The sequence below is a fragment of the Pseudomonas sp. 7SR1 genome, from assembly GCF_900156465.1.
Lineage (GTDB): Bacteria > Pseudomonadota > Gammaproteobacteria > Pseudomonadales > Pseudomonadaceae > Aquipseudomonas.
In genome coordinates, this window is the sequence record NZ_LT707064.1 from 1,008,436 (window position 1) to 1,066,106 (window position 57,671).

The 57,671-nt window shown below is 61.4% G+C and carries 40 protein-coding genes and 5 pseudogenes (2 of these 45 only partly in view); 29 read left to right on the forward strand and 16 right to left on the reverse strand.

The annotated features are described in order from the left end of the window. Positions 1–32: the start of a bifunctional [glutamate--ammonia ligase]-adenylyl-L-tyrosine phosphorylase/[glutamate--ammonia-ligase] adenylyltransferase gene (gene glnE, locus BW992_RS04700; RefSeq protein WP_076405691.1), read on the reverse strand. It extends 2,908 nt beyond the left edge of the window; 32 of the gene's 2,940 nt are visible here — the first part of the coding sequence; it begins with the start codon at positions 30–32; the stop codon falls past the left edge of the window. Between the two features lie 382 nt (positions 33–414). Between glnE and aceE the strand changes: the two genes are divergently transcribed. Together aceE and aceF are read left to right on the forward strand one after the other, a co-directional pair. Next, a complete protein-coding gene (gene aceE / locus BW992_RS04705) occupies positions 415–3,060 on the forward strand; it encodes a pyruvate dehydrogenase (acetyl-transferring), homodimeric type (protein WP_072398556.1) in 2,646 nt (881 codons plus the stop codon). A gap of 11 nt (positions 3,061–3,071) precedes the next feature. After that, complete coding sequence (aceF, locus tag BW992_RS04710; protein ID WP_072432174.1) at positions 3,072–4,712, forward strand: dihydrolipoyllysine-residue acetyltransferase; 1,641 nt, start codon at positions 3,072–3,074, stop codon at positions 4,710–4,712. A gap of 168 nt (positions 4,713–4,880) precedes the next feature. Here aceF and BW992_RS27160 read toward each other — a convergent pair whose 3' ends face one another. Then, positions 4,881–5,198: a hypothetical protein gene (locus BW992_RS27160; protein ID WP_231991102.1), complete on the reverse strand. Its 318-nt coding sequence runs from the start codon at positions 5,196–5,198 to the stop codon at positions 4,881–4,883. 12 nt (positions 5,199–5,210) lie between these two features. Here BW992_RS27160 and BW992_RS04715 point away from each other — a divergent pair, with 12 nt between their 5' ends. From BW992_RS04715 to msrA, 3 genes are all read left to right on the forward strand, one after another. Beyond that, the gene (locus tag BW992_RS04715; protein WP_231991103.1) at positions 5,211–6,428 is read left to right on the forward strand and encodes an alkaline phosphatase D family protein; all 1,218 of its coding nucleotides are present in this window, start codon (positions 5,211–5,213) and stop codon (positions 6,426–6,428) included. A 192-nt stretch (positions 6,429–6,620) separates the two neighbouring features. After that, positions 6,621–9,314 carry a putative bifunctional diguanylate cyclase/phosphodiesterase gene (locus BW992_RS04720; RefSeq protein WP_072398559.1) on the forward strand — a complete coding sequence of 898 codons (2,694 nt, stop codon included), beginning with the start codon at positions 6,621–6,623 and terminating at the stop codon, positions 9,312–9,314. 112 nt (positions 9,315–9,426) lie between these two features. Then, positions 9,427–10,074 (forward strand): peptide-methionine (S)-S-oxide reductase MsrA, encoded by a 648-nt coding sequence (msrA, locus tag BW992_RS04725; protein ID WP_072458656.1) that lies wholly within the window; start codon positions 9,427–9,429, stop codon positions 10,072–10,074. A 149-nt stretch (positions 10,075–10,223) separates the two neighbouring features. On the opposite strand, the gene BW992_RS04730 is transcribed toward msrA, so the two are convergent. Further along, the gene (locus BW992_RS04730) at positions 10,224–11,063 is read right to left on the reverse strand and encodes a 23S rRNA (adenine(2030)-N(6))-methyltransferase RlmJ (protein ID WP_072398560.1); all 840 of its coding nucleotides are present in this window, start codon (positions 11,061–11,063) and stop codon (positions 10,224–10,226) included. Between the two features lie 272 nt (positions 11,064–11,335). On the opposite strand from BW992_RS04730, the gene BW992_RS04735 reads away from it, so the two are divergent. After that, a complete protein-coding gene (locus BW992_RS04735; RefSeq protein WP_072398561.1) occupies positions 11,336–11,830 on the forward strand; it encodes a DUF2165 family protein in 495 nt (164 codons plus the stop codon). A 77-nt stretch (positions 11,831–11,907) separates the two neighbouring features. Here BW992_RS04735 and putP read toward each other — a convergent pair whose 3' ends face one another. Beyond that, on the reverse strand, positions 11,908–13,392 hold the full coding sequence (gene putP / locus BW992_RS04740; RefSeq protein ID WP_072432177.1) for a sodium/proline symporter PutP: 1,485 nt from the start codon (positions 13,390–13,392) through the stop codon (positions 11,908–11,910). Positions 13,393–13,855: 463 nt separating this feature from the next. Between putP and putA the strand changes: the two genes are divergently transcribed. Both putA and BW992_RS04750 read left to right on the forward strand, forming a co-directional pair. Further along, the gene (putA, locus tag BW992_RS04745) at positions 13,856–17,809 is read left to right on the forward strand and encodes a trifunctional transcriptional regulator/proline dehydrogenase/L-glutamate gamma-semialdehyde dehydrogenase (RefSeq protein WP_072398563.1); all 3,954 of its coding nucleotides are present in this window, start codon (positions 13,856–13,858) and stop codon (positions 17,807–17,809) included. Between the two features lie 256 nt (positions 17,810–18,065). Beyond that, the gene (locus tag BW992_RS04750; protein ID WP_072398564.1) at positions 18,066–19,868 is read left to right on the forward strand and encodes an acyl-CoA dehydrogenase; all 1,803 of its coding nucleotides are present in this window, start codon (positions 18,066–18,068) and stop codon (positions 19,866–19,868) included. Between the two features lie 120 nt (positions 19,869–19,988). Here the strand turns inward: BW992_RS04750 and BW992_RS04755 are convergent, their stop codons facing one another. Continuing rightward, positions 19,989–20,291 carry a cell division protein ZapA gene (locus tag BW992_RS04755; RefSeq protein ID WP_072398565.1) on the reverse strand — a complete coding sequence of 101 codons (303 nt, stop codon included), beginning with the start codon at positions 20,289–20,291 and terminating at the stop codon, positions 19,989–19,991. Beyond that, positions 20,288–20,518 (reverse strand): hypothetical protein, encoded by a 231-nt coding sequence (locus BW992_RS04760; RefSeq protein WP_072398566.1) that lies wholly within the window; start codon positions 20,516–20,518, stop codon positions 20,288–20,290. The genes BW992_RS04755 and BW992_RS04760 overlap by 4 nt, the downstream gene beginning before the upstream one ends. A gap of 321 nt (positions 20,519–20,839) precedes the next feature. On the opposite strand from BW992_RS04760, the pseudogene BW992_RS27435 reads away from it, so the two are divergent. The 4 pseudogenes from BW992_RS27435 to BW992_RS27450 form a co-directional block, all read left to right on the forward strand. Further along, positions 20,840–21,496 (forward strand): annotated as a pseudogene (locus BW992_RS27435) (MCP four helix bundle domain-containing protein); the annotation flags it as partial. Between the two features lie 303 nt (positions 21,497–21,799). Further along, a pseudogene (locus tag BW992_RS27440) lies at positions 21,800–22,399 on the forward strand (methyl-accepting chemotaxis protein); the annotation flags it as partial. A gap of 351 nt (positions 22,400–22,750) precedes the next feature. Beyond that, positions 22,751–23,380 (forward strand): annotated as a pseudogene (locus BW992_RS27445) (PAS domain-containing protein); the annotation flags it as partial. A gap of 162 nt (positions 23,381–23,542) precedes the next feature. Next, a pseudogene (locus BW992_RS27450) lies at positions 23,543–24,016 on the forward strand (methyl-accepting chemotaxis protein); the annotation flags it as partial. 232 nt (positions 24,017–24,248) lie between these two features. Here the strand turns inward: BW992_RS27450 and BW992_RS04775 are convergent. The 8 genes and pseudogenes from BW992_RS04775 to BW992_RS04800 form a co-directional block, all read right to left on the reverse strand. Continuing rightward, entirely contained in the window at positions 24,249–24,479 is a 231-nt protein-coding gene (locus tag BW992_RS04775; protein WP_072432181.1) for a hypothetical protein, read from the reverse strand. A gap of 392 nt (positions 24,480–24,871) precedes the next feature. Next, a complete protein-coding gene (locus tag BW992_RS26850) occupies positions 24,872–25,111 on the reverse strand; it encodes a hypothetical protein (protein ID WP_148049148.1) in 240 nt (79 codons plus the stop codon). Between the two features lie 385 nt (positions 25,112–25,496). Next, on the reverse strand, positions 25,497–25,658 hold the full coding sequence (locus tag BW992_RS27455) for an HNH/endonuclease VII fold putative polymorphic toxin (RefSeq protein ID WP_371264409.1): 162 nt from the start codon (positions 25,656–25,658) through the stop codon (positions 25,497–25,499). A gap of 37 nt (positions 25,659–25,695) precedes the next feature. Further along, the gene (locus BW992_RS04785) at positions 25,696–26,181 is read right to left on the reverse strand and encodes a hypothetical protein (protein WP_072432182.1); all 486 of its coding nucleotides are present in this window, start codon (positions 26,179–26,181) and stop codon (positions 25,696–25,698) included. A gap of 348 nt (positions 26,182–26,529) precedes the next feature. Further along, positions 26,530–27,162: pseudogene (locus tag BW992_RS27165) on the reverse strand (hypothetical protein). Between the two features lie 226 nt (positions 27,163–27,388). Further along, complete coding sequence (locus BW992_RS26855; protein WP_143007951.1) at positions 27,389–27,850, reverse strand: hypothetical protein; 462 nt, start codon at positions 27,848–27,850, stop codon at positions 27,389–27,391. After that, positions 27,807–35,204 carry a two-partner secretion domain-containing protein gene (locus BW992_RS04795; RefSeq protein WP_076405695.1) on the reverse strand — a complete coding sequence of 2,466 codons (7,398 nt, stop codon included), beginning with the start codon at positions 35,202–35,204 and terminating at the stop codon, positions 27,807–27,809. Before BW992_RS04795 ends, BW992_RS26855 begins: the two co-directional genes overlap by 44 nt. Positions 35,205–35,228: 24 nt before the next feature. Then, positions 35,229–36,935, reverse strand: coding sequence for a ShlB/FhaC/HecB family hemolysin secretion/activation protein (locus tag BW992_RS04800; protein WP_076405697.1), 1,707 nt, complete (start codon positions 36,933–36,935; stop codon positions 35,229–35,231). A 256-nt stretch (positions 36,936–37,191) separates the two neighbouring features. Between BW992_RS04800 and BW992_RS04805 the strand changes: the two genes are divergently transcribed. From BW992_RS04805 to selO, 3 genes are read left to right on the forward strand one after another with little or no spacing between them, the layout of a single operon-like run. Beyond that, a complete protein-coding gene (locus BW992_RS04805; protein ID WP_072398015.1) occupies positions 37,192–38,934 on the forward strand; it encodes a potassium/proton antiporter in 1,743 nt (580 codons plus the stop codon). 34 nt (positions 38,935–38,968) lie between these two features. Next, positions 38,969–42,331 (forward strand): mechanosensitive channel MscK, encoded by a 3,363-nt coding sequence (mscK, locus tag BW992_RS04810; RefSeq protein ID WP_072398014.1) that lies wholly within the window; start codon positions 38,969–38,971, stop codon positions 42,329–42,331. 35 nt (positions 42,332–42,366) lie between these two features. Next, entirely contained in the window at positions 42,367–43,830 is a 1,464-nt protein-coding gene (gene selO, locus BW992_RS04815) for a protein adenylyltransferase SelO (RefSeq protein ID WP_076407325.1), read from the forward strand. An 81-nt stretch (positions 43,831–43,911) separates the two neighbouring features. Here selO and BW992_RS04820 read toward each other — a convergent pair whose 3' ends face one another. Next, entirely contained in the window at positions 43,912–44,190 is a 279-nt protein-coding gene (locus BW992_RS04820; protein ID WP_076405699.1) for a hypothetical protein, read from the reverse strand. Between the two features lie 147 nt (positions 44,191–44,337). Between BW992_RS04820 and trxC the strand changes: the two genes are divergently transcribed. After that, a complete protein-coding gene (gene trxC / locus BW992_RS04825; RefSeq protein ID WP_076405700.1) occupies positions 44,338–44,772 on the forward strand; it encodes a thioredoxin TrxC in 435 nt (144 codons plus the stop codon). Positions 44,773–44,859: 87 nt separating this feature from the next. Here the strand turns inward: trxC and BW992_RS04830 are convergent, their stop codons facing one another. Continuing rightward, positions 44,860–45,630, reverse strand: coding sequence for a ParA family protein (locus tag BW992_RS04830; protein ID WP_072398011.1), 771 nt, complete (start codon positions 45,628–45,630; stop codon positions 44,860–44,862). A 347-nt stretch (positions 45,631–45,977) separates the two neighbouring features. Here BW992_RS04830 and BW992_RS04835 point away from each other — a divergent pair, with 347 nt between their 5' ends. From BW992_RS04835 to BW992_RS04895, 13 genes are all read left to right on the forward strand, one after another. After that, positions 45,978–46,706, forward strand: a complete 729-nt coding sequence (locus BW992_RS04835) for a beta-ketoacyl synthase chain length factor (RefSeq protein ID WP_072431651.1) — start codon at positions 45,978–45,980, stop codon at positions 46,704–46,706. Continuing rightward, a complete protein-coding gene (locus tag BW992_RS04840; protein WP_072398009.1) occupies positions 46,682–47,491 on the forward strand; it encodes a lysophospholipid acyltransferase family protein in 810 nt (269 codons plus the stop codon). Before BW992_RS04835 ends, BW992_RS04840 begins: the two co-directional genes overlap by 25 nt. After that, on the forward strand, positions 47,472–47,729 hold the full coding sequence (locus BW992_RS04845) for a phosphopantetheine-binding protein (protein ID WP_072398008.1): 258 nt from the start codon (positions 47,472–47,474) through the stop codon (positions 47,727–47,729). Before BW992_RS04840 ends, BW992_RS04845 begins: the two co-directional genes overlap by 20 nt. 9 nt (positions 47,730–47,738) lie before the next feature. Continuing rightward, on the forward strand, positions 47,739–47,993 hold the full coding sequence (locus tag BW992_RS04850; RefSeq protein ID WP_030140951.1) for an acyl carrier protein: 255 nt from the start codon (positions 47,739–47,741) through the stop codon (positions 47,991–47,993). Then, a complete protein-coding gene (locus BW992_RS04855) occupies positions 47,990–48,535 on the forward strand; it encodes a hypothetical protein (protein ID WP_072398007.1) in 546 nt (181 codons plus the stop codon). The genes BW992_RS04850 and BW992_RS04855 overlap by 4 nt, the downstream gene beginning before the upstream one ends. Further along, complete coding sequence (locus BW992_RS04860; protein WP_072398006.1) at positions 48,532–50,211, forward strand: acyl-CoA synthetase family protein; 1,680 nt, start codon at positions 48,532–48,534, stop codon at positions 50,209–50,211. Before BW992_RS04855 ends, BW992_RS04860 begins: the two co-directional genes overlap by 4 nt. A gap of 170 nt (positions 50,212–50,381) precedes the next feature. Then, positions 50,382–51,116, forward strand: coding sequence for a glycosyltransferase family 2 protein (locus BW992_RS04865; protein ID WP_072398005.1), 735 nt, complete (start codon positions 50,382–50,384; stop codon positions 51,114–51,116). After that, positions 51,113–52,051, forward strand: coding sequence for an LpxL/LpxP family acyltransferase (locus BW992_RS04870; RefSeq protein ID WP_072398004.1), 939 nt, complete (start codon positions 51,113–51,115; stop codon positions 52,049–52,051). Before BW992_RS04865 ends, BW992_RS04870 begins: the two co-directional genes overlap by 4 nt. Next, positions 52,032–53,576: an HAL/PAL/TAL family ammonia-lyase gene (locus tag BW992_RS04875; RefSeq protein WP_072459085.1), complete on the forward strand. Its 1,545-nt coding sequence runs from the start codon at positions 52,032–52,034 to the stop codon at positions 53,574–53,576. The genes BW992_RS04870 and BW992_RS04875 overlap by 20 nt, the downstream gene beginning before the upstream one ends. Further along, on the forward strand, positions 53,569–53,994 hold the full coding sequence (locus BW992_RS04880) for an acyl-CoA thioesterase (protein ID WP_072431655.1): 426 nt from the start codon (positions 53,569–53,571) through the stop codon (positions 53,992–53,994). Before BW992_RS04875 ends, BW992_RS04880 begins: the two co-directional genes overlap by 8 nt. After that, positions 53,991–54,584: an outer membrane lipoprotein carrier protein LolA gene (locus BW992_RS04885; RefSeq protein WP_072398001.1), complete on the forward strand. Its 594-nt coding sequence runs from the start codon at positions 53,991–53,993 to the stop codon at positions 54,582–54,584. Before BW992_RS04880 ends, BW992_RS04885 begins: the two co-directional genes overlap by 4 nt. Continuing rightward, positions 54,568–56,901: an MMPL family transporter gene (locus tag BW992_RS04890; protein ID WP_076405702.1), complete on the forward strand. Its 2,334-nt coding sequence runs from the start codon at positions 54,568–54,570 to the stop codon at positions 56,899–56,901. Before BW992_RS04885 ends, BW992_RS04890 begins: the two co-directional genes overlap by 17 nt. 39 nt (positions 56,902–56,940) lie before the next feature. Next, positions 56,941–57,671 carry the 5' portion of an NAD(P)/FAD-dependent oxidoreductase gene (locus BW992_RS04895; protein ID WP_072431656.1) on the forward strand. It continues 517 nt past the right edge of the window, so only the first 731 of its 1,248 coding nucleotides appear in the window; it begins with the start codon at positions 56,941–56,943; its stop codon lies off the right edge, out of view.

Genomic DNA, 57,671 nt, shown 5'->3' on the forward strand with positions numbered 1-57,671 from the left:
GCCGGTACTTCGGCAAGCGGGGGCAGGCTCATGGTCTATCCTTGATCGGCGCGGGAAAGGCTGGATGTAGTGTTTTTTCGAGAGCCACTACCTGATCGACTGTCGAACAAAGATGATAAATAGCTGAAAATCTGATTTTATTGGCAGCCGACATCAAGTTTTTACCTGTTCGAGTTAGCTAAAGACCAACAGTAACGATTATTCTCACAACGAAACGAGGGGCCAAAAGCCTTTCATGTGTAGTTTTACTACTCGTCTATACATTCGGGAGGCTGAAACGGTCGACGATTTGTAGTAAAACTACACGCCGCCGAAACAACCTTCGGCAATCCAAGAATTTATATCGTCTGCCCACAAGGCCAGTCGCAAACTCAGGCAACCGATTCTGGTAGCCTTTCCGCCCTGGAGCAAGCCATGCAAGACCTCGATCCCGTCGAAACCCAGGAATGGCTGGACGCCCTGGAATCGGTTCTCGACAAAGAAGGCGAAGACCGCGCTCATTATCTGATGACCCGCATGGGCGAACTCGCGACCCGCAGCGGTTCGCAACTGCCCTACGCCATCACCACGCCATACCGCAACACCATCCCCGTTACCCACGAAGCACGCATGCCTGGCGACCTGTTCATGGAACGCCGCATTCGCTCGTTGGTACGTTGGAACGCATTGGCCATGGTGATGCGTACCAACCTGAAGGATTCCGACCTGGGCGGTCACATCTCCAGCTTCGCCTCCAGCGCGACGCTGTACGACATCGGCTTCAACTACTTCTTCCAGGCCCCGACCGACGAACACGGCGGCGACCTGATCTACTTCCAGGGTCACGCATCGCCAGGCGTCTACGCCCGTGCGTTCATGGAAGGCCGCATCTCCGAAGACCAGATGAACAACTTCCGCCAGGAAGTGGACGGCAACGGCCTGTCCTCCTACCCGCACCCTTGGCTGATGCCTGATTTCTGGCAGTTCCCGACCGTTTCCATGGGCCTGGGCCCGATCCAGGCGATCTACCAGGCACGTTTCATGAAGTACCTGGAAGCCCGTGGCTTCATCCAGCCAGGCAAGCAGAAGGTCTGGTGCTTCATGGGCGACGGCGAGTGCGACGAGCCGGAATCCCTCGGCGCGATCTCCCTGGCCGGCCGCGAGAAGCTGGACAACCTGATCTTCGTCATCAACTGCAACCTGCAGCGCCTCGACGGCCCGGTTCGCGGCAACGGCAAGATCATCCAGGAACTCGAAGGCGTGTTCCGTGGCGCCCAGTGGAACGTCAACAAGGTTATCTGGGGCCGTTTCTGGGACCCATTGCTGGCCAAGGACGTCGACGGCATCCTGCAGCGTCGCATGGACGAAGTCATCGACGGCGAATACCAGAACTACAAGGCCAAGGACGGCGCGTTCGTCCGCGAGCACTTCTTCAACACGCCTGAGCTCAAGGCCATGGTCGCCGACCTGTCCGACGACGAAATCTGGAAGCTCAACCGTGGCGGCCACGACCCGTACAAGGTCTACGCGGCGTACCACCAGGCGGTCAATCACAAAGAACAGCCGACCGTCATCCTTGCCAAGACCATCAAGGGTTATGGCACAGGTGCCGGCGAAGCGAAGAACACCGCGCACAACACCAAGAAAGTCGATGTCGACAGCCTGAAGTTGTTCCGCGACCGCTTCGACATTCCGGTCAAGGACAGCGAGCTGGAAAACCTGCCGTTCTTCAAGCCCGAAGAAGGCAGCGCCGAAGCCCGTTACCTGGCCGAGCGCCGTGCCGCGCTGGGCGGTTTCGTACCACAGCGTCGCGCCAAGAGCTTCAGCGTCCCGACGCCGCCACTGGAAACCCTCAAGGCTATCCTGGACGGTTCGGGCGACCGTGAAATCTCCACCACCATGGCCTTCGTGCGAATCCTCGCGCAACTGGTCAAGGACAAGGAAATCGGCCCGCGCATCGTTCCGATCATCCCGGACGAAGCCCGTACCTTCGGCATGGAAGGCATGTTCCGCCAGCTGGGCATCTACTCGTCCGTCGGCCAGCTCTACGAGCCAGTCGATAAAGACCAGGTGATGTTCTACCGCGAAGACAAGAAGGGCCAGATCCTGGAGGAAGGCATCAACGAAGCGGGCGCCATGAGCTCCTTCATTGCCGCCGGTACTTCGTACTCCAGCCACAACCAGCCGATGCTGCCGTTCTACATCTTCTACTCGATGTTCGGCTTCCAGCGCATCGGCGACCTGGCCTGGGCCGCTGGCGACAGCCGCACCCGTGGCTTCCTGATCGGCGGTACCGCCGGCCGCACCACGCTGAACGGCGAAGGCCTGCAGCACGAAGACGGTCACAGCCACATGCTGGCCGGTACCATCCCGAACTGCCGCACCTATGATCCGACCTATGGCTACGAGCTGGCGGTGATCATCCAGGACGGCATGAAGAAGATGACCGAAGAGCAACAGGACGTCTTCTACTACATCACCGTGATGAACGAGTCCTACCAGCAGCCAGCCATGCCGGCCGGTGTCGAGGAAGGCATCGTCAAGGGCATGTACCTGCTCGAGGAAGACACCCGCGAAGCGGCGCACCACGTCCAGTTGATGGGCTCCGGCACCATCCTGCGCGAAGTGCGTGAAGCGGCGAAGATCCTGCGTGAAGAATTCAACGTCGGTGCCGACGTGTGGAGCGTCACCAGCTTCAACGAACTGCGTCGCGACGGCCTGGCCGTAGAGCGCAGCAACCGCCTGCACCCTGGCCAGAAGCCAAAGCTGAGCTACGTCGAAGAATGCCTGAACGGTCGCAAAGGTCCGGTCATCGCCTCTACCGACTACATGAAGCTGTTCGCCGAGCAGATCCGCCAGTGGGTTCCTTCCAAGGAATTCAAGGTGCTGGGCACCGACGGTTTCGGCCGTAGCGACAGCCGCAAGAAGCTGCGTCACTTCTTCGAAGTCGATCGTAAGTTCGTTGTGTTGGCAGCCCTGGAAGCCCTGGCTGACCGTGGCGATATCGAACCCAAGGTGGTGGCCGAGGCCATCGTCAAGTTCGGCATCGATCCGGAAAAACGCAACCCACTGGACTGCTGAGGAGAATTTTCGTGAGCGAACTCATTCGCGTACCTGACATCGGCAGCGGTGAAGGTGAAGTAATCGAACTGTTTGTGAAGGTAGGCGACCGTATCGAAGCCGACCAGAGCATCCTGACGCTTGAATCGGACAAGGCCAGCATGGAAGTGCCTGCGCCGAAGGCCGGTGTGATCAAGAGCCTGAAGGTGAAGCTGGGCGATCGCCTGAAAGAAGGCGACGAACTGCTGGAGCTGGAAGTCGAGGGCGCCGCTGCGGCGCCTGAAGCGGCTGCCCCTGCGCCAGCGCCTGCGGCGGCTGAAAAGCCCGCTGCGGCCCCGGCTGCCGAAGCAGCGCCTGCTCCGGCCGCTGCGCCGGCCGCCGCCACTGTCCAGGACATTCATGTTCCGGACATTGGTTCGTCGGGCAAGGCCAAGATCATCGAAGTGCTGGTCAAGGCCGGCGATACCGTCGAAGCCGACCAGTCGCTGATCACCCTGGAATCCGACAAGGCCAGCATGGAGATCCCATCGCCGGCTGCCGGTGTGGTGGAGAGCGTCGAGATCAAGCTGGAAGACGAAGTCGGCACCGGCGACCTGATCCTGAAGCTGAAAGTAGCGGGTGCCTCGGCACCTGCCGCGCCTGCCTCGGCCGCTGCACCCGCCGCCAAGGCTGAAGCAGCTCCAGCGCCAGCCGCCGCGCCTGCCGCCAAGGCCGAAGCAGCGCCTGCCCCTGTCGCCGCCGCGCCTGCGCCAAGCGGTGCCAAGGTGCACGCCGGCCCGGCGGTGCGTCAGTTGGCCCGTGAATTCGGTGTCGAGCTGTCGGCCGTTGGCCCGAGCGGGCCGCACGGTCGTGTGCTCAAGGAAGACGTGCAAGCCTACGTCAAGGCCATGATGCAGAAGGCCAAGAACGCACCGGCCGAAGGCGCCACCGGTGGCGCGGGCATCCCGCCGATCCCGGCGGTGGATTTCAGCCGTTTCGGCGAAACCGAAGAAGTGGCCATGACTCGCCTGATGCAGATCGGCGCGTCGAGCCTGCATCGCAGCTGGCTGAACATCCCGCACGTGACGCAGTTCGACCAGGCCGACATCACCGAGCTGGAAGCTTTCCGCGTCGCGCAGAAAGCCGTGGCGGAAAAGGCCGGCGTGAAGCTGACCGTGTTGCCGTTGTTGCTCAAGGCGTGCGCACACCTGCTCAAGGAACTGCCGGACTTCAACAGCTCCCTGGCCCCAAGCGGCAAGGCTGTGATCCGCAAGAAGTACGTGCACATCGGCTTTGCCGTCGACACCCCGGAAGGCCTGCTGGTACCGGTCATCCGCAACGTCGACCAGAAGAGCCTGCTGCAACTGGCCGGCGAAGCCGCTGCCCTGGCCGACAAGGCCCGGAACAAGAAGCTCACCGCCGACGACATGCAGGGCGCCTGCTTCACCATCTCCAGCCTCGGCCACATTGGCGGTACCGGCTTCACGCCGATCGTCAACGCGCCGGAAGTGGCGATCCTGGGTGTTTCCAAGGCCACCATCCAGCCGGTCTGGGACGGCAAGGCCTTCCAGCCGAAGCTGATGCTGCCACTGTCGCTGTCCTACGATCACCGTGTGATCAACGGCGCCGCCGCTGCACGCTTCACCAAGCGCCTGAGCGACCTGCTGGGCGACATCCGTACCATCCTGCTGTAATCGGACGGCCCTCCTTCATCGGAGGGCCATCCAGGCCGCTGTTTCCGAGCGCCACGCTCGTACCTCAACCCCGCCCAGTTGGCGGGGCTTTTTTTGCCCGCCATACGTCGTCGACAGCGCTATAGGAAACGCCGCCGTCAACTTTCCTACCGCGCAAACCATCAATGACTACACAACCTGTTGATCATTGCCGACAACTTCTGTCCCCCTCCCGTTGAATAGCCATGCCCCGTCAGGCTTTAGCATGGCCCGTGCAAAAACAACCGAACGTTTGTACTCACACAGTTGATCAAGCATTGCTTTCGAATGGATTCGAATATGTTCAAACCCACCGTGGGCCCCATAATTGGCCACACGACAACCGACCACGCGCGCATATTCCTGCGCGGCAACCATGGCAATCAAAACAATCCGGTATTCGCCGGCCTGCGTTACAGGCGCCAGGGTGAGACAACATGGTCTGACGGCCATTTCGTCCAGTTGCATGCCCACCGCGATATGTCCGATGTCATTGTGTTGACAGGACTCCAGGCCGACAGCCGCTACCAATATCAAGCAGGCTGGTTTGTCCATGCAAACCCGAGCCAGCCCCTGGGAACGCTTCAGGAACCGCCACTGCAGTGGCCCCAGGCTATCTATTGCCTGCGCACCCTGCCCCGCGCGCGCGATGCTGCGTACGCCTATATCGTGGGTTCATGCCGTTATCTACGGATCACCGCCGGCATCCCGAGGGCGCCAGAACGGGGGGACCGGACCTTCGCCGGCATCCAGCGTATCGTGGACCAGGCCGACCCACCGATCCGCGGCCTCCTGATGACGGGGGACCAGGTGTATCTCGACGACTTGAACATCGTGGCGCCGGATCGAACCTACAAGGACATCCTGTTCAAATATCGCACTGTCTTTTCCCAGCCTCATATCGGCAAGTTGATGTCCGGCGTGCCGACGTACATGATCCTCGACGATCATGAGATCGAGGATAACTGGCCCGCCAACAAACAACTCAACGATGAAATCCTGTATGCGAACGCCATGAGCGCCTATCAACTGTATCAGGCCAGCCACAGTCCGGCCCATGAACTGTCGAGCGCCGGAACCTTGAGCCGACCGCTGCAGCAGTACTGGTATACATTGGCTCACGGGGATATCGAATGGTTTGTCACGGATAGCCGGACCGAGCGCAATCTGTCGCCGGATGATCGACGCATCCTGGATGCAAGGCAGGAACGGTCGCTGCTCCAATGGCTCGTCAACAGCACCGCCCGGGTCAAATTCATCGTGACCAGCGTCCTGTTCTACCCGGACAGCAAGCGTAACGATGGCGATGCCTGGCAAGCTTTCCCGCAGCAGCGCCTGCGGCTGCTGGAAAGCATCCGCCAGCACAGGATCCAGAACGTGATTTTCGTGTCCGGCGACGTTCACGGCTCCATGACCAGTCGCCTGGGCCATAGCGAGGATGCCGACTTCGAAGTCCACACCATCGTTTCCTCGCCGTTTTTCAACAGCGAACTGCTGCCATACGCCACGGCCTCGGATTTTATTTTCGAAAGCCCCATGGTCCGGAGCGAAAAAGGGGACTACCGCTATGAACTGACCAGCCCCGTGATCGGTCAGGACAACTTCGCCCACTTGCAAGTCACGGCCCAGAGCGTCCGCGTGACGTTTCACGACTGTGACGGCCGCCCGCTGGAAGTAGTCGAAATCCCGTTGCGCTGACAAACGGTCGCCCTGGCCGAGCCCTCTGATCGGCTGGGGACTGGAGAAATCCGCCGATCGGCCGATAAGGTTTATAGCACTTGGCCTTCATCTCTCTTGTCAGCCAGTGTCGCAATGATGCAACCTTGCGGCAATCCTTGAGAACGAGGGCGTCAGCCCGGCGCGATCAGCATTTTCGAAGCGAGTTTTCCCATGAAAAGCCAACCCGATGCCGCCAGCCGTATGGCGGCCGAGGTAGTGACGCAATTACCGGTGCCCTCGCGGCTCGGTATGCTGCGTTTCGAACGGCTGAATGAAGCGAGCTGGGCGCTGTTGTTTCTCGATCCCAATTGCGAACGCTACTTCGGCGTGCCGGCTGTGGAGCTCTGCTCGCTGGTCAGTTCGCCTTATGCCAGCCTGATGGAGCCCGAAGCACGCTATCAGCTGCACGATGCGATCCAGCAGCAACTGGCCCAGGCCCCGCATTACCAGGTTCGCTACACGCTGCACACTGCCAAGGGCCCCATGAACCTGCTGGAAATGGGAGAGTCCTACAAGCAACACAACCGCCACCTGCTGCGCGGCTACCTGATGGCGGTGGACAGCCTGCTGCAAAGCGAGCCGTCTACGCCGTCCCTGGACCTGGAAACCCAGAACTCGCGCCTGCAGATCGCTCTGGAGCTGAACCAGCGCGCCCAGCAGGAACAGCTCCAGCACCTGGACCGGGTGCGTGCACAGCAGGATCTGATCCTGCTGCTGACCCGCCAACGCTACAGCGCCAACAACTCCCTGCTGGAAGCCGCCGAACTCATTACCCGCAGCGCCTGCGACATTTACCAGATCGACTGCGCCAGCATCTGGAACCTGGAAGATGGCAAGCTGGTGCCCATCTCGGCCTATAACCGCGCCACCCAGGAATACTTTCGCCCGGATGTGATCGATGCCAGCGAGTATCCCGATTACATGGAGGCCTTGCAGACCTGTCGCGCCATCGACGCCCATAATGCGACCCGCGACCCGCGGACCCGGGAGATGGCCGAGAACCTGCGCTCACGCAACGTCAACGCCATACTCGACGCCAGCGTGCGCATCGATGGCCAGGTGGTGGGCGTGCTGTGCCTGGAACAGGTGGGCGCTACCCGCGCCTGGCAGTCGGACGAAATCGCCTTTGCCGGTGAACTGGCGGACCAATTCGCCCAGGTGATCAACAATCACAACCGCCGCATCGCCACCAGCGCCCTGCACTTGTTCCAGCGTGCCGTGGAGCAAAGCGCCAACGCGTTCCTGCTGGTCAACTGCGATGGCGTGGTGGAATACGTCAACCCCAGCTTCACCGCCATCACCCAGTACACCACCGAAGAAGTCCACGGCCAGCGCCTGTCAGAACTGCCGGCCCTGGAGAACCTCAGCGAACTGCTGTTCGATGCGCCCTCGGCCCTGGCACAGAGCAACAGCTGGCAGGGCGAGTTCAAGAGCCGACGCAAGAACCTGGAACCGTACTGGGGCCAGTTGTCGATCTCCAAGGTCTATGGCGATAACCGCGAACTGACCCACTACATCGGCATCTACGAAGACATCACCCAGGCCAAATTGGCCCAGCAGCGCATCGAACGCCTGGCCTACACCGACAACCTGACCAACCTGGGCAACCGCCCGGCGTTCATTCGCAACCTGGATGAACGCTTCGCCCGGGACAGCGATTCGCCCATCAGCCTGCTGCTGGTGGACATCGATAATTTCAAGCGCATCAACGACAGCCTCGGCCATCAGACCGGCGACAAACTGCTGATCAGCCTGGCACGACGCCTGCGCAACAGCCTGAGCCCCAGCGGCAGCCTGGCAAGGTTCGCCAGCAACGAGTTCGCCGTGCTGCTGGACGACACCGACCTGGAGGCCGGCCAGCAAGTCGCCAGCCAATTGCTGATGACCCTCGACAAGCCGATGTTCGTCGACAACCAGTTGATCAGCGTGACCGGCTCCGTGGGCCTGGCCTGCGCGCCGCTGCACGGCCGCGACCCCCAGACCCTCATGCGTAACGCCGGACTTGCCCTGCACAAGGCCAAGGCCAACGGCAAGCACCAGGTCCAGGTGTTCACCGAGGCACTGAATGCAGAGGCCAGCTACAAGCTGTTCGTGGAAAACAACCTGCGCCGCGCCCTGACCCAGAACGAGCTGGATGTGTTCTACCAGCCCAAGCTGTGCCTGCGCAGCGGCAGGTTGCTGGGCATGGAGGCGCTGCTGCGCTGGAACCATCCGGAAAAGGGCATGATCCGTCCGGACCAGTTCATCAGCGTGGCCGAGGAAACCGGCCTGATCATCCCCATCGGCAAGTGGATCGCCCGCCAGGCCTGCCGCATGAGCAAGCAGTTGACCGCCTCCGGGCTGGGCAACCTGCAGGTGGCGATCAACCTGTCGCCCAAGCAGTTCTCCGATCCTGACCTGGTGGCCTCGATCGCCAGCATCCTCAAGGAAGAGCAACTGCCCGCCCACCTCCTGGAGCTGGAACTGACCGAAGGTTTGCTGCTGGAGGCCACCGAAGACACCCACCAGCAGCTCGACCAGCTCAAGCGGCTTGGCCTGACCCTGGCCATGGACGATTTCGGTACCGGTTATTCGTCCCTGAGCTACCTGAAGAAATTCCCCATCGACATCATCAAGATCGATCGCAGCTTCATCCATGAGATTCCCGACAACCAGGACGACATGGAAATCACTTCGGCAGTGATCGCCATGGCCCACAACCTGAAGCTCAAGGTCGTGGCCGAGGGCATCGAGAGCGCCCAGCAACTGGCGTTCCTGCGCCGTCATCGCTGCGATGTGGGCCAAGGCTACCTGTTCGACCGGCCGATCCCCGGTGCGGAACTGGTGGAGAAGCTCAAGCGCTATCCCCGCGGTCCACTCGTCTGACTGCGACAAGCGATAGAGCCCCCTCGCAGCAGTTGCGTCTTTCTTAACCCATCGGCATTGGGCACACTGACGGTCTATTTCGCTCAACTCAATCTGACTGAGAGGACTGATGATGGTCTTGCGCTCGGAAATCCTGGTGAACAAAAACGTGCTTCCTACTCCTGATCAAGCTCTCCCTGGCCGTGAAACCCCAATGGCCGTGCCGGAAAAACACTTCGTCCTCGACGCGCCATTGCTGGGCCCATTCGTAACCAATGTGGATTTCGCGATCTTCGGCCTGGGTTGCTTCTGGGGTGCCGAACGCAGGTTCTGGCAGCGCGAAGGCGTGGTCAGCACGGCGGTGGGCTATGCCGGTGGTTTTACGCCAAACCCGACCTACGAAGAGGTCTGCTCGGGCCTGACCGGTCACAGCGAAGTGGTGCTGGTGGTCTACGAGCCGGAGAAGGTCAGCTACCAACAACTGCTGGCGATGTTCTGGGAACTGCATAACCCGACCCAGGGGATGCGCCAGGGTAACGACATCGGTACCCAGTATCGCTCGGTGATCTACTGCACCACCCCCGAGCAGCTGGAAGCGGCGAAGAAGAGCAAGGAAGTGTTCCAGGCCGAACTGAGCAAGGCCGGCCTTGGGGAAATCACCACCGAAATCGACGAAGCGCCGACGTTCTACTTTGCCGAGGCCTATCACCAGCAATATCTGGCGAAGAATCCTGAAGGCTATTGCGGAATCGGCGGTACGGGCGTGACCTGCCCGATCTGACCCCGGAGCCTTGCAAGACAACGCGAGCAGGCTCGCTCCCAGAGGGTCTGGTGATGTATGCAACTGCTGCGTACACCTGCGCCCCACTGTGAGAGCGAGCTTGCTCGCGAAGCTATCCTTCAGACAGTATCAATACAGCTGGCCAGCGATCAGCTTTCAGCGATCAACCAATCCATCTGCCAGCCACCCTGGGTCTGCCCAAGCTTCTTCGACAACCAGGGCAACAGCTCACGCAACTCCTCTTCCAGCCCCCAGGGCGGGTTGGCAATCGCCAGGCCGGAACCGTTCAGGCTGTTGGGCGTGGCCAACGGATGCACCAGCAACTCCACCCGCAACAGCTTGGGCGCGCCGGTGCCGGCCAGATCCTGGTAGAAACGGCGCAGCATGCGCTGGTCCTTTACCGGGTACCAGATCGCGGCCACCGTCTGGCGCATCCGGCCGATGGCCTCCTTGAGGGACGCGGCGCAGCGCTGCATCTCGTCAAGCTGCTCGAAGGGCGGATCGATCAGCATCAGGCCACGTTTCTCCGCCACCGGCAGCAGCGCCCGGGGTACATGCCAGCCCTCCCCCAGGTGCACCGCCACGCGACGGTCGCCCTTCATGTTGTCCTTGAGCAGCACGCCGTCTTCGGGGTGCTTCTCGTTGAGCAACACCCGATCCTGCGGCCGGGTCAGGCGCCGCGCCAGTTCCGGCGAACCGGGGTAGTAGCGCAACTGCCCGTCCGGATTCATCTCGTGCAGCACCTTCATGTAGTCGGCGGTCAGCGCCGGCAGGTCGTCCTGGCCCCACAACCGCGCGATGCCTTCCAGGTACTCGCCGGTCCGATTGGCCTGGTCGCCCTGCAAGTCGTACAGCCCGATGCCCGCATGGGTATCGAGGTAGGCGAACGGCTGCTCCTTGCGCGACATGAGGGCAATCAGGCGGGTCAAGGTCAGGTGTTTGAACACATCGGCGTGATTGCCGGCGTGGAAGGCGTGGCGATAATTCATGGCGGCTCCTGCGAAGGGCGACGAGTTTACCTTGAAGCGTGCCGGACGTCAGGCGTTCGCAGCCGAGTGGATGTACCTGGGTCAGCGCCCGCCGTCAGCAAAACGGCCCTCTGTAACCACGAACAGGAACGTGGGCCCCAAGAAAATGCGTATGTCCGGACACGTTCTCGTCACACGGCGGAATCGGCCGCGTCTTACAACATGGCGGGCCTCGGGACTGCATCGGAGCGTGATAACGTTTCCAGCGTCGCAAAAAGCAAAGGATGCACCGCATGACAACCCGCTATTCGAAAATCGCAATGACCCTGGCTCTCGCCGCATTCGCCTTCCTGACCGTGTTCAACAACCTCACGGACTACCGCTCCAACTTCAACTTCGTCCAGCACGTACTGAGTATGGACACCACCTTCCCTGACAATGCCGCCCGCTACCGCGCCATTGTCCAGCCTTGGCTATGGCATGGCGCCTACTGGTTGATCATCCTCGGCGAAGCGATCACCGCCGGGCTGCTGGGCTACGGCGCCTTGAAACTGTGGCAGGCGCGCAACGCCGACGGCCCGGTTTTCACCCAGGCCAAGCGATGGGCCATCGGCGGCCTGACGGCAGGCTTCCTCGTCTGGTTCTTTGGCTTCATGGTGGTGGGTGGCGAGTGGTTCCTGATGTGGCAATCGCAAATCTGGAACGGCCAGGACGCCGCCTTCAGGTTCTACATGGCGATACTGGGAGTGCTGATCTTCCTCAACCAGCCCGATGCCGATCCGAGCTGAAAAAAAACGGCCCGCCTCCACTGGAGACGGGCCGTTTCGGATCGATCAAGCGAGCCAACCAGGCCTCGCCGAGCGCATCACTGGTTCAGGCGGAAATCTTTTTCAGCCGCTTCGAAGCGCTGCACCATACCGGCGGTAGGCGAGCCCATCTTGCTGACGATGTAGATCGCCAGGCTGGCGAAGATAAAGCCCGGGATGATTTCGTACAGGCCCAGCAGCTCGAAGTGCTTCCACACAATCACGGTGATTGCACCCACCAGGATACCGGCCAACGCGCCGTTACGAGTCATGCCTTTCCAGATCACCGAAATCAGGACCACGGGACCGAAAGCCGCACCGAAACCGGCCCAAGCGTAGCTCACCAGGCCCAGTACGCGGTTTTCCGGGTTGGCGGCCAGGGCGATGGCCACCAGAGCCACCAGCAGCACCATGGCGCGGCCGACCCAGACCAGTTCCAGCTGGGAAGCGCTCTTGCGCAGGAACGTCTTGTAGAAGTCTTCGGTCAGGGCGCTGGAGCACACCAGCAACTGGCAGCTCAGGGTGCTCATCACGGCCGCCAGGATGGCCGACAGCAGCACGCCGGCAATCCATGGGTTGAACAGCAGCTTGGCCAGTTCGATGAACACGCGCTCGTGGTTTTCGGTCACTGGACCGGCCACTTCAGGATGCGCCGAGAAGTACGCGATACCGAAGAAACCGACGGCAACGGTACCGCCCAGGCACAGGATCATCCAGGTCATGGAGATGCGACGGGCACTGGCGATGGACTTGACCGAGTCGGCAGCCATGAAGCGCGCCAGGATATGTGGCTGGCCAAAGTAACCCAGGCCCCAGCCCATCAGCGAAATCACGCCGATGAAGGTGGTGTTCTTCAGCATGTCGAAGGACGAAGGATCCTTCGCTTCGATAGCCAGGAAGGTGGTGTCCACGCCGCCGGTAGCCAGCAGCACGATGATCGGCGTCAGGATCAGCGCGAAAATCATCAGGGTGGCCTGCACCGTATCGGTCCAGCTCACGGCCAGGAAGCCGCCCACGAAAGTGTAGGCGATGGTCGCGGCGGCACCGGCCCACAGCGCAGTCTCGTAGGACATGCCGAAGGTGCTTTCGAACAGACGGGCACCGGCCACGATGCCGGAGGCGCAGTAAATGGTGAAGAACACCAGGATCACCACCGCAGAGATGATGCGCAGCAGACCGCTCTTGTCTTCGAAACGGCTGGAGAAGTAGTCCGGCAGGGTCAGCGCGTCGCCGTTATGCTCGGTCTGGACCCGCAGGCGACCGGCTACGAACAGCCAGTTCAGGTAGGCACCGACGATCAGGCCGATGGCGATCCAGCTTTCCGACAGGCCGGACATGTAGATGGCACCTGGCAGGCCCATCAACAGCCACCCGCTCATGTCGGAGGCACCGGCGGACAATGCGGTCACGACGCTACCCAGGCTGCGACCGCCCAGGATGTAATCGGAAAGGTTGTTGGTGGATCGATAAGCCATCAGGCCGATCAGGACCATGGCTGCGATATAGATCACGAAGGTGATCAGGGTGGGATTGCTTACACTCATGAGTTACGCCCTGGCTTTGTTTTTATGTAGCGGTGGCAGTTGAAAGCGCCGACAACGCAGACGTTGTAGCGACGATTTGCAAACCCGCGAATTTATGACCGATGTTTCCCCAGGAAAGCCATCGGCCGATACAACTCGGCGTCAAACCGGTTGCACCTTGGCCGCGAATGCTATTCAACAAGTGAAATAAGGTGCAACCTGTTTCGCTCAAATAAGTTGCACCTGATCGGTTTTTTCACCACTGACAATGTTTTTTGCTCCCTTTTTGCGCAGTCGCCAGCCTTGCCTAGAAGCCAAAGCACTAAGGCGGTGCAACGGACCGCAGCCCAGGATTTACTTCCTGATGAGCTGCTGGATATTTCGTCAAAAAAAGGGTTGCACCCGGTTGCACCTCGAACAGCCCGAGGCTAATCTTGCCGCCAGCTGATGCCACGCAATACGTGGTAAACATGAGGATAAAAATATGGCTACCACCACCCTTGGGGTCAAACTCGACGACCCGACCCGCGAACGCCTCAAGGCGGCCGCAACCTCGATTGATCGCACGCCGCACTGGCTGATCAAGCAGGCAATTTTCAATTACCTGGAAAAACTCGAGGGTGGTGCAACCCTGACCGAGCTGAACGGTTCGACCCGTATCGACAGTGACGAAGCCGGTGATGTCCAGGTCGACCACGCGCACCAGTGCTTCCTGGAATTCGCCGAAAGCATCCTGCCGCAATCGGTGCTGCGCGCTTCCATTACCGCCGCTTACCGTCGCCCCGAGCCGGAAGTGGTCCCAATGCTGATCGAGCAGGCTCGCCTGCCAGCGGAAATGGCCGAAGCCACCAACAAGCTTGCCGCGTCAATCGCCGAAAAACTGCGTAACCAGAAGAGTGCTGGTGGTCGTGCCGGTATCGTTCAGGGCCTGTTGCAGGAATTCTCCCTGTCGTCCCAGGAAGGCGTGGCGCTGATGTGCCTGGCCGAGGCGCTGCTGCGCATCCCGGACAAGGGCACTCGCGATGCACTGATCCGCGACAAGATCAGCACCGGCAACTGGCAGCCCCACCTGGGCAACAGTCCATCGCTGTTCGTCAACGCCGCCACCTGGGGCCTGCTGCTGACCGGCAAGCTGGTCGCCACCCACAACGAAGCGGGCCTGACCTCCTCCTTGAGCCGCATCATCGGCAAGAGCGGCGAGCCGATGATCCGCAAGGGCGTCGACATGGCGATGCGCTTGATGGGCGAACAGTTCGTCACTGGCGAAACCATCGCCGAAGCCCTGGCCAATGCGAGCAAATTCGAATCCAAGGGCTTCCGTTATTCCTACGACATGCTGGGCGAAGCCGCGCTCACCGAGCATGACGCCCAGAAGTACCTGGCCTCGTACGAACAAGCCATCCATTCGATCGGCAAAGCCTCCCACGGTCGTGGGATCTACGAGGGCCCGGGCATTTCCATCAAGCTCTCGGCCCTGCACCCGCGTTACAGCCGTGCCCAGTACGAACGGGTGATGGACGAGCTGTACCCGCGCCTGCTGTCGCTGACCCTGCTGGCCAAGCAATACGACATCGGCCTGAACATCGACGCCGAAGAAGCCGATCGCCTCGAACTGTCCCTGGATCTGCTGGAGCGCCTGTGCTTCGAGCCGCAGCTCACTGGCTGGAACGGCATCGGTTTCGTGATCCAGGCTTATCAGAAGCGCTGCCCGTACGTGATCGACTATGTGATCGACCTGGCCCGTCGCAGCCGTCATCGCCTGATGATCCGCCTGGTGAAAGGCGCTTACTGGGACAGCGAGATCAAGCGCGCCCAGGTCGAAGGTCTGGAAGGCTATCCGGTCTATACCCGCAAGGTGTACACCGACGTGTCCTACATTGCCTGCGCCCGCAAGCTGCTGTCGGTGCCGGAAGCCATCTACCCGCAGTTCGCGACGCACAATGCCCATACGCTGTCGGCCATTTATCACATCGCCGGTCAGAACTACTACCCGGGCCAGTATGAATTCCAGTGCCTGCACGGCATGGGTGAACCGCTGTACGAACAGGTCGTAGGCAAGGTTTCCGAAGGCAAGCTGAACCGTCCGTGCCGCGTGTACGCTCCGGTCGGGACCCACGAAACGCTGCTGGCCTATCTGGTTCGCCGCCTGCTGGAGAACGGTGCCAACACGTCGTTCGTCAACCGCATCGCCGACCAGTCCATTTCGATTCAGGAACTGGTGGCCGACCCGGTGGCCAGCATCGAGCAGATGGCGACCCTGGAAGGCGGTTTCGGCCTGCCGCATCCACGCATCCCATTGCCACGCGACCTGTACGGCAGCGAGCGCGCCAACTCCAGCGGCATCGACATGGCAAACGAGCATCGCCTGGCCTCGTTGTCCTGCGCCCTGCTGGCGACCGCCCATAACGATTGGAAAGCCGCGCCGATGCTCGGCTGCGCCGCCAGCGAAGAAACGCCGGCCCCCGTCTTGAACCCGGCAGACCACCGCGACGTGGTCGGCCACGTCCAGGAAGCCACGGTGGCGGATGTCGACAATGCCATCCAGTGCGCCCTCAACGCCGCACCGATCTGGCAGGCCACGCCACCGGCCGAGCGGGCCGCGATCCTGGAGCGTGCCGCCGACCTGATGGAAGGCGAGATCCAGCCCCTGATGGGCCTGCTGGCCCGCGAAGCCGGCAAGACCTTCGCCAACGCCATTGCCGAAGTCCGTGAAGCCGTGGATTTCCTGCGCTACTACGCGGTGCAGGCTCGCAACGACTTCACCAACGATGCCCATCGCCCGCTGGGCCCGGTGGTCTGCATCAGCCCGTGGAACTTCCCCCTGGCGATTTTCAGCGGCCAGGTTGCCGCCGCCCTGGCCGCCGGCAACCCGGTACTGGCCAAGCCCGCCGAGCAGACGCCGCTGGTGGCCGCCCAGGCCGTGCGCCTGATGCTCGAAGCCGGCATTCCGGAAGGCGTCCTGCAACTGCTGCCGGGCCGCGGCGAAACCGTCGGCGCTCGCCTGGTGGGTGACGATCGTGTCAAGGGTGTGATGTTCACCGGTTCCACCGAAGTCGCACGCCTGCTGCAGCGCAACATCGCCGGTCGCCTGGACAACCAGGGCCGTCCGATCCCGCTGATCGCCGAGACCGGCGGACAGAACGCCATGATCGTCGACTCCTCGGCCCTGACCGAGCAGGTGGTCATCGACGTGGTGTCCTCGGCCTTCGATAGCGCCGGCCAGCGTTGCTCGGCGCTGCGGGTCCTGTGCCTGCAGGAAGATTCCGCCGACCGTGTCATCGAAATGCTCAAGGGTGCCATGGCCGAATCGCGCCTCGGCAACCCCGAGCGCCTGTCCGTGGACATCGGCCCGGTGATCGACGCCGAAGCCAAGGCGGGCATCGAGAAGCACATCCAGGCCATGCGCGACAAAGGTCGCAGCGTGTACCAGATGGCAATCGCCGACAGCGAGGAATGCAAGCGCGGTACCTTCGTCATGCCAACCCTCATTGAGCTGGAAAGCTTCGACGAGCTGCAACGGGAGATCTTCGGTCCGGTGCTGCACGTGGTGCGCTACAAGCGCAAGGAGCTGGATCAGTTGATCGACCAGATCAACGCATCCGGCTATGGCCTGACCCTGGGCGTGCACACCCGTATCGACGAAACCATCGCCAAGGTGATCGACAACGTCCATGCCGGCAACGTCTATGTGAACCGCAATATCGTGGGTGCCGTGGTCGGCGTGCAGCCGTTCGGCGGCGAAGGCCTGTCGGGCACCGGGCCCAAGGCCGGTGGCCCGCTGTACCTGTACCGCCTGCTGTCGACACGTCCTGCCGATGCGATCCAGCAGTCCTTCGTTCGTGGCGATGCCGCCAGTGCGCCGGACCTGCGCCTGCGCGATGCCCTGAGCAAACCGCTGAACGCCCTGAAAGCCTGGGCCGACAGCCAGAAGCTCGCCGAACTGAGTGCGTTGTGCGTGCAGTTCGCAGCCCAGTCGCAAAGCGGTATCACCCGTCAACTGACCGGCCCGACCGGCGAGCGCAACAGCTACGCCATCCTGCCGCGCGAACACGTACTGTGCCTGGCCGAGGTGGAAGGAGACCTGTTGACGCAACTGGCGGCGGTACTGGCCGTGGGTGGCTCGGCCGTATGGCCGGAAACCGACACCGCCAAGGCGCTGTTCGCACGTTTGCCGAAGGACATCCAGGCACGTATCCAGCGCGTTGCCGACTGGACCAAGGATGATGTGGTGTTCGACGCTGTCCTGCATCATGGCGACTCGGACCAGCTGCGCAGCGTCTGCCAGCAGGTAGCCAAGCGCCCCGGTGCCATCGTCGGCGTCAATGGCCTGTCCCAGGGCGAAACCGGCATCGCGCTGGAACGCCTGGTGATCGAGCGGGCCCTGAGCGTCAACACCGCCGCGGCGGGGGGTAACGCCAGCCTGATGACTATCGGTTAAGCGCGACATTCGCTGAGCATCGACAATAGATGCTCAGTTCACCGCCCCAGTGGGAGCGAGCTTGCTCGCGATAGCGACCTGACAGCCAGCATCTTTGTTGTGTGTGAAATCGCTATCGCGAGCAAGCTCGCTCCCACATTTTTTACGCGTCAGATCACCCCCTGCGTTCTGCCACTCCATCACCCAAATCAATCTTGCTGTTCACCCTCCTGCCTCACACCTAGACTCGGCCCATCCCAAAACAAGGTAGGCCGCCATGTCCGAGACGTTGCTCAGTTCCCGCAATCTGGCTTTCGAGCTGTACGAAGTCCTTGATGCCGAGGGGCTGACCCAGCGCGAACGGTTTGCCGAACACAACCGCGAAACCTTCGACGCAGCCATCGGCACAGCCCGCAGCATTGCCGAGAAATATTTCGCGCCGCACAACCGCAAGAATGACGAGAACGAACCGCGCTATGAGAACGGCCAGGCAATCCTGATTCCCGAGGTGAAACCGGCGGTGGACGCTTTCCTCGAAGCCGGTTTCCTCAATGCCGCGCGCAGTTTCGAGGCTGGCGGCATGCAGTTGCCGACGCTGCTGTCCCAAGCCTGCTTCGCCCACTTCCAGTCGGCCAACGCCGCATCGACGTCCTATCCGTTCCTGACCATGGGCGCGGCGAACCTGATCGAAAGCTTCGGCGACGAAGCCCAGAAGCGACGCTTCCTGCAGCCGATGATCGATGGTCGCTTCTTCGGCACCATGGCCCTCACCGAACCTCACGCCGGCTCTTCGCTGTCGGATATCCGTACCCGTGCGGAACCGGCACCCGACGGCACCTACCGGCTCAAGGGCAACAAGATCTTCATTTCCGGCGGCGATCACCCGCTGGCGGAAAACATCGTGCACATGGTCCTGGCGAAGCTGCCGGACGCGCCACCCGGGGTCAAGGGGATCTCGTTGTTCATCGTGCCCAAGTTCCTGGTCAACGACGACGGCAGCCTTGGCAAGCGCAACGATGTGCTGCTGGCCGGGCTGTTCCACAAGATGGGTTGGCGCGGCACCACTTCCACGGCACTGAACTTTGGCGACAACGGCGAATGCATCGCTTACCTGGTGGGCAAACCGCACCACGGCCTGAGCTATATGTTCCAGATGATGAATGAGGCCCGGATCGGCGTCGGCATGGGCGCGGTGATGCTGGGTTACGCCGGCTACCTGTATTCCCTGGAATATGCCCGCGAACGTCCGCAAGGCCGGGTGCCCGACAGCAAGGACCCGACCACCGCTCCCGTGGCGATCATCCAGCACGCCGACGTGCGTCGCATGCTGCTGACGCAAAAGGCCTACGTCGAAGGTTCGTTCGACCTGGGCCTGTACGCGGCCCGGCTGTTCGATGACACCACCACACTCGACAGCGAAGCCGAACGCCGACGAGCCCATGAATTGCTGGACTTGCTGACCCCGATCGTCAAATCCTGGCCATCGGAGTTCTGCCTGAAGGCCAATGAACTGGCGATCCAGATTCTGGGGGGACACGGCTACACCCGGGAGTATCCGGTGGAGCAGTATTATCGCGACAACCGCCTGAACCCGATCCACGAGGGCACCCATGGCATCCAGTCCCTGGACCTGCTGGGCCGCAAGCTGGCACAGAACGGCGGCGCCGGACTCAAGCAGTTGATCCGCCTGGTGGCCGATACCACCGAGCGCGCCCAGGCGTATGAGTCATTGAATGCGCTTCGTCAACCGCTGGAAGCTCTGGTAGCACGCCTGCAGACAGTCACACTGGGGCTGCTTACGGACATGGCCCAGGGCAAGGTCAACAGCAGCCTCGCCAACTCGGCTCTTTACCTCAAGGTATTCGGTCACATGGTGATCGGCTGGCGCTGGCTGGAACAGGCCATTCGCGCCGAGCAAGGCCTGCTCGCAGGCAACCCGGCGGACGTGGCTTTCTACAAAGGCAAGCTACAAGCGGCGCGCTACTTCCTTACCTGGGAAGTACCAGGATGCCAGCACGAGCTGACACTGCTCGAGGCGCGGGACGATACGTGCCTGACGATGCGGGATGAGTGGTTCTGAGAAGAGTTCTGCAGCGCGCTCGGAGACCGATCGCCCAGCAGGCTCATTCCTGCATTTGATCCTCGGTGAACACAGTTCCACCGTGGAGCGAGCCTGCTGCTTCTCAAGCCAGTCGCAGGTTCAGGCCTGCTGAATCGTCTTGGCGATCACATCGACCGTGGCGCTGACCTGCTCCTGGTAACGGTCGAGCTCGGCGCGATGCTGCTTCTGCATTTCGATCTGCTGCGAACACAGGTTCATGGCCGCCAGCACCAGCAGGCGATCACCGATCAGCGTCGGGTATTTTCGCTTCGTGTCGGCCAGGGCGGCCTTGAGCATCGCCGCGGCGTCCAGCAGCGCCTGTTCCTGTCCGGTCGGGGCCTTGATTGAATAGTCTTCTCCCAGGATCGAGATGACTGTCACCCCATCGGCACCCTGCCTCATGCGCCGACGGGACCTGCGCTGGCGCGCTCGATGAGCGCCTGGATGCGGGCCGCAGTGGCCCCGTGCAGTTCTTCCTGTTCCATCAGGCTCAATTGCAGGCTCTCGTTTTCATCCTTGGCCCTGGCAAGTTCCGCACTCAGGGTTTCGTTCAGGCCGGCGAGGTGGCGGTTCTGTTGCACCAGGTCGTTGACCAGTTGCTCCAGTTGGCTGAGGGATGTTTCCAACATATTGATTTCCAGGCTTTTCCAGGGGGCGCGTACGATAAAGAAAAGTCACCGCCGACGCCACGATTTACGGGCGGCGGTACTTCGCTCGCGAGTGGTAAAGACTGTGAATGGGCAGTCCGGTTCCTACCCTTCGTCGCCTGGCCAGGGTAGTGCTGCGACAAAAGGGCCCATCCCACTCAAGACTTCAGTCGCATGTCCGATAAGGCAATTAACACCAGCCACAGCCCGCACGGGCGCGCCTTCTCGGTACATTCCATGTCTCTACGTAATATGAACATCGCGCCGCGGGCGTTCCTAGGCTTTGCCCTGATCGGCGCCCTGATGCTGGCCCTCGGGGTATTCGCCCTGACCCAGATGAGCAAGATCCGCGCATCCAGCGAAAACATCGCCCAGAACAGCGTACCCAGCATCCAGGCCCTGAATGAATTCACCCAGCTCACCTTGCGCCTGCGGGTATTGTCCTATCGCCTGCTGACCAACCGCGAACCGGATATCCAGCAGAAAACCTTCGAGCTGTTCGAGCAACGCAACCAGCAGATTCGCGATGCCCAGAGTGCTTACGAAAAACTCATCAGCGCTACCGAAGAACGAGCGGCCTATGACCAGTACGTGCAACTGCTGGGGCAATACCGCCAACTCGAAGAGCGGATGAAAACCCTGTCGCGCAACAATCAGGTCGATGAGTTGCGGGCACTGCTCAACACTGAACTGCAGAACAACTCCGAAGCCATCAACGCAGTACTCGGCCGCCTGCTGGAAATCAACAACCAGCAAGCCGATGATTTCAATCAGGGCGCGGCGCAACAGTACTCGACAGCGTTCAACTGGGTCGTCACCCTGCTGGTGGTTGCCACCGGCCTTACCCTGCTGTTCGCCTGGCTGCTGACCAACAGCATCACCCGGCCGATCGCCAACGCCCTGGACGCCGCCGAAGAAATCGCCAAGGGCAACCTGACCCGGCCGATCGTGGTCGATGGCAGCGACGAAGCCGGTCGCCTGCTGCGGGCGATGTCCACCATGCAGGAAAAACTGCGCGATACCCTGCAGCGGATTTCCGGCTCGGCCACGCAACTGGCCTCCGCCGCCGAAGAACTCAACAGCGTTACCGACGAAAGCGCCCGTGGCCTGACCCAGCAGAACGACGAGATCGAACAGGCCGCCACTGCCGTCAATGAAATGACCAGCGCCGTGGAAGAAGTGGCGCGCAACGCGGTCAGCACTTCCGAAGCCTCGAAAAATGCCACCACCTCCGCTGGCGACGGCCGGGACCTGGTGCAGGAGACTGTCGGCGCCATCGAGCGCATGAGCGCCGACGTGCAGAGCACCGCCACGCTGATCGGCAACCTGGCCGATGAGTCCCGCGACATCGGCAAGGTCCTGGATGTGATCCGTGGCCTGGCCGACCAGACCAACCTGCTGGCGCTCAACGCGGCCATCGAGGCGGCCCGTGCCGGCGAGGCCGGTCGCGGTTTCGCGGTGGTGGCGGACGAAGTACGTGCCCTGGCCCATCGCACCCAGCAGTCGACCAGCGAGATCGAACGCATGATCGGCAGCATCCAGAACGGCACCGAACAGGCCGTGGACTCCATGCGCAACAGCACCGAGCGCGCCGAGTCCACACTCAACATCGCGCGTGGCGCCGGCATGTCCCTGGACACCATCAACGCGGCCATCCTGGAGATCAACGAGCGTAACCTGGTGATCGCCAGCGCCGCCGAAGAACAGGCCCAGGTGGCACGTGAAGTGGACCGCAACCTGGTGAACATCCGCGACCTGTCGGTGCAATCGGCCACCGGCGCCAATCAGACCAGCGCCGCCAGCGCCGAGTTGTCTCGCCTGGCCGTGGACCTGAACAGCATGGTGGGGCGCTTCAGCCTCTGACCCTTCGAGCACTCCCGCATCCCGGACGGGAGTGCTCGCCTCGCTCCGCCCCTGCCACCGGCTCGCGGAGCATTGCTGGCGCTACCTCGCGACAACACCTGCAAGCATTAACCCTTCTTTTTGTGGACCTTTAGAACCGGATCATTGGACAAGGCGCCTTTTGGCGCCGAAACATGATTAGGCCATCCCCTTCAGTTCCGCTGTCAGCGAGTCGATACCGAGACATGGTCCAGTCATTTCTGGGTTCGTCGAGGGTACGTCATGTTTAACAAAATTCTAAAAAGTGAACTGACGGCTAGGACAGCCGAATTAACGACATACAAAGGACTTGTGGGTGCCTTGGAACGGTCGATGGCCGTGGTCGAGTTCAGTCCCGACGGCAAGGTGCTTCGCGCAAACGAAAACTTCCTCAATACCATGGGTTACCGTGCGGAGCAGTTGGCCAGTCTGTCGCATCGGGACTTCTGCACCCCGGCGCTGGCGGGCAGCGCTGAGTACCGCGAATTCTGGAATCAGTTGCGCGCCGGTCAATTCGTTTCCGGGACCTTCCAGCGCCGTAGCGGGCGTGGCCAGAACGTATGGCTGGAAGCCAGCTACAACCCCGTGGTGGATGAGCACAACCGCGTGGTGAAAGTGGTGAAGTACGCCCTTGATGTCACTGCCAAGGTCGCGAACGAGGCGGAAATCCGCGGCAAGTTGGCGGCACTTGATCGTGCCATGGCGGTGATCGAATTTGACCTCAGCGGCCACATCCTCACCGCGAACGACAACTTCCTGAGGGTCATGAACTACAACTTGACCGAACTCCAGGGCAAACATCACCGGATGTTCTGTGAGCCAAACCTGGTAAGCAGTTCGGAATATAGTGATTTCTGGCGGCGCCTGAACGCCGGGGAATTCTTCAGCGGTCAATACAAGCGTCTCGGCAAGCACGGCAAGGTCGTCTGGCTGGAGGCCAGCTACAACCCGGTCTACGACGCCGAGGGCAAGTTGTGCAAGATCGTGAAGTTCGCAAGCGACATCACCGAACGAGTCGAGAAGTTCGAGGAAGACTCTCGCGGAGCCTCCCGCGCCTACCACATCTCCGCCGAGACCGAACGAGTGGCCGAACAGGGTGCCGAGGTTATCCACCAGACAGCCAAGGAAATGCGTCAGATCGCCGACAACATCGGCGCCTCCGCGCGCCTGGTCGGGCAACTGGGATCGCGCTCCGAGGAAATCACCGCCATCGTCAACACCATCCGCGGCATCGCCGACCAGACCAACCTGTTGGCCCTCAATGCCGCCATCGAGGCCGCGCGAGCGGGAGACCAGGGTCGAGGCTTCGCAGTGGTGGCCGACGAGGTCCGCCAGCTGGCAGGGCGTACAAGCCGCTCGACAGCGGAGATCGCCGAGATGATCGGCATGATCCTCTCCGAAACCCGCGAAGCCGTCGCAAGCATGAACGTCACCCACGAAGGCGCCCTGCGCGGCGTGACCCTGGCGGACCAGGCCGGATCGGTCATCGTACAGATCCGCACCGGGACGACAGACGCACTCGAAGCCGTGAGCATGTTTGCATCCAAGCTCGACGAGTCCGAGGTCATTCCGAAAACGGCAGTTGGCTGGGTTGGCTGAGAGGGTTCAGGGGGAGCTCGTGTCCTTTGTCATAACGCCCAACGGATGGGATCTCCGTTGGGACAACAGACCGCGCTTATGAAGAATGGGGACTGAAGAATCGAAGAATGCAGAAGAATGGGGACACCCATTAGCCGGCCTCAAGTCAAGGCTAAAAGCCAACCCATCCCTGCAAAATAAATCTGTCCCTTTTTTTGTGGCTTACATAGCGTCACAGTAAATTTCGCCTTATCTACATAGTTTTTATCTCTGAAATCAGAGCCAAAAACTCAGCTTCAGTCAACTCAAATTCCTCACCCTCTTCCATTGCAATCAGCGTGAGGAGCACTCGATCCATGGGCGCAGTTATTTCTAAGCCATGATTTTGATATATTTCAAATGCGGCTTTCGAAATCCTAAAAACCTCGAAACCATCAACCAATGTTTTTTCTAAATCCGTTGCAAGATCGGCTTGTGAGTACATTATTTCCAGTTCTTCAAAAAAGAAAAAAGGGGGACAGATTTATTTACCAGCATGACAAATAAATCTGTCCCCTTTTCGTCCGTCCCCTTTTCGTCCATTGGCGGAACGCCCTGTATCAATGTGTCGTATCTCGTAATACCACCACGTCATCGAGAGGTACCATAAAGGCCGTAGGTGTGACCTCCGCCCAAGTCAACGGTCATTTCAACGGGTCGCGAGTATTCGGTTCCAATCGCACGGTGAACGGAAATTTTAGAAAAAGAGGACAGATTTATTTACCAGCACAACAAATAAATCTGTGCCCTTTTCACCTGTGAGGCAGGGAGGCCGGCCAGATAACTCTCAGAGTTATTTACGAATCAGCACAAAGATGCCACACCATCACCCTCCAATCAATTCAATAATCCGCCCATCACTTCTGACGGACCTGTGGATAATAAACCTTGCTCACCCTCATCAAATTCACCAAGCCTCCTAAAAAGCAGCCCTTTCTTTTCACTTATCAAGTAATGCAAATCCAAATCATCCGATACATTCCCGGACCATCCCACATCCAAAATACTTTTCACATCAAACCCGCTAGGCAGCGCAGCGATATATGAGCAGCGTTCAACCTCAAGAATTTTCGCCAAAAACTCAACTGAATTTCTCGATAGCCGCACAGCACCAAAAAATTTTTACTGCCCATCTGCCTCAACCATGCGTTCTTGCAGTTCACTGCCGCCTACAACTTCATTTCCGCGAAAGCTTAAAGCCCCCCACAACTTTCGGTATCGGATCACTCGTGTATCTGGCTGCCATGCTGAGTTACCAACAAAAAACCAGACGTCGTAACCGAGTAAGTTTTTTTTCAATTAAGAGAAAATATAATCTAACACCAGAACCAAAGAGCTACTTGATGACTCAGCAACCATAAAACTCGCTACAGAGATGGCCTCGGCCGCCCCTCTCTGCGGACGGTTAATATTGAATACCTCGTTCGGTATAGAAATATTAGGCGCGCTCAAAATTTCAATATCAATAGTCATAGTGATTTCCGATTTCATCATTAAAGTGGGAGCCGCGATTTTGTGGATTTCCCACACCGAAATCATGACCCCTTGCATCATCACGGATCCTTACCGTTCTTACCAAAAAAGGGGGACCCCAAAAAAAGGGGACAGATTTATTTACCAGCACAAAAAACAAATCCGCCCCCTTTTCACCTAAACAAACACTATGCGCAAGTCAGCAATCTTTCACGAATAGCATGTTGAGTTGGCAAAGAGATAAAAATATCTTCGCCCACTTCTTGAAAATCATCGACCCATCTGTAAATTTTATAGCCACTATGAAACGCAGATACCAGACTTAACAGTAGAACCTCGTCCAACTCCAATCCGCCCTCATCTAACTCCAAAATCACGAGAGCTTCGTCTGTAACATCTAAAGACAGGGAGCAGCCCTCATTCCGCAAATATTCCTTAAGCGCGCCCCCTTTGAGCATCTCAACTCTTATCCAGGGTTCGCTATTTTGCTGATTACTCCACTGTTTATTGACTTCCCACTTGTTAACTTTCAAGTCAAGAAAGCTGCACTCATTGAAAACTTCTTGATCCTGAATATAAGAGACAGGTACATCGCCCCATGCCCGTCTGACCAATATCTCTCTTTCGGGTAAAGCTATCCCTTGTTTTATAACCACAGCATATTTACTGCTCATTACATATTCCCTGTTTCTTGCAATCGTTTCAGCCCCTTCTCAGCATTTCTAACCAACTGGGCCCGTGCAGACTGAGGCAAACGTTTAAATGCTTTATCGATTTGAGGCGCCAAGAAAAAAGGGGACAGATTTATTTACCAGCCTGACAAATAAATCTGTCCCCTTTTCGTTCATTGATGCTGAAGAATTTGCCGTCTACGATCCATTGGGGCTGTGTCCTTGGTTCGCTGGTGTGTGTTCGCAACTATCACCGTAGACCAAGACCAGCCCCTCTTAATTTTTCGCTTTCAGTTCAATCGCTTAGCCGCTAAGGAAGTGCCATTCAAATCTGCCCCCTTTTCGTCCACCTTACGTTCCTGGCCTATAATCATCAATCGACTTATTTTTATCTTTCAATAAAGATGCAATGAAATCTGAATTAAAATCTGTCAGAAATTCAATAGCGTCATAGACTTTCCAGCGATGCACCTCGGGCTTATCGATTATAGCAATAAGATGATTTTCAATAAGAGGCACATATTCCGTGTAATTCTCACGCCTCACAAAATCAAAAATCTTGGCTATTTCGAAGATTTACTACTTGCTAAAGCAATGATTTTTGAAAGGATAGAATATATCTGAGCCCTAGCAACTTCGATATCCCCACGATCAGCCACGTTGGAAAAATACCGAGTAACAGCCAAGAGTATCTGGTAATAAGTATCGTCGTACCCATATACCCGATGAGAATAAATCCCCTCGATTTGCTCTGGCTTTTCCATACTTGCTTCCAAAGCAATCAAGCCTTCATGGATGCCCAAACTAGTCAGTAATTTTGCGGCAAAAAATCTTTCCTCATCATTACTAGCATTACGAATGCAGATCTAGCACAGCACTAATTCTTTCCTGCGGGATATCCTCCGGATCCAAGTCCCCTGCGCTCACGGCATAATCTGCATGCCCTGGAACGCTATTCAACAACTCGTACTTTTCAGGCCCCATAAAACACCTTTATTTCTTTACTCTATAATGTAGACCGCCGGCACACAACCCTTGATCAAACATTCACCATCGCGTTTGGCATCCCCCAAATCTCTATGGGCGTTAATCACCGAGTCGCTGTTACTGAAGCAAAAAAATAAAAAAAGGGGACAAAAAATAAGGACAGATTTATTTACCAGCATGACAAATAAATTTGCCTCTTTTTTCGCCACCTTTTCTAACCGCTTCAAACAACCACTACATCACCGGAATCCAAGTAAATTGTATAAGCCTCATAACCACTGTCGTTATCCGGTTCAACAACAATACTGTCGCCTGAGTTAAATAGTATCTGCAGCGCTGCTGCCTCAACCTCTCTAACCGACAGGACATCCTGTAGCAAAAAATCCAATAACGGCGCACTTGTGGATGAATCAGAAAACCGTCTTTGCCCTAACACGCCATTTACTTCATATTTCAAACCACCTTCCACACAAAAAGAGACTCTATATGGAGAGATGCCAGCAGAAATCTGGGGGCGTGAAAATTCCAATTTCGTCATTCGCACACCAAAACATACCATCTCCAGATAACAGCCGGATAGCAGTGAAAAGTCAAAATCAGCCGGTAATGAGTACATACGCCACCTTGATTGATAAATAGCTTCAACGACGAATCGGCGGCAAAGAGTCAGGAAGAAGAGGAACATGTGTATCCCCCTGACCTTTCCCCGGTTTGCCTGTTGCGGGGTTCATTGGTTGCTTGCCGGAGTTCTGCCAGCGCCAATATCCATTCTCATATCCCGGGACAGGTGATGAGCCAGGCGGCATAACTCGGATGTGCTCTCCTTTTGCCGGATCAGTTCCAGGTGGGTAGTAGATTTCCCCACCATTTTTCCCTGGCCGACTGATCCATCCGAATGGAATTACAGGAGCCTGCGGGGGATTTGATATCTGCTCTAGAGTTTGTGGTGTCTTCGCCCCACCTTTCGCACTATTATCCCCAACAACCCCAACCTTAACCCCGGTTGTACCACCCTTCCCCCCAGCCGTCGACGCGAACAATCCCCGATCCGGACTCAATCCATCCGACGCAAGCTCGGCCAGTAATGCAGCGCCATCGCCTTTTTCGGTACGCGTATTCTCGATAATGCCGGTATTGATGGCCCGCTCGTTACTCCGCGTGATTTCCCAAAGTGCTACCGAGCGATTCAGCCCTGAGCTTCTGCCGTCATGCAGCAATTTTTCATTGGCCGAAATCTCATCCGCCAGCTGCTTCGTAATCTGCGCACAGCCCGCCGGATTCTGCAGGCAGTACTGTCCAAACTCCCGGTTTCGGGCTGTGTCGAGGTTGTTGTAAAAATCACGGATGGATTGGCAATCAGCTGGTGATGTGCAGCTGTTGAGCTTTTGTTCTCTCTCCACCAATTCCGCATGGAACAGATAGTTGAACGCGGTCGCTTTCTCGGCAATCTTCGAACCTGTATCGAGATCGCCGTTGACCGCGGCCGCAGCCAGTAGCCCCGTTAGTTGCGAGAGCATCAGTTGCAGATGTTCGTTTTTATCCGCCACCTTGACCATGCTGGGAATCAGCGCTTCGTTCAAACCGGCGGCGACTGCCCCCGTTTTGAAATCACTGCCTGTCAGTTCAGCCAGCAGGCCACCCATGATCGCGTGGGCCACAATTTTCTGAGGGCCGCCATCCGGGAACTTGATGGTATCGCCCACCCAGTTGAAACCGGTCGCCATCGCCACATTGCCGGCCTCTCCCAGCAGGGCAGCATTGAAGTTGCTGCCGAAGCTGCCGCCTCCAATCGCTGTGGAAATGCTACTGGAGATGAGCGCTTTCCCAGTTGTGCGGACTGCCGTGTCAGTCGCGTTACTCCAACGGAAGATATCCTTGGATGAATTACGCGCGCTTGATGCTGAACTTGCCGAACCCGTCGAACCCGCCGACGGCTCGACGCCTTGAGTTGCAGTATTGGCGCTGTCGGCACTGGTAAACCATTCTTTGTCCGCGTATTCGAACGCATAGGCGGTAAAACCGGCAATCGCCGCACTCTTCAAGCTATCGGCGCTCACTGTTTCCTTTAGCGCACGACCCAGGTTGCCTTTGTTCTCAATAGTACTGGTGACTGCGGTGGTACTCAGGCTGGTGGCTACCGCAAGGTTGGTGCCTGACAGTCCGAAGCCGGCCGGGCCCATGATGAACGACATCAAAATCGCGATGGCGATTTTGGCTCCGGCACCCAGACCGGAGTTTTCATACTTGAAGCTGTCGTGGATTTCCTTCACCTGACGCCAGTCGATGTCGCCACGCGCCTCGGCCTGTTTCATCCAGGCCAGGCCCGGTTCAGCCTTCACCATCGCGTCGATGGTCTGGCTGACACTCTGTTTATCGACTTGCTTGACGTCGATACGCAGGCCGTCAACGGCCTTGATGACCAACTGTCCTTGGGCGACAAGCTCGCTCTGGCGCAAGGTTTCATCGGTGCGTCCCTCGCCTTTCATCTTGTACCAGGCCAGGTCACCTTTGCTCTTGGTGTGGCTTTCGTCGTGGTAGTCCTTGACCCCCTCGAAGATGATTCGCCCACCACTGTCTAGGGTCAGGTCATTGCCACTTTGCAGCTTCGCCACCTGGTAGGTCTGATCCCCACCGCTGATCAGTTTCAGGTTGCCCCCGGCCTTGATCTCGCTGCCGATATGAGTGATCTGAGTCACCTCATCCCGCCTTGCGGCGTTACTGCCCCATCCCCCCTTCTTCTTCATGTCATACAGCGAATAATCCCGATTCTGCTCAGCCAGCAGACTTATCTGCTTAACGGCAACCAGGTAAGCCTCGTCACCCGCCGTAATCCTGCTCGCCACCACCGACAGGTTGTTGCGCGCAGCAATCGCTACATCCCCGCCCGCATTGAGGGTGGTCGCCTGCTGCTGGACGTGATCCTCTTCCTTGTTGATCTTCTTGCCACTGCGCTTGTAGCGGTATTCGCTGGCGTCTTCGTTCGCTGCCGAGATCAGGGAAACGTCGGTGCCGGTCAGGTTGATATCGCCTTTGGCTTCGAGGTGACTGGCGACGACGGTCAGGTTTTTGCCGGCTGTGGCATTCAGGTCGCCGCCGGCCTTGATTTCACTGGCATGCTGGACGGTCTGACTCTGTTCCCAGAAGTGGCGCTTGTCCTTGCGCATCGAGCCGTTTTCTTCCCGGGCGGCGGAAATGACGATGTCTTCCCCCGCGCGCAGGTCAATGTCGTTGCCTGCGGTGATGGCGCCGCCCACGTTCAGCAGGTCGCCCGCCGCCCGCGCGGTGAGGTTGTTGCCGGCCTCGATGCGTGCGGCATTGTCGACCACCGAGGTTTTCGAGCTGAAACCCTGGCCGCTGTTTTCAATGATGCTGACGGTGCGGTCGTTGCGGATATCGCCGGTCAAGGTCGACAGCTCGACATCCTGGCCCTTGAGAATCCCGCCCTGGATGTTGACGAGGTCTTTGCCGGCAACCAGCTTGAGCCGCTCGCCGGCTTCGGCCAGGCGCGTGTTGACCAGGTTGTTCCCAGCCGCCGCCGAGAGGTTTTCGCTGGCGTGCAGCGTTCCGGCGTTCTTGAGGTCGGTGCCGGCAATCAGCGTGATGTCCTTGCCCTGGATCAGCGCGCCATCGGCCATCAACCGGCGGTTGGCCTGGGCCAGGTAGAGCACCGGCACCAGCACATGCTCGCCATTGATCACCTGGTCTTCCATCCAGACGATGTCATGGGTCAGCGCGGCGACCTGCTGCGACGTGAGGGTCACGCCAACGGCCAGGTTCAGTTGTTCCTTGCTGGCGATGGCGTTGTTCATCAGGTACTTGAACACGCCTTCATCGCTGGTCTGTCCGGCGATGAATCGCTGTCCGGTGCGGGCAAGCACCGCCTGCTGGACCAGGCGCTGCTCGTACAGGCCATCGCCCAGGCGCTTCCAGCTGGAGTCGGGGTCGTAACCCAGGTTGCCCAGCAAGTAGTCCGAACTCAGGAACTGCCTGAGGTCGGTCAGCGCAGGGTTGGTTTCGATCAGGTACTTGGGCCCGACAATGACCCGGCTCGCATCCGAGCCCTGGACGGTGGCCCGGCTCTGGTCACGGCTGCCTTGCGCCGCAGCCGCGCTGTCGACGATGCGGAACAGGCCATTCTCCCCCGTTGGCAAGCTGAACCCGGGCATGCCGGTCGGGTTGACCTGTTGTTGCGCAAGGTCGGGCGGTAACTGCGGGTTGAGCACCACCATCGCAGGCTGCGTGGAGGTGGCGACGTCCGTCGCCGCTGTTCTGGCCGTCCCCGCCAATGGCGCCTGGAACTGCACGATGCTGCTGTTTTCCAGTTTCTGGGTGGCCTGGATGTCGATATTGCCCCCCGATTGAACGACCGCCGGCGCCATCGGCGCACCCGGTGTCACGGTGGTGATGTCAGCCACCTGGCGGAAGCTGTTGAGTGCATCGACCGGGACTTCCTTGGGGTTGGCCTGGGCGTTGTAGGGAACGATGAAGCGCGAACGGAAACGCTCGTCGGTTCCGTCGGTCACCCTGCCGGTGTTCCAGGTCCGCGTCCTGACGCTGGAGCCGGCAGCGGCGCCGACGTTGGCAAAGTTATCCGCCTTGATCAGCAGGTCGGCGCCCGAGGCCATGACGCTGTGGTGGTTGGCTACCGCAAGGCCGTCGATGGTCAGCTTGCCGCCGCTCATCAAGGTGGCGCTGGCCGAGTCCTGGAGCACCACGCTCTGGTAGGTTTCATTGGCGATGTAGTCGACGTTGTGGTGGTCGCCGCTGCAGTCGTAGCATTTGACGCTGATGGAACCCGACACCAGTTGATCGGTGGTGGTAAAGACGTCCTTGCGGTTGATCAGGACATTGCTGCGCAGCGACATGTCCTTTGCCGATTCCAGGGTGCCGGAGATGTTCTCGAGCAGTTCGCTGCGGGCCACACCGTCCCGCGCCGCGACATTCAGCGCCCCCAGGCTGTAGACATCGGCGAAATGGTTGGTGAACCGATTGAAACGCAGCCCCATGTCCGCGCCGCTGAAGATCAGGCCATGATCGTTGCGCGCCTCGTCGGCGGTCAGTTCGACCGCCCGGGCGCCGCCCAGCGTGCCCGTGTTGGTCAAGCGGGCGGCGGTCAGGGCGAACGTGTCGCCGCTGGTGATCCGCCCGGCATTGTTCAGTGCGCCGAGGCTGCCGATGGTGGTAGCACCACCTCCAGCCAGGCGCGAGCCGCTCGAAACATCGATGCTTGCCGCACTCAAGTCGAACCGACCGACGCTGCTGGCCCGACTGCTGCCCGTGCCGACATAGGCACCGGTCAGCCTCAGATCGAGGGCTTCATCGCTGCCAATGACGCCTGCGTTGTTCCAGTTGCCACCCGTGGCGAGCAGGCTTTTGACGGCGAGCAGGCTACCGCGGTCGGATTGATTGAGCTGGCCGACCTTCAGGTCGAAGACATCGGCCTGGATAGCCGAGCTGTTATCCCAGCGGGCCGCGTCGACGGTCAAGGTACCCGATGTCGTCAGGCTGCCGCCGACGTTACTGAACCTGGCGATGTCCACGTCCAGGGTGCCGCTGCCCACATGGCGAACGCTGCCATCAGCGTTCAGGAAACCGGCCATCTGCAAGGACAGGTCGTGGCTGGCCACCTCGATGAGGCCGTTCTGGTTGTCCAGCAGTTGGCCAACCTCCAGGGTCGCCGCTCCCTGCTGGCCCACCGAACGCAACTTGCCGCGCTGGTTGTCGATCGATGCAGCCCGGATCGCCAGGCCATTGCTGCCCTCTACCAGGCCGCCCTGGTTGATGAGTGCTGCCCCAAGTCCGAAATCGATGGTGTCCGCCGCTACGCGTCCGTTGCTGTTATCCAGATCATGGGCACGGACCGCCAGCCCCTGCCTGGCAAGCAAGGCACCGTTGCGATTGTGCAATGCGCCAGTGCCGATTTCAGCCGCCCCGGACAGGGCCGACACCTGTCCGCCGTTGTTGAGCACCGCCTGCGTTGCGCCGAGGTCGATGGACTGGGCCTGGATCAATCCGGCGTCACCGCCGGCGGTGAGCGATTGACTGTTGTCCAGTACCTTGTCGAGAGCGGTTTTCAACCAGCCATTGACCGTTGCCAGCACGCCGCCACGATTGTCGAGGCTGCTCGCCTCGATATCGACGTTACCGGCCTGGGCGATGGCGCTGCCGTCCCGATTGAGAAGGTCCCCCACGATATCGACCTTCAGGTCATCCTGGCTGAGCAGGCTGCCGTTGGTGTTATCGACCTCTCCCCCAGCGATGGTCAGGCCTTGTTCGGTACTGATAATCGCCTTGCCAGTGTTGAGCAGGTGTTGGTGGGCAGTCAGGGCCATGGCCTTGACCGAGGCGATATAGCCGTCGTCGCTGTTATCGATGCGGTTTGCTGTCAGTGTCAGTTTCCCCTGGCTGACCAGCTTGCCGCCCTGCTGCTTGAAACTGTCCAGCGTGGCGACCGTATCCGCCTGGCTGGTGATTTGGCCGCCGCTGTTGTCAACGTCACCTGCGCCAACGGTCAGGGCGGCATCCGAAGCAATCTTGCCGCGGCTGTTATCGAGGGTTTTCGCCTCGATCTTCAGCCTGTCCTTGGCGCTGACAACGCCTTCACTGTTTTTCAACGTCCCGGCGACCAGGGCCTGCTCGCCACCGCTGGCGAGGGTGCCCTTGCCGCGGTTGTCCAGCGTCCCGAGGACTGTCGCGTTCAATGCGCCCTGGCTGACCAGTGTGCCGGCGCGGTTGTCGAGGGCCTTGCTGTCGACGGTCAGGGTTTTCGTCGCAGACAAGGTACCGCCGCGATTGTCCAGGGTCTGGGTGGTCGTGGCTTTCAAGTCGCGACTGGCAATCACGGCTTGCCCGCGGTTATCGAGGGCAGCCGCCGCAAGGACGACATCGCCGACCTGGTTGCGAGTGCTGTCGGCATTGACCCCCGCCTCGATGATGCCAAGGTTGCTGAGTTGGCCGTCGGTCGTCAGCGTGACGCTGTCACGCGCGGCCATGGCGCGTCGGTTGTCGATGCCGCCTCGGGTCGTGACCTGGAGGCGGCTGCCGGCATAGATCGTTTCCCGAGCGTCCAGGCTCTGCGCCTTGAGGTCGACAGCCCCGGCCGCGGTGGTCTGCGCCAGGCTCAAATGCCCATTGGCATCGAGCTGGATATCACCCCCACTGGCAATCAGCTTGCCGTCCAGTTTCACCCCGACCCCGGCCTCGGTGCCCACCAGCTTGATCGCCCCGGCATACATACCGCCCAAGGCCGAGGAGTCGATGGCCAGTTGCGGCTTGGCGCTGCCGTCATCGGCCCGTGCAGTGGCGTTGAGGGTGGCGGCATCGACGTCATTGCGTCCGGCGACGATGGTCAGGTTTTTCGCCTGGATCTCGGCGTTGATCCGGGCGCTGCGGGTGATGATTTCGAAGCGGTCGACGTTGTTCGCATTCAGGCCCGCGCCTTCGATGGCGACGCTGCCCTGGTCCACCTGGTAGCGGCTCAACTGGCCATTCTCGACGACCGGCTTGCCGGTGGTCAGGGTCGCCCGTGGGGTATTGATGAAGCCGCAGCCGTTGCAGGTGATGCCATAGGGGTTGGCGACGATGACATGGGCCGACTTCCCCGCCACTTCGGTGTAGCCGCGCAACTGGCTGGGATTGCCGCCGTTGACTTCGTTGAGGATGACCTTGGCCGCCGTGCCGTTGAGGTTCGGGTTGCCGAGGATGATCCCGCCCAGTTGCGTGGACTGGGTGCGGTTGGTGGCGTTGTTGAGGATCACGCCGTTGCTGCCGACGTTGTAGTCCTTGAACTGGTTGTGGGACAGGCCGCTGCCATTGGGCTTGGCGATGTTGACGATGGGCACGCCGTTGCCCGCCTGGCCGAGGCTGGTGCCCGGACGGCTGACCACGATGCCATCGGCCTGGGCCCACAGCGGTTGCCAGAACATGACGTTGGCCAACAGGAACGCCAGGCCGCGCTTGGGCATGCCCCAGAACAGGTTGCGGTTTTGCAGGGCAGCAGAAGGCTGGCGTGCCAGGAAGGCGTATTGGCGGTCGTCCATGATCAGGTCTCGTTGCAGCAGAAATTAGAGGAAAACATCCAGGCGCAAGTAGATTGGCGCTTCGCGCTCGGTCAGGGCATCCGGACGTTCCAGGGAATGGGCGAAGGTCACGCTGGCGCTCAGGTGTTCGCCGCGGGCGAACAGCTCCAGCGAGTGGCTGGACATGCGCCCATGCTCGTCGCCGTTGTAGCGGGTCCCGGTGATGACACCCTGGTCGTAACCCAGGCTGGTGCCGTACTCGGCGAACACCGGGCGCAGCCACTCCAGGGTGACCGGGCGGCTCCAGCGCAGGTCGTTGCGCCAGTAACCGCCGCTGTCGCCGGCCAGCGACTGGTCCTTGTAGCCCCGGATCGACGATTGCCCGCCCAGGCTCATGCGCTGCGGGCTGAACAGCACGTCTTCGCTGCGCTGCCCGGTCATCAGGCTGCTGAAGCTGAAGGACTCGCCCCAGAGCTGGAAGGGTTGCAGGTAGCTGAGGGTGGCGGTGTATTTGCGGTAGCGCGCGTCGGGCTGGCCGGGGCGTGGATTATCGTCGCCCTGGGCATCGAAGGCACCGATGCCTTGCTGCAGGCCCAGGTCCAGGTTGACGAAGGCACTGCCGACTCGCCGTCCGTGGTTGATGCCGAACTGCGCTTCACTCAGGCGATGGCTGCTCACGGCGAGCTTGCTGTCTTCGATGAAGTTGCTGGTGCGCAGATAAGCCAGGCCGGTGTTGAGGGACGTCTTGCTCATCGCGTCACGATGGACCACCCGCTCGACCCGCACCTGGTGGTTCTGGCTGTCGCCGGTCTGCTTGAAATTGAACCCGTCGACCGTGCCCCGCGAGCGGTATTCGCTCTGGCTATAGGTGTAGCTGACGTTCCACCAGCCAAATGGCAGGTTGTAATACAGCATGGCATTGCGCGAAGTGCGTTGATGATCGCTGACGGCATCGTGACCGCCGCGCAAGGACAATTGATCGGCCAGCCCCAAGGGGCTGTCCCAATCCAGGGACGTGCCCCATTGCTGTTCGCCCGTGCTCCGCTGGCCGTCGTTGTGCCGCGACAACCCGACGCGCCAGGGTTTTTGCGGGGTGTTCTGCACCAGCACTTCGCTGCCGCCGACATGCTGCCCAGGCATCAGCTCCATCTGCGCCTGGTTCGATGGCAGGCGGTTGAGCTGGTCCACCATCTGCTCGATCTCCCGCAGGTTGACCAAGTCGCCGACCTTGCCGGGAAACGCCATCGCCAGTTCACCTTCCGAAAGCCGGCTGTTTTCGGCGCCCTTCAAGCCCTCGAGGCGCCCCTCCACCACCAGCACCTGCAAGTGACCGTCGGACAAATCCTGCTGCGGCAGGTAGGCACGACTGGTGACCAGGCCTTTCTCGATGTAGCGGTCGGTGATGACCTTGAGCAGTTCGTTGAGTTGCGGCACGCCCAGGCATTGGCCGATGTAGGGCGCCAACAGGCGCTCGCGCTCAGCGGAGGAAAGGCAGTCGGCGCCCTTGAGCTCGATGGTGCGGATGGGGAAGCAGCGGGTATCGACCGGCGCCGTCGGCTGGGCCGGCTTCGCCTCCTGGCCGGGCAGGTTCTTCAGATCCTCCAGGCGCCGGCGCTGTTCCTCGAGCAAACGGTTCTGGCGTTCGCGGATCAGGTCGGTGTCACCGGGGGTGGGGGCAGCGTGAGCGGGGAGCAGCGGAGAAAGGCACAGCAAAGCCAAGCACAACCTCGCCCAACGGGCGGGTGAGAACATGTTCGATCCCTCGAATAAAACGGCGTCCAAAAATAGCGGCGCGATGCTAGGGAGCGTCATTTGCGCCGTCAATTAAATATTTGTCTCCAGAGTTATTCCGAGAACCCGTTATCCAGAATCAGACGCATCGGTCCGTGCCCTCGGCCCGGCCCGCAAAACCTTTTTGACAGCATCGTATTTCAACAGGTTAGAATCGCTGGCACGCAGGCTGCATGGTCAGCCTGTGCCCGTCTTTCAGTTTTCCGGAGTACTGCCTTTGACTGCGACGACCATCAACAGCCTGTTCTTGATCGGCGCGTTGCTGGTAGGTGCGAGCATTCTGGTCAGCTCCCTTTCGTCCCGCCTGGGTATCCCCATCCTGGTGATCATCCTGGCCGTGGGCATGGTCGCCGGGGTCGACGGCGCCGGAATTCTCTTCGATAACTACGCCACGGCCTATCTGGTGGGCAACCTTGCGCTGGCGGTGATCCTGCTGGACGGTGGCTTGCGTACCCGGGTCTCCAGTTTCCGGGTGGCCTTGTGGCCGGCGCTGTCGCTGGCGACGGTCGGCGTGCTGATCACCACGGGCCTGACCGGCCTGGCGGCGGCGTGGCTGTTTGACCTTAACCTGATCCAGGGCCTGCTGATCGGCGCCATCGTCGGCTCCACCGACGCCGCGGCGGTGTTCTCGTTGCTGGGGGGCAAGGGCCTGAACGAACGGGTCAGCGCCACCCTGGAGATCGAATCCGGCAGCAACGACCCCATGGCCGTGTTCCTGACCGTCACCCTGATCGGCATGCTCGCCAGTGGTGAAACCGGCCTGCACTGGAGCCTGCTCGGGCATCTGGTGCGCGAGTTCGGCATCGGCGCGGTGATCGGCCTGGGTGGTGGCTGGCTGATGTTGCAGCTGGTAAACCGCATCAACCTGGCCAACGGCCTCTACCCGATCCTGGTGATCAGCGGTGGCCTGGCCATCTTCGCCCTGACCAACACCCTGCACGGCAGTGGTTTCCTGGCGGTGTACCTGTGCGGCCTGGTGCTGGGCAACCGCCCGGTGCGCAGCCGCCACGGCATCCTGCATATGCTCGACGGCATGGCCTGGCTGGCGCAGATCGGCATGTTCCTGGTACTGGGATTGCTGGTCACACCCCACGACCTGCTGCCGATCGCCTTGCCGGCCCTGGGCCTGGCACTGTGGATGATCCTGTTGGCACGGCCGCTGTCGGTCATGGTGGGCCTGATGCCGTTCCGGGCCTTCCATGGCCGCGAAAAAGCCTTCATTTCCTGGGTCGGCCTTCGCGGCGCGGTCCCGATCATCCTGGCGGTCTTCCCGTTGATGGCCGGCCTGCCTCACGCCCAGCTCTATTTCAACCTGGCGTTCTTTATCGTACTGGTGTCCTTGCTGGTGCAGGGCACCAGCCTGCCCTGGGTCGCCAAACTGCTGCATGTCACCGTCCCGCCGGAGCCGCTGCCGATCTCCCGGGCCGCGCTGGAAGTGCACGTCACCAGCGAATGGGAGCTGTTCATCTATCGCCTGGGCGCGGAGAAATGGTGCATCGGTTCCCCCCTCCGGGACCTGAAAATGCCCGATGGAACACGTATCGCGGCCTTGTTTCGCGGCCAGCAACTGCTCCATCCGTCGGGTAGTACGGTGCTTGAAACCGACGACCTGCTCTGCGTCATCGGCCATGAACATGACCTGCCGGCCCTCGGAAAACTGTTCAGCCAGGCGCCACAACGGGGCCTGGATCTGCGCTTCTTCGGCGACTTCGTTCTGGAGGGAGACGCCCAGCTGGCTGCGGTTGCGGCGCTGTACGGATTGAAGCTCGACGGTATCGATCCGGACATGTCCCTGGGCCGCTTCATTGCCCAGAAGGTCGGTGGTGCTCCAGTGGTCGGCGACCAGGTGGAGTGGAACAACACCTTGTGGACTGTCGCGGCCATGGACGGGAACAAGATCGGCAAAGTGGGCGTCAGATTCCCCGAAGGAAGTCGCCCGGGTCCCGGCTTGTTCCTCTAAACTGCTCCCTTTCTTATTTGCTTGACCGGTCTCTATGCCTACCCTGCGCTCTTTTTTCGCCATTGCCCTGCTGGGCCTGAGTCTTTCCATCTGCACGCTGCAAGCCGCCGAGCCGCCCACCAGCGAATCGGTTCAGGCCAGCCTGGACAAGATCGCCGACCGCAAACTGCCGGAAGCCGACCAGAAGGCTTTGCAAGCGGTGCTGCAAGGCACCCTGGCCCAACTCGCCAGCAAGGCCGAGTACGAGCAGAAACTGCAGGCACTCAAGCAGCAGTTGGCCAACGCCCCCAAGCAGAACATTGAAAACCAGCGTGAACTGACGCGACTCAAGAGCACACCTGTGGTGCCCGTGGCGCAGCGTTACGCGAACCTGCCGATTCCCCAGCTCGAACAAATGCTGACGGATCGCTCCACCCAGCAGAGCGACTTGCAAAAGGCCCTCGCCGATGCCAACAGCCTGATCATCACCGCACAGACCCGGCCCGAACGGGCCCAGGCCGAAATTGCCAACAGCCAGACTCGCATCCAACAGATCAACGCCATTCTCAAGGCGGGAAGAGACGCTGGAAAAACCCTCAGCAGTGAACAGCGCGACCAGCTCAACGCCGAACTGGCGGCCCTCAACGCGCTGATCCCGCTACGGCGCCAGGAACTGGCCGGCAACAGCCAGTTGCAGGACCTGGGCAACGGCCAGCACGACTTGCTGATGGAAAAGATCGCCCGCATGGAGCAGGAGATCCAGGACCTGCAGAACCTGATCAGCCAGAAGCGCCTGGCCCAGTCCCAGGAAACGGTGACCCAGCAATCCATCGAAGCGCAGAAAGCCGGCGGCAGCAGCCTGCTGGCCACCGAAAGCGCGGCCAACCTCAAGCTTTCGGACTATCTGCTCAAAAGCACCGACCGCCTCAACGAAGTCACCCAGCAGAACCTGCAGACCAAGCAACTGCTGGACAGCGTCACCCAGACCGACGCGGCCCTGGACGAACAGATCAGCGTACTCAAGGGCAGCCTCCTGCTTTCCAAGATCCTCTATAAACAACGCCAGACCCTGCCGCGCCTGCAACTGGACCAGAACCTGGCCGACCAGATCGCCGACATCCGCCTGTATCAGTTCGAAGTCAGCCAGCAACGCGAGCTACTGAACAATCCGAGCGCCTACGTCGACAGCCTGCTGGCATCGCAACCGGCGGAACAGGTTACGCCGCAGTTGCGCAAGACCCTGCTGGACCTGGCACTGACCCGGATCGACCTGCTGGAACGCTTGAGCCGCGAACTGAGCGCCGTGCTCAACGAATCCATTACGTTGCAGCTCAACCAGAAGCAACTGCTCAGCACCGCGCAAAACCTGCGGGCGACCCTCGAAGAACAGATGTTCTGGATCCCCAGCAACAAGCCACTGGATCTTGAATGGTTGCGTGGCGTGCCAAGCCGCCTGGAAAAACAGGTGGACTCGCTGCCCTGGGCCTCGAGTCTCAGTGAGCTGGCCGATGGCCTGACCCAGCGCCCACTGCTGTTCCTGCCCCTGGCGCTGCTGATCGGTGCGCTGCTGTGGCGACGCAAGAATCTTTATGCCCGGCTGAACAAGGTTCACCAGGACGTTGGCCACTTCAAGCGCGACAGCCAGTGGCATACGCCCCAGGCGATCCTGATCAACATCCTGCTGGCGATGCCGGTGGCCCTGGCGCTGGCGCTCTGTGGCTATGCCTTGCAGATCGACGCCCGCGGCCAGAACGCCAACCTCGGTGCCGCGCTGTTGCAGATCGGCCAGGCCTGGCTGGTGTTCTACACCGCCTATCGCATACTGGCCCCCGGTGGCGTGGCCGAGCTGCATTTCCGCTGGGAGAAACCCCAGGTCGAATTTCTCCAGGGCTGGATCCGTCGCCTCGGGCTGGTGGTGCTGGCGCTGGTGGCCGTGGTGGCCGTGGCCGAGCTGCAACCTTCGACCCTGGCCGACGACGTACTGGGCATGCCGGTGGTGCTCACCTGCTACGCCCTGATGGCCTGGTTGCTCAGCCGCCTGCTGCTGAGCAGCCCGACCCATCGCAACACCTCTCTGTTCCGCAAGGCGGTCGGGGTGGTGTTCACCGCCTTGCCCATCGCCCTGTTCGTGGCCGTGTGCTTTGGCTACTACTACACCGCGCTGAAACTCAGCGACCGGCTGATCAACACCCTTTACCTGCTGATGTTCTGGCTGGTGATCGAGGCGACCTTCGTGCGGGGCCTGTCCGTCGCGGCCCGGCGCCTGGCCTACCAGCGAGCCCTGGCCAAGCGTCAGGCAGCCAAGGAAGCCGGCGATGGCGAGGCGGTGGTCGAAGAGCCGACCCTGGACATCGAGAAAGTCAACGAACAGTCCCTGCGCCTGATCCGACTGGCCCTGCTGGGTGGCTTCATCGCCGCACTGTACTGGGTCTGGTCGGACCTGATCAGCGTGTTCTCGTACCTGGACAACATCACCCTCTACGAATACACCAGCGGCACGGGCGTCAACATGAGCATGGTGCCCATCAGCATCGGCGACATGCTCGGCGCGCTGATCATCATCGGCATCACTTTCGCGCTGGCGCGCAACCTGCCGGGCCTGCTGGAAGTGTTCGTGCTGTCGAAGCTGAACCTGGCCCAGGGCAGCGCCTATGCCACCACCACGCTGCTGTCCTATGTGATCGCCGGCGTCGGCTTCGTCACCACCCTGTCCACCCTGGGCGTGAGCTGGGACAAATTGCAATGGCTGGTGGCGGCGCTGTCGGTAGGCCTGGGCTTCGGCATGCAGGAAATCTTCGCCAACTTCATATCCGGGATCATGATCCTGTTCGAGCGTCCGGTGCGAATCGGCGACACCATCACCATCGGCAACCTGTCGGGTACGGTGAGCAAGATCCGAATCCGCGCGACCACCATCACCGACTTCGACCGCAAGGACATCATCGTCCCGAACAAGACCTTCATCACCGGGCAACTGATCAACTGGTCGCTGACCGACACCGTTACCCGGGTGACCCTGAAACTGGGCGTGGACTACGGCTCCGACCTGGACCGGGTGCGCGAACTGCTGCTCAAGGCTGCCCGGGAGAACCCGCGGGTGCTGAAGGAGCCGGAACCGATCGTGTACTTCCTGAACTTCGGCGAGAGCACCCTCGATCATGAGCTGCGCATGCATGTGCGCGACCTCGGTGACCGCAACCCGGTACTGGACGAGATCAACCGCTTCATCAACCGTGAGTTCAAGAAGGAGCACATCAACATCTCCTTCCGGCAGATGGAAATCTACCTGAAGAACCTTCACGGCCAGGAATACAAGCTGGTACCCGCCGAGCCGGACAAGAAAACCATCCCGCCGGTGCCCTCGGCCGTAGCCAGCATCAAGCCGGTGCAAGAGCCGCCGCAAGAAACACTCGACTGATGTGCGATGCCCAAGGCATCGCGCCGGAGACGGCCATGAAAACGCTGGAAACGTTGACCTTCGATAACCGCTTCGCCCGCCTGGGCGACGGTTTCTCGGCCCATGTACTGCCCGAGCCCATCGACAACCCACGACTGGTGGTGGCCAGCCCGGCGGCCATGGCGCTGCTGGACCTGGATCCGGCCGAAGCCCACACGCCGTTGTTCGCCGAGCTGTTCGGCGGGCACAAGCTATGGGCCGAGACCGAGCCTCGGGCGATGGTCTATTCCGGGCACCAGTTCGGTCATTACAACCCGCAACTGGGGGACGGCCGTGGATTGTTGCTGGCAGAGGTGTACAACGAAGCCGGCCAGCACTGGGACTTGCACCTCAAGGGGGCCGGCCAGACGCCGTTTTCACGGATGGGCGATGGACGGGCGGTCCTGCGCTCGTCGATCCGCGAATTCCTCGGCTCGGAAGCGCTGCACGCCCTGGGCATTCCCACCACGCGCGCCTTGTGCGTAATCGGTTCAGACACCCAGGTCTGGCGCGAAAAGCAGGAACGCGCCGCCATGGTATTGCGCATGGCGCCAAGCCACGTGCGCTTCGGCCACTTCGAATACTTTTACTACACCAAGAAACCGGAACTGCAGGCGACCCTCGCCGAGCATGTGCTCAACCTGCACTTTCCCGAGTGCCGCGAGCAGCCGGAGCCGTACCTGGCGATGTTCCGCGAAATCGTCGAGCGCAACGCCGAGCTAATTGCCAAATGGCAGGCCTATGGCTTCTGCCACGGAGTGATGAACACCGACAACATGTCGATCCTGGGCATTACCTTCGACTTCGGGCCGTTCGCCTTCCTCGATGACTTCGATGCCAATTTCATCTGTAACCACTCCGATGACCAGGGCCGCTATTCATTCAGCAACCAGGTGCCCATCGGCCAATGGAACCTCAGCGCCCTGGCCCAGGCCCTGACGCCCTTCATCAGCGTCGAAGCCCTGCGAGAGACCCTGGGCCTGTACCTGCCACTTTTCCAGGCCCATTACCTGGACCTGATGCGTCGCCGCCTCGGCCTGACCCGCGCCGAAGACGACGACCAGAAACTGGTGGAACGCCTCCTTCAGCTGATGCAGAACAGTGGCGTCGACTACAGTCTGTTCTTCCGCCGCCTGGGCGAAGAGTCTGCGGAGCAGGCCGTCGCCAGGCTGCGGGACGAATTCGTCGACCTCAAGGGCTTCGATGCCTGGGGAAGGCTCTACGTCGAGCGGGTCAGCCGTGAAGACCCTGTCGACCAGGGTCAGCGCCGCAGCCGGATGCACGCCGTCAACCCGCTGTATGTACTGCGCAACTACCTGGCACAGAACGCCATTGACGCGGCCGAGTCAGGCGACTACGCCGAAGTGCGCCGCCTGCACACCGTGCTGGCCAACCCGTTCGAGGAACAACCGGGCATGGACAGCTACGCGCAACGCCCGCCGGAATGGGGCAAGCACCTGGAAATCAGCTGCTCGTCGTGACGCGGCTCCATGGCTGAGGAGCCGTTTCTTCGCCATGAGAGTCCATGCAATCGACATGTTTATCTGGATGGCCTTCAGCGCTCACCCCACCTTGTCGTTGCCCTGCTCGGGGGTTTCGATGCCCGGCTCGGTCTCGGCGCCTTCCTTGTCGGACGGTTCGGTCGATGGCTTTTTCTCGGGATAGCCCGGCATGCCGCGGGCATCTTCCGGGGTGAGCTCGTCCCGATCGTGGCGACGATCGGTTGCATAGGCGGGAGCGGCGTTCGGGTCTTCGTCGCGACCAGCCGTGCCGAGCACGAAGCCGTCGTCGTTGGGGTTGTCCGGTGCGTGGGCGAAGGCTTGATCTTTCGTAGGGCTCATGGGACCTCCATGGGTTGCGAACAGATACGTTGTGGTGTTTTTGAGGTCCAGGCGCGACATCAGTGCGACGCACCTGATGAATGGCAACCTTGATAAACCGCCCCGGCGACACCAGATCAGGCTCATGATCGTTTTCTGGAGCCCGCCATGCCTGACCCGATGCTGATTCCTTGCCCCCACTGCAACGGCCTCAATCGCCTACCCGCCGACCGCCTGGCAGACCGGCCCAAATGCGGGCGCTGCAAGGCCCAGGTGCTGCTGGACGAACCGTTCGAACTCAAAGAGGGTGACTATGCCAGCCAGATCAAGGGTGACCTGCCATTGCTGGTGGACGTGTGGGCACACTGGTGCGGGCCATGCAAGTCATTCGCGCCGGTGTTCCAGCAGGCTGCCGCGCAACTGACCGGCAAATGCCGACTGGCCAAGCTCGACAGCGAAGCCAACCCGCAACTGTCGGCACAGCTGGGGATTCGCTCGATTCCCAGCCTGATCCTGTTCAAGGATGGCCGGGAAGTCGCACGTCAGAGCGGGGCGCTGCCCTTGCCCCAGTTGATGAGCTGGTTGCGCAGCCAGGGCATCTAAACCCCACGATCATTGTGGGAACCTTGCTCGCGCAAGCGGTTTGGCGAGCAACCCTGCCCACACCCGGACTCGTATGAGCCCGGTCAGTCAGGCGTTTTCAAGCAGTCCGTGCAGTTCCACAAACTGCTGGGTCAACTTGTGCCGCGGATCCAGGTGGATCAGCGGCAGGCTCGCCTGGTGGGATTCGCGCATGCGTACCGAGCTGCTCAGGTACACCGGCAGCACGGGCAAGCCTTCGGCGATCAGTTCGTCAAGCATCTGCTGCGGCAGGCTGGCACGGGCCTGGAACTGATTGACCACGATGCCTTCGATCTCCAGGCCGTCGTTGTGGTCCTCCTTGAGTTCTTCGATTTCCGCCAGCAGGCCATACAACGCCTGGCGGGAGAAGCTGTCGCAATCGAAGGGGATCAGCACGCGGTCGGCGGCGATCAGTGCCGAAACCGCGTAGAAGTTCAGGGCGGGCGGGGTGTCCAGGTAGATTCGGTCGTAGTCTTCGTCCAGCTCTTCGAGCAGTTTGCGCAGTTTGTTGATCTTGTGTTTCGCCTCCAGCTTGGGCTGCAGGTCCGTCAGCTCGGCGGTGGCGGTGATCACGTGGAGGTTGTCGAAGGGCGTTTCGTAGATGTCGACCTTGTTCTTTTTCGAGAAAGGCCCGGATGACAGGGTCTGCTTGAAGAAGTCGGCAATGCCCATGGGAATGTCATCGCCCGTAAGGCCGGTGAGGTACTGAGTGGAATTGGCCTGGGCATCCAGGTCCACCAACAGCGTGCGATACCCCTCGCTGGCGCTGACCGCCGCCAGATTGCAGGCGATGCTGGACTTGCCTACGCCACCTTTCTGATTGAACACCACGCGCCGCATGTCAAAACCTCCGTGTATCAAAGATTCCCGAGTGTAGTAGGGCAAGACCCCGCTTCGCTACCTTCGGTATGGATGGACTACAGCGTTAGTGGCTTTTTCCGAAAAGGGAACGTCAATTCGCGCAGAATCTTAGGGAAGTTACCGACAGACAGGCTCGTGAGAATCGCGACAATGACAGGCCTGTGCCGGGAGGGACCGTCAAATCCCCCCGAGCGCACCAACGTAACCATTATTTGCTACAAGCCAACCGCACCGGGATAATGCGCGCCACTTGGGTCGCAAGATCATGCAGGGTTGGACGCGGGTCAAACCACTGAACCGTGACAATAAAAGCCCGCAGGGGTGGGATGAATTCTGTGATCGATTTCAACATCGCCCAATGGCGCGCCTGGGCCCCAGGGCTCGAAAGCGTGGACGACTGGCAGGCGTGGAGCCGACAGCCGGTCATGCTGCCCCCAGGCGACGGCGCCCCTGACGTCTCGTTCCTGCCGGCCATGCAGCGTCGGCGACTCAGCCGCCTGGCGCGGATGGCCTTCAGTGTCGGCTGGCCCCTGGCGGAAGGCCGGCCGGACCTGCCGTTGGTCTTTATTTCCCGCCACGGTGAAACCCCACGCACTTTTGAGATTCTCAAGGACCTGGCAGCCGACCAACCGCTGTCGCCGACCCAGTTCAGCCTGTCGGTGCACAACGCAGTGATCGGCCTATGGTCGATCATGCGCGGCGAAACCAGCGAAATGACGGCCCTGGCCGCCACCGGCGACGGGCTGGAACATGGCGTACTGGAAGCCGCCGCGCTGTTGAACGAAGGCGCACCGGCGGTATTGCTGGTCATTGCCGAAGAACAACCGCCGCAGGTGTATACGCCCTGGGTGGACGACGTGCCCTTTCCCTATGCGGTAGGGCTTTTGCTGACCCCGGGCGAAGACTGGCAACTGACCCTGTCCACCCCGCAGACCCAACCGCAAGGCAGCGAATGGCCCCATGCCCTGGACCTGGTGCGTACGCTGCTGAACAACGAAACCACTTGCCAACATGCCTGGAAGAATCGCGTATGGACCTGGCAACGCAACCGGTGACCGGTAAACATCGCGACGCCTACTACTGGCGTCTGCTCGCAACCGCGGCCAGCTTTACCCTGTTCGGGTTGGGCGGTCTGTGCCTGCGCTTGCTGGTGTTTCCGTTGCTGGCCTGCTGGCCCGGCGACGCCCAGGCTCATCGGCAACGGGCGCGTCGCACGGTCGGACGGCTGTTCTGGTTCTTCATTCGCTTCATGGCCCGCACCGGCGTGCTCACCTACCGCATCGACGGTGCGGAAAAGCTCGGCCGCCCCGGCCAGATGATCATTGCCAACCACCCTTCGCTGATCGACGTGGTGTTCCTGATCGGGCTGGTGCGCGATGCCAACTGCGTGGTCAAGCAAAGCCTGTGGGACAACCCCTTCACCCGCGGCCCGTTGCGCTCGACCCAATACATCAGCAACGACGGCAGCATGGACATGCTCGATGCCGCCAGCGACGCCCTGAAGGATGGCCAGACCCTGATCGTGTTCCCCGAAGGCACGCGAACCCAGCCAGGCCAGGCGCCGGCCTTTCATCGGGGCGCAGCGGCCATCGCCCTGCGGGGTGCGAAAATCCTTACACCCGTGACGATCAAGGTCAGCCCCACCACCCTGACCAAGGCCGAACCCTGGTATCGCATCCCCCAGCGCCGTGTGCACTTCAGTTTCCATGTGGGGGCCGATATAGATCCACAGGCATTCGCCACGCTCGGTCCTCCACCCCAGGCTTCGCGCAGGCTCAACGATTTCTTGCATCACTATTACATCAAGGAGCTCGCCGAAGATGAGCGATCTGCACCGTGACATCAAACAGCTGATCATCGACGCCCTCGGCCTTGAGGACATCAGTGTCGACGATATCGGCGATCACCAGACCCTGTTCGGTGAAGGCCTGGGCCTGGACTCGGTGGATGCCCTGGAGCTTGGCCTGGCGATCCAGAAAAGGTGGGGCATCAAGATCGATGCCGACGCCAAGGACACCCGCAACCATTTCAGCAACGTGGCAAGCCTTGCTGCCTTCGTCACCGCAAAAAGCGCTTGAGACCGGACCATGCAAACTCGTGATGACATCTTCAATACCCTGCGCGACGCCCTGGTGGAGCTCTTCGAGCTGGACCCGGAGCGGGTGACGCTGGAATCGAACCTGTACCAGGACCTGGAAATCGACAGCATCGACGCGGTCGACCTGATCGATCACATCAAGCGCCAGACCGGCAAGAAAATCGCCGCCGAAGAATTCAAGTCGGTGCGTACCGTCAACGACGTGGTCGAGGCGGTCTATCGACTGGTCCAACCGGCCGCATGAGCCGGTTGATTGGCCTCGGCCTGCTGTTGGCGGGCCTGCTCTACCCCTTTGCGGTGTATTTCGGCATGGAGCACTTCGCACCGTGGCAGTTCGGCCTGCTGCTGGGCAGCCTCTGGCTGGCCCGCGCGCTGCTCGGAAAAGGCGGCCCCGGCACGCTCTGGATGGCGGTCACGGCGATCGTGTTCTGCGCCTTGCTCGCTTTGTTCGACAGCCCGCTCCTGCTGCGCTGGTACCCGGTGCTGATCAGCGCCTTCATGCTCGGGCTGTTCGTCCTGAGCCTGAAGTACGGCCCGCCGATGATCGAACGCCTGGCCCGCCTGCGCGAGCCGCAACTGCCGCCCAAAGCGGTGGTGTATACCCGCCAGGTCACGGTGGCCTGGAGTGTGTTTTTCCTGTGTAACGGTTTGCTCGCCGCCGCCCTGACGCTCTGGGCGCCGCTGAGTTGGTGGATGTTGTACACCGGCCTGATTTCCTACGGACTGATGGGGCTGCTGTTTGCCATTGAATGGCTCATACGACAACGGGTAAGAGGCCGCCCATGAATTGGATAAAACTTGAGCAGATGCTGCTCGAGGCTCGACCGGAGCGCACCGTGGCAGTGGATCCGGTCATGGACCACTCGCAACTGCGCGATGAAGCCCTGCGCCTCGCCGCAGGACTGCAAGCCAAGGGGGTGCAGCGTCTGGCGGTGCACCTTGAAGACGCGGCGGACCTGGCTGTGGCCCTGCTCGGCGCCTGGCAGGCGGGCGTGCGGGTCCTGCTCCCCGCCGACCTGCAGGCGCAGACCCGCCAGCGCTGGGCGGCCGAAGTCGACTTGTGGCTGACCGACCAGCCCGGCGACACGCATCCCGGCGAGCTACGCTCTACGCCCCTGGCGCCTGTGGCACTGGACCTCGACCGATGCTGGCTGAGCCTGTGCACGTCCGGCTCCAGCGGCGAGCCCAAGCGCATCGAGAAAACCCTTCGGCAGTTGAGCCATGAAGTCATGGCCCTGGAGCAGTTGTGGGGCGCCGGCCTGGGGCCGGCCTGCATGATCGGCAGTGTCGCCGCTCAGCACATCTACGGCCTGCTGTTCCGGGTGTTGTGGCCGCTGTGCGCCGGGCGTCCGTTCGTACGCCGCCAGGTGGCCTTTCCGGAAGACCTGCAACGCGCCAGCCGCCAGCACCCGGCCTTCGCCTGGGTCGCCAGCCCGGCGCTGCTCAAGCGTATGGGCGATAACCTCGACTGGCCGGCCTTGAGCCATGTTCGCCGGGTGTTTTCCTCCGGCGGCGCCTTACCGGCCGATGCCGCCCATAGCCTGCAGCAACGCCTCGGGCAATGGCCCACAGAGATTTTCGGCAGCTCGGAAACCGGCGGTATCGCCTGGCGCCAGGGCGGCGGATTGTGGCAGCCCTTCACCGGCGTCGAGCTGACCCAGGCCGCCGATGGCGCCTTGCTGGTGTCCTCGCCTTATTTACCCCCCGGCCATGTGGAACATACCGCCGACGCGGCACGGATCGCCGACGATGGTCGCTTCGAACTCCTTGGGCGGCTGGACCGCATCGTCAAGCTGGAAGAAAAACGCATCTCCCTGCCCATGCTTGAACAAGCCCTGCTGACCCATGACTGGGTCAGCGAAGCGCGACTGGGGGTGGTACAGGAAAACCGCGCCTCCCTCGGCGCCCTGCTGGTGCTGAGTGAAACCGGCCTGCACGCCCTGCGCAACCTGGGCCGGCGTGCGCTCACCGACGCCCTGCGCCGGCACCTGGGCGAGCACTGCGAAACCCTCGCCCTGCCACGGCGCTGGCGCTGGCTGCGGCAGTTGCCACTCAACGCCCAGGGCAAACTGCCCCAGGCCGACGTCGAGGCACTGCTGGCGGCACCGCGCCCGAAAAACCCGGAGGTGCTGGAACAGATCCAAAGCGATGGCGAGTGGAGCCTGCAACTGGCGGTTCCGCCAGACCTGGCCTACTTCAGCGGCCACTTCCCCACCGCGCCGGTATTGCCTGGCGTGGTACAGGTCGATTGGGCGCTGGGCCTGGGCCGGCGCCTGCTGGACATGCCGCCGCGCTTCGTCGGCATGGAAGTGCTGAAATTCCAGCAATTGATACGCCCTGGCGATGAAGTCCAACTGCACCTGCGCTTCGACCGTGAACGCGGCAAGCTGTATTTCGCCTACCGCAATGACACAGCCACCTGTTCCAGTGGGCGGATCGTGCTGGGGGTGGCCGATGACTGACCACACCGCTGCACTCCTGTGGCGAGGCAGTTCACCCCCGCAGGGTTGCGCAGCAACCCCGAAGCCTGTGCAACGGCACAGACTGATGGCGAGCGCTTCCCACTCGAGCGGGGCGGTGCGACGTTTCGCCAGATCCCCTGGCCACGATAAACGGGCGGCAGATGAAAGATATGCATAACCCTTGCGCCGTCATCCCGGTCTACAACCACGAGACCGCCGTCTCGGCGGTGGTGCAGGCCTTGCTCGCCAATGACCTGCCCTGCGTCTTGGTGGACGACGCCAGCAGCCCGGCCTGCGCGGCCGTGCTGGAGCGGCTGGCCGAACACGAGCGTGTCCATCTGATCAGGCTCGCAGTCAACCAGGGCAAGGGCGGCGCGGTGATGACCGGCCTGCGGGAAGCCTCGCGCCTGGGGTTCAGCCATGCCTTGCAGGTCGACGCCGACGGCCAGCATGACCTGGGTGACGTGAAGACCTTCATCGATCAATCCCGTACCCACCCGGACGCCCTGATCTGCGGTTATCCGCAATACGATGCCAGCGTACCGAAAGGTCGTCTGTACGCCCGCTACCTCACTCATGTGATGGTCTGGATCAATAGCCTGTCCCTGCAGATCCGCGATTCGATGTGCGGCTTCAGGGTCTATCCCCTGGCTGCGACCCTGGCGCTGATCGGCTCGGCGAACATCGGCAAGCGCATGGACTTCGATTCGGACATCCTGGTGCGCCTGGCATGGCGCAATCAGCCGATGCGCTGGCTGCGCACCCGTGTCCACTACCCCCAGGACGGGGTCTCGCACTTTCGCCTGTTCCACGACAACGTGCTGATTACCCGCATGCACACCCGACTGTTCTTCGGCATGCTGGTGCGCCTGCCCGTGATTCTCTGGCGACGGTGGCGGACATGAGCGCCGACCAACAGCACTGGGCCGACCGCCAGGAGCGCGGCAGTTACTGGCTGATGAAGTTCACCGCGTTCGCTGCCCGGGTGCTGGGGCGCCGGCTGCTGAGCCCGCTGCTGTACGGCATCGTCCTGTACTTCTTCATCTTCGGCCGCAGCGCCCGCCATGCGGCGTGGCAGTACCAGCGGCGCCTGGCCGACTGGAGCGGCCGTGCCGAACTACGTCCGACCCATCGACGAGTCTTCGGGCAGTTCATGGCGTTTGCCGACTCCTTGCTGGACAAGCTCGACGTCTGGAACGGCAAATTGAGCATCGAGCAGATCGAAATCGTCGATACGGCGCTGCTGCGCAATCACCTGCGGGGCGAGCGTGGACAGATGCTGGTGGGGGCGCACCTCGGCAATCTGGAAATGTGCCGGGCCCTGGCCGAACTGGGCGAGAAAGTGACCATGAACGTGCTGGTGCACACCAAGCACGCCGAGCAGTTCAATCGCCTGCTGGGCGAGGCCGGCGCCACGCACCTGCGGCTGATCCAGGTCAGCGAGCTGGAGCCGTTGATCATGCTGCAACTGAGCGAACGCCTGGAGCGCGGCGAGTGGCTGGCGATTGCCGGCGACCGCATACCCTTGCACGGCGGGCGCAGCGTGACCGTGGATTTCATGGGCCATCCCGCCGCGTTCCCCCAGGGCCCATGGCTGCTGGCCGGCCTGCTCAAATGTCCGGTCAACCTGCTGATGTGCCTCAAGCACGAGGGGCGCTATCGGGTCACCCTCGAACCCTTCGCCGAGGCCGTGGAATGGAAACGCAGCGACCGAGAACAAGTGATCGCCCATTGGGCCGGCCGCTATGCCGCACGCCTGGCGCAGTATTGCCTCCAGGCCCCGCAACAGTGGTTCAATTTCTACCCTTTCTGGAAGACCGATGACGATGCCCACTCTTGAACCGGTAACCTTTGGCGAACGCCCCTTGCGCATCGAGGACGTGCTGGCCTTGGCCAATCGTCAGGCGCCGACGCAACTTCAGGATGACCCGGCGTTCCGCCAGCGCATCGCCAAGGGCGCGCAGTTCCTCGACTCCTTGCTGGACAAGGAAGGCGTGATCTACGGCGTGACCACCGGCTACGGTGATTCTTGCGTGGTGGCCGTGCCGCTGCATCATGTCGAGGCCTTGCCGCGTCATCTGTACACCTTCCACGGCTGTGGCCTGGGCAAGCTGCTGGACGCCCAGGCCACCCGCGCAGTGCTGGCGGCACGCTTGCAGTCGCTGTGCCACGGCATGTCCGGGGTGCGGGTGGAGCTGCTGGAACGGCTCCAGGCCTTTCTCGAGCACGACATCCTGCCACTCATCCCGGAAGAAGGTTCGGTGGGCGCCAGCGGCGACCTGACGCCCCTGTCTTACGTCGCGGCCACGCTGTCGGGGGAACGGGACGTGCTGTTTCGCGGCGAGCGCCGCCTGGCGGCCGATGTGCATCGCGAACTGGGCTGGCCCCCGCTGGTGCTGCGGCCCAAGGAAGCCCTGGCGCTGATGAACGGCACCGCCGTGATGACCGGCCTGGCCTGCCTGGCCTTCGCCCGGGCCGACTACCTGCTGCAATTGGCGACCCGCATCACTGCGCTGAACGTCGTCGCCCTGCAAGGCAACCCCGAACATTTCGATGAGCGCCTGTTCGCTGCCAAGCCTCATCCGGGGCAAATGCAAGTGGCCGCGTGGCTGCGCAAGGACCTGGCGATCGACGCCCCCACCGCACCGTTGCACCGCCTTCAGGATCGTTACTCCCTGCGCTGCGCCCCTCATGTGCTCGGCGTACTGGCCGACAGCCTGGGCTGGCTGCGCTCGTTCATCGAAACCGAGCTCAACAGCGCCAACGACAATCCGATCATCGATGCCGAGGCCGAACGGGTCCTGCACGGTGGGCATTTCTACGGCGGACATATCGCCTTCGCCATGGACAGCCTGAAGAACCTGGTGGCCAACGTTGCCGACCTGCTGGACCGCCAGCTCGCCCTGTTGGTGGACGAGCGCTACAACCATGGCCTGCCGAGCAACCTGTCCGGCGCCAGCGCCGAGCGGGCGATGCTCAACCACGGCTTCAAGGCCGTGCAGATCGGTGCCAGCGCCTGGACTGCCGAAGCCTTGAAGAACACCCTGCCGGCCAGCGTGTTCTCACGCTCCACCGAATGCCACAACCAGGACAAGGTGAGCATGGGCACCATCGCCGCCCGGGACGCGATCCGCGTGCTGGAGCTGACCGAGCAGGTAGCCGCCGCGACGCTGCTGGCGGCCAACCAGGGCGTATGGCTGCGCAGCCGCAACGAAGACGCGCGGCCACTGCCGCCGGCTCTGGCCGCCATGCACGCCGAACTGGCCGGGGATTTCGCGCCGGTCATCGAAGACCGGGCCCTGGAAAGCGAACTGCGCCTGTGCCTGCAACGCATCGCCGAACGGCACTGGAGGCTGCATGCGTAGCCAGGGAGTGCTGCACGTCGACACCCAGGTGGTGGTGCCGTTTTTCGATGTCGATTCGATGAACGTGGTCTGGCATGGCCATTACGTCAAGTACCTGGAAGTGGCCCGCTGCGCCCTGCTCGACCTGATCGGCCACAACTACAACGACATGCTCGCCTCCGGCTATGCATGGCCGGTGATCGACCTGCAACTGCGCTATGTGCGCAGCGCCGTGTTCGGCCAGGCCCTGAGCGTGCGCGCCAGCCTGGTGGAATGGGAGAACCGCCTGAAGATCAATTACCTGATCAGCGACGTGGAAACCGGCGAGCGCCTGACCCGCGCCAGTTCTGTGCAAGTGGCCGTGGACATCGCGACCCGTGAAATGCTGCTGGCCTCGCCCCGGGTCTTCGTCGAAGCCGTCGAAAGGAAATTGCCATGAAACGCCTGTACCTGGGACTGTTGCTCTGGGGCCTGGCGTCCCTGGCCCAGGCCTTCGACCTGCAGCGACTGAGCGAACAACTGGCCCGCCCGGAAGTCATCCACGGCCAGTTCATCCAGGAGAAGCATCTGCGCGCCTTGCCCCAGCCCCTCATCAGCAAGGGGCATTTCGTGCTGGCGCAGAAGCACGGCCTGCTGTGGCTACTGCGAACCCCGCTGCAACAGGACTACCGGATCACCGCCCGAGGCATCGCCCGACGAGACGGCGACACCTGGCAAATGCTGCCGAACAAGAGCGAAGGCGCCGAACAGAATCGCTTGTTCATGGCCGTGCTGCAGGGAGACAGCAGCGGCCTGCAACGGGATTTCGAATTGAGCCTGACGGGTACCGCGCAACAGTGGACACTCAAGTTGGTTCCGCGCTCGGTACTGCTCAAGCAGATCTTCACCCGGATCGACATCGAGGGCGGCGAGCTGGTGCGGCGCATCGAGCTGCTGGAAACCCAGGGCGACAGCACCGTGCTGCGGATGCAAGACAGCACCAGTGCACAGCCCCTGAGCGAAGCGGAGCAACATGACTTTGCCGAGTGAACGCAAGCTGCCCTGGCTGTTCCTGGCCTTGCTCCTGGCGGTGCTGGCGCTGGCCGGCTGGCAGTGGCGCAACGGCGCGCCGTTGTCGGCCAATCTCATGGAACTGGTGCCGGGCACCACGCCCGATGCCCTGGAGCTCATCGCCGAGCGACGCATGCAGGAACCGTTGAACCGCGAGGTACTGGTGCTGGTGGGCCATCACGACCGCCAGCAGGCCATCGCGCTGGCGCAAACCCTCGGTCAGCAATGGCAGGCCAGTGGACTGTTCGACAAGGTCCAATGGACGCTGCAAGCCGATCTGTCGGCATTGCGCACGCAGTTGCTCAACGGCCGGCTGGCGATGCTGTCGGCCACGGACCGCCAGCAGTTGATCGACCATCCCCAGGCATTCATCCAGCAACGGGTACAAGCCTTGTTCGATCCGTTCAGCGGCTTCAGCCTGGTACCCAGCCAGGACGACTGGCTGGGACTGACCGGACGCATCCAGAACAGCCAGCCGCAACACGGCGCAATAACGCTGGATGTGAGCAGCGGTGCACTGATCGCCGAAGCCGACGGCAAGCACTGGGTGCTGCTGCGGGCCCGAACCCATGGCGACGCCTTCGACATGAACCTGCCGCTGCAAGTGGCGCAGCTGTTGCAGCGCAGCCGCGACCAGGCGAGCCAGGCCCAGGGGCAGTTGCTGGCCGCCAGTGGCCTGCTCTATGCGGCCAACGGGCAGCAGCAAGCCTCGCGTGAAATCACCTGGGTCGGCGGTGGCGCGACGGTGGGCATCCTGTTGCTGCTGTTGCTGGCTTTCCGAAACCTGCGGGTGTGGCTGGCGTTCGTGCCCGTGCTGGTGGGCATGCTGTTCGGCGCGGTGGCCTGCGTGGCCCTGTTCGGACGCATACACGTCATGACTTTGGTGCTGGGCTCCAGCCTGATCGGCGTAGCGGTGGACTACCCGTTGCACTACCTGTCCAAGAGCTGGAGTCTCAAGCCGTGGCACAGCTGGCCCGCCCTGCGTCTGACCCTGCCCGGGCTGAGCCTGAGCCTGGCGACCACCTGCATCGGCTACCTCGCCTTGGCCTGGACACCTTTCCCGGCGCTGACCCAGATCGCGATCTTCTCCGCCGCCGGGCTGGCCGGAGCCTATCTCGCGGCGGTCTGCCTGCTGCCGGCACTGCTCAACGGCGCCGAACTGCGTCCGGCCCAGTGGCCGCTGCGGCTCTGCGAACACCTGCTCCAGGCCCGCGCAGCGCTGCTGGCGCGGGTCTGTACGCCCATCCTGCTGGTGCTGCTGTTGATCTTCTGCGCCGGCGGCCTCTGGCACCTGAGCACCAAGAACGACATCCGCCAGTGGATCGGCACGCCCCAACACCTGACGGACGAAGCCCAGGTGATCGCCCGGATCACCGGTTTCCAGCCGACCAGCCAGTTCTTCCTGATCCGCGCCGACGACCAGGCCCAATTGCTGGAACGCCAGACCGCGCTCAACGAGCGCCTGGACCAGTTGATCGGTCTGAACAAACTCCAGGGCTACCTGTCGCTGAACCAGTTGGTCAGCCCTCCCGCCGAACAGCAGAAGGTGCGCGAAGCCCTGGCCCGGTTGCCGGCGTTCTGGCAGCCGTTGCTGGACCTGGGCGTACCGGTCAGCGCGTTGCAGGCGGAACTCGCGCAATTGCAGGCCCTGCCCGTTACCGACATAGGCACTGCACTCACCGGGCCGCTGGCCGAACCGTATCGCACGCTCTGGCTCGGGCCGACAGCGCAAGGCGTGGCCGCGGTGGTCAGCCTGCAGGGCTTGAACGATGCGGCGCTGCTGCGGGTGCAAGCGGTGGACCTGCCCGGCGTGCACCTGGTAGACCGCCTGGGCGATCTGAACCGGGTCTTCGCCGCCACGCAAATCAGTGCCGCCGAGTTGAAGCTGGCGTCCTGTGTGCTGATCGTCCTGCTGCTGATCTGGCCGTTCGGCGTCGGCGCGGCCCTGCGCATCGTCGCCCTGCCGCTGCTGGCCGCGATGTGCAGCCTGGCGAGCCTGGGCTGGCTCGGCCAGCCGTTGACCCTGTTCAGCCTGTTCGGCCTGCTACTGGTGACCGCCATCGGCGTCGACTACGCGATCCTGATGCGCGAACGGATCGGCGGGGCCGCAGTGAGCCTGCTGGGTACCCTGCTGGCGGCAGTCACCACCTGGCTGTCGTTCGGCCTGCTGGCGCTTTCCAGCACACCGGCGGTGAGCAACTTCGGCCTGGCGGTAAGCCTGGGGCTGGCGTTCAGTTTCCTGCTGGCGCCCTGGGCCGGACACCATGAGCCCCCCGAGGCGGAGCCTGCCCCATGACCCATTCCCTGAACCTCATCGCCCCGGCAAGGAGTGCACATGCCTACGATTGAAATGGAACGGCGCCAGGTCGTCGTCATCGGCGCCGGCCCCTCCGGCGCCATCGCCGCCGCGTTGCTCAAGCGCAAGGGGCACGACGTGCTGGTCATCGAGCGCCAGCACTTCCCGCGGTTCTCCATCGGCGAGAGCCTGTTGTCCCACTGCCTGGATTTCGTCGAAGAGGCGGGCATGCTCGAAGCGGTGAACGCTGCCGGGTTCCAGCGCAAGAACGGTGCCGCCTTCGCCTGGGGCGAGCGCTACAGCGCCTTCGATTTCGGCGATACCTTCAGCGCCGGCAAGCCCACCACATTCCAGGTCCAGCGCGCCGATTTCGATAAGCTGCTGGCCGACCAGGCCGCGTTGCAAGGCGTAGAGATCCGTTATGGCGAAACCATCGCCAGCGCTGACTTCAGCCTGCCCAGCCCACAGTTGGGCGTGCAGCGCGAGGACGGCAGCCAATACCGGGTCGAGGCGCAGTTCGTGCTCGATGCCAGTGGCTATGGCCGGGTCCTGCCGCGCCTGTTGGACCTGGAGGCACCGTCGAACTTCCCGCTGCGCCAGGCCGTGTTCACCCATATCGAGGATCGCATCGACAACCCGGCCTTCGACCGGCAGAAGATCCTGATCACCACGCACCCGAGCAAACGCGACGTGTGGTTCTGGACCATCCCGTTCAGCGACGGTCGCTGCTCGGTGGGCGTGGTCGCGGCGGCGGAGCACTTCGCCGGTGG

Bases quoted from the DNA above. Each gene is read 5' to 3' on its own strand.
- aceE (WP_072398556.1), top strand. From the start codon at position 415: ATGCAAGACCTCGATCCCGTCGAAACCCAGGAATGGCTGGACGCCCTG.
- BW992_RS27160 (WP_231991102.1), bottom strand. From the start codon at position 5,198: ATGCAACTGGACGAAATGGCCGTCAGACCATGTTGTCTCACCCTGGCG.
- BW992_RS04715 (WP_231991103.1), top strand. From the start codon at position 5,211: ATGTCCGATGTCATTGTGTTGACAGGACTCCAGGCCGACAGCCGCTAC.
- BW992_RS04720 (WP_072398559.1), top strand. From the start codon at position 6,621: ATGAAAAGCCAACCCGATGCCGCCAGCCGTATGGCGGCCGAGGTAGTG.
- msrA (WP_072458656.1), top strand. From the start codon at position 9,427: ATGGTCTTGCGCTCGGAAATCCTGGTGAACAAAAACGTGCTTCCTACT.
- BW992_RS04730 (WP_072398560.1), bottom strand. From the start codon at position 11,063: ATGAATTATCGCCACGCCTTCCACGCCGGCAATCACGCCGATGTGTTC.
- BW992_RS04735 (WP_072398561.1), top strand. From the start codon at position 11,336: ATGACAACCCGCTATTCGAAAATCGCAATGACCCTGGCTCTCGCCGCA.
- putP (WP_072432177.1), bottom strand. From the start codon at position 13,392: ATGAGTGTAAGCAATCCCACCCTGATCACCTTCGTGATCTATATCGCA.
- putA (WP_072398563.1), top strand. From the start codon at position 13,856: ATGGCTACCACCACCCTTGGGGTCAAACTCGACGACCCGACCCGCGAA.
- BW992_RS04750 (WP_072398564.1), top strand. From the start codon at position 18,066: ATGTCCGAGACGTTGCTCAGTTCCCGCAATCTGGCTTTCGAGCTGTAC.
- BW992_RS04755 (WP_072398565.1), bottom strand. From the start codon at position 20,291: ATGAGGCAGGGTGCCGATGGGGTGACAGTCATCTCGATCCTGGGAGAA.
- BW992_RS04760 (WP_072398566.1), bottom strand. From the start codon at position 20,518: ATGTTGGAAACATCCCTCAGCCAACTGGAGCAACTGGTCAACGACCTG.
- BW992_RS04775 (WP_072432181.1), bottom strand. From the start codon at position 24,479: ATGTACTCACAAGCCGATCTTGCAACGGATTTAGAAAAAACATTGGTT.
- BW992_RS04785 (WP_072432182.1), bottom strand. From the start codon at position 26,181: ATGAGCAGTAAATATGCTGTGGTTATAAAACAAGGGATAGCTTTACCC.
- BW992_RS26855 (WP_143007951.1), bottom strand. From the start codon at position 27,850: ATGTTCCTCTTCTTCCTGACTCTTTGCCGCCGATTCGTCGTTGAAGCT.
- BW992_RS04795 (WP_076405695.1), bottom strand. From the start codon at position 35,204: ATGGACGACCGCCAATACGCCTTCCTGGCACGCCAGCCTTCTGCTGCC.
- BW992_RS04800 (WP_076405697.1), bottom strand. From the start codon at position 36,935: ATGTTCTCACCCGCCCGTTGGGCGAGGTTGTGCTTGGCTTTGCTGTGC.
- mscK (WP_072398014.1), top strand. From the start codon at position 38,969: ATGCCTACCCTGCGCTCTTTTTTCGCCATTGCCCTGCTGGGCCTGAGT.
- selO (WP_076407325.1), top strand. From the start codon at position 42,367: ATGAAAACGCTGGAAACGTTGACCTTCGATAACCGCTTCGCCCGCCTG.
- BW992_RS04820 (WP_076405699.1), bottom strand. From the start codon at position 44,190: ATGAGCCCTACGAAAGATCAAGCCTTCGCCCACGCACCGGACAACCCC.
- trxC (WP_076405700.1), top strand. From the start codon at position 44,338: ATGCCTGACCCGATGCTGATTCCTTGCCCCCACTGCAACGGCCTCAAT.
- BW992_RS04830 (WP_072398011.1), bottom strand. From the start codon at position 45,630: ATGCGGCGCGTGGTGTTCAATCAGAAAGGTGGCGTAGGCAAGTCCAGC.
- BW992_RS04835 (WP_072431651.1), top strand. From the start codon at position 45,978: ATGAATTCTGTGATCGATTTCAACATCGCCCAATGGCGCGCCTGGGCC.
- BW992_RS04840 (WP_072398009.1), top strand. From the start codon at position 46,682: ATGGACCTGGCAACGCAACCGGTGACCGGTAAACATCGCGACGCCTAC.
- BW992_RS04845 (WP_072398008.1), top strand. From the start codon at position 47,472: ATGAGCGATCTGCACCGTGACATCAAACAGCTGATCATCGACGCCCTC.
- BW992_RS04850 (WP_030140951.1), top strand. From the start codon at position 47,739: ATGCAAACTCGTGATGACATCTTCAATACCCTGCGCGACGCCCTGGTG.
- BW992_RS04855 (WP_072398007.1), top strand. From the start codon at position 47,990: ATGAGCCGGTTGATTGGCCTCGGCCTGCTGTTGGCGGGCCTGCTCTAC.
- BW992_RS04860 (WP_072398006.1), top strand. From the start codon at position 48,532: ATGAATTGGATAAAACTTGAGCAGATGCTGCTCGAGGCTCGACCGGAG.
- BW992_RS04865 (WP_072398005.1), top strand. From the start codon at position 50,382: ATGCATAACCCTTGCGCCGTCATCCCGGTCTACAACCACGAGACCGCC.
- BW992_RS04870 (WP_072398004.1), top strand. From the start codon at position 51,113: ATGAGCGCCGACCAACAGCACTGGGCCGACCGCCAGGAGCGCGGCAGT.
- BW992_RS04875 (WP_072459085.1), top strand. From the start codon at position 52,032: ATGACGATGCCCACTCTTGAACCGGTAACCTTTGGCGAACGCCCCTTG.
- BW992_RS04880 (WP_072431655.1), top strand. From the start codon at position 53,569: ATGCGTAGCCAGGGAGTGCTGCACGTCGACACCCAGGTGGTGGTGCCG.
- BW992_RS04885 (WP_072398001.1), top strand. From the start codon at position 53,991: ATGAAACGCCTGTACCTGGGACTGTTGCTCTGGGGCCTGGCGTCCCTG.
- BW992_RS04890 (WP_076405702.1), top strand. From the start codon at position 54,568: ATGACTTTGCCGAGTGAACGCAAGCTGCCCTGGCTGTTCCTGGCCTTG.